This is a genomic window from Planctomycetota bacterium (assembly GCA_039182125.1).
Taxonomy (GTDB): domain Bacteria; phylum Planctomycetota; class Phycisphaerae; order Tepidisphaerales; family Tepidisphaeraceae; genus JBCDCH01.
Map to the genome: position 1 here is coordinate 1 of JBCDCH010000009.1, position 55,574 is coordinate 55,574.

General features: G+C 63.5%; 58 protein-coding genes and 1 tRNA gene (1 of these 59 running past the window's edge). 26 read left to right on the forward strand and 33 right to left on the reverse strand.

What is annotated here, in order from left to right; translation table 11 throughout:
* Nucleotides 1–1,705: glutamate synthase-related protein (locus AAGD32_03665; GenBank protein MEM8873337.1), on the forward strand; the 1,705-nt coding region annotated here is incomplete at its 5' end.
* On the opposite strand, the gene AAGD32_03670 is transcribed toward AAGD32_03665, so the two are convergent.
* On the reverse strand, nt 1,706–2,395 hold the full coding sequence (locus AAGD32_03670) for an MBL fold metallo-hydrolase (protein MEM8873338.1): 690 nt from the start codon (nt 2,393–2,395) through the stop codon (nt 1,706–1,708).
* Here AAGD32_03670 and AAGD32_03675 point away from each other — a divergent pair.
* A complete protein-coding gene (locus tag AAGD32_03675) occupies nt 2,379–3,140 on the forward strand; it encodes a hypothetical protein (GenBank protein MEM8873339.1) in 762 nt (253 codons plus the stop codon). The genes AAGD32_03670 and AAGD32_03675 overlap by 17 nt on opposite strands.
* The gene (locus AAGD32_03680; protein MEM8873340.1) at nt 3,137–3,409 is read left to right on the forward strand and encodes an acylphosphatase; all 273 of its coding nucleotides are present in this window, start codon (nt 3,137–3,139) and stop codon (nt 3,407–3,409) included. The genes AAGD32_03675 and AAGD32_03680 overlap by 4 nt, the downstream gene beginning before the upstream one ends.
* Here AAGD32_03680 and AAGD32_03685 read toward each other — a convergent pair.
* On the reverse strand, nt 3,406–4,353 hold the full coding sequence (locus tag AAGD32_03685) for a lysophospholipid acyltransferase family protein (GenBank protein MEM8873341.1): 948 nt from the start codon (nt 4,351–4,353) through the stop codon (nt 3,406–3,408). The two genes, AAGD32_03680 and AAGD32_03685, sit on opposite strands and share 4 nt — an antisense overlap.
* 27 nt (nt 4,354–4,380) lie before the next feature.
* Between AAGD32_03685 and AAGD32_03690 the strand changes: the two genes are divergently transcribed.
* The 3 genes from AAGD32_03690 to AAGD32_03700 all read left to right on the forward strand — a co-directional run bounded on the left by AAGD32_03690 (nt 4,381) and on the right by AAGD32_03700 (nt 8,223).
* A complete protein-coding gene (locus AAGD32_03690; protein MEM8873342.1) occupies nt 4,381–4,980 on the forward strand; it encodes a GYF domain-containing protein in 600 nt (199 codons plus the stop codon).
* A 160-nt stretch (nt 4,981–5,140) separates the two neighbouring features.
* Nucleotides 5,141–6,874, forward strand: coding sequence for an ATPase, T2SS/T4P/T4SS family (locus AAGD32_03695; protein ID MEM8873343.1), 1,734 nt, complete (start codon nt 5,141–5,143; stop codon nt 6,872–6,874).
* Nucleotides 6,871–8,223: a hypothetical protein gene (locus AAGD32_03700; GenBank protein MEM8873344.1), complete on the forward strand. Its 1,353-nt coding sequence runs from the start codon at nt 6,871–6,873 to the stop codon at nt 8,221–8,223. Before AAGD32_03695 ends, AAGD32_03700 begins: the two co-directional genes overlap by 4 nt.
* Before the next feature lie 16 nt (nt 8,224–8,239).
* Here AAGD32_03700 and acpS read toward each other — a convergent pair whose 3' ends face one another.
* Nucleotides 8,240–9,253, reverse strand: coding sequence for a holo-ACP synthase (acpS, locus tag AAGD32_03705; GenBank protein ID MEM8873345.1), 1,014 nt, complete (start codon nt 9,251–9,253; stop codon nt 8,240–8,242).
* Nucleotides 9,254–9,315: 62 nt separating this feature from the next.
* Here acpS and AAGD32_03710 point away from each other — a divergent pair, with 62 nt between their 5' ends.
* The 3 genes from AAGD32_03710 (at nt 9,316) to infC (ending at nt 12,523) form a co-directional block, all read left to right on the forward strand.
* Nucleotides 9,316–10,386 carry a peptidyl-prolyl cis-trans isomerase gene (locus tag AAGD32_03710; GenBank protein MEM8873346.1) on the forward strand — a complete coding sequence of 357 codons (1,071 nt, stop codon included), beginning with the start codon at nt 9,316–9,318 and terminating at the stop codon, nt 10,384–10,386.
* Nucleotides 10,379–11,602, forward strand: coding sequence for an aminotransferase class I/II-fold pyridoxal phosphate-dependent enzyme (locus tag AAGD32_03715; GenBank protein MEM8873347.1), 1,224 nt, complete (start codon nt 10,379–10,381; stop codon nt 11,600–11,602). Before AAGD32_03710 ends, AAGD32_03715 begins: the two co-directional genes overlap by 8 nt.
* A 162-nt stretch (nt 11,603–11,764) precedes the next feature.
* Nucleotides 11,765–12,523: a translation initiation factor IF-3 gene (gene infC, locus AAGD32_03720; GenBank protein MEM8873348.1), complete on the forward strand. Its 759-nt coding sequence runs from the start codon at nt 11,765–11,767 to the stop codon at nt 12,521–12,523.
* A gap of 72 nt (nt 12,524–12,595) precedes the next feature.
* Here infC and AAGD32_03725 read toward each other — a convergent pair whose 3' ends face one another.
* Nucleotides 12,596–13,276 carry a site-2 protease family protein gene (locus AAGD32_03725; protein MEM8873349.1) on the reverse strand — a complete coding sequence of 227 codons (681 nt, stop codon included), beginning with the start codon at nt 13,274–13,276 and terminating at the stop codon, nt 12,596–12,598.
* Nucleotides 13,277–13,314: 38 nt separating this feature from the next.
* Here AAGD32_03725 and trxB point away from each other — a divergent pair, with 38 nt between their 5' ends.
* From trxB to yidD, 4 genes are read left to right on the forward strand one after another with little or no spacing between them, the layout of a single operon-like run.
* Nucleotides 13,315–14,322 carry a thioredoxin-disulfide reductase gene (gene trxB / locus AAGD32_03730; protein ID MEM8873350.1) on the forward strand — a complete coding sequence of 336 codons (1,008 nt, stop codon included), beginning with the start codon at nt 13,315–13,317 and terminating at the stop codon, nt 14,320–14,322.
* Between the two features lie 5 nt (nt 14,323–14,327).
* A complete protein-coding gene (gene rnpA / locus AAGD32_03735; protein ID MEM8873351.1) occupies nt 14,328–14,699 on the forward strand; it encodes a ribonuclease P protein component in 372 nt (123 codons plus the stop codon).
* A complete protein-coding gene (locus tag AAGD32_03740; GenBank protein ID MEM8873352.1) occupies nt 14,696–15,043 on the forward strand; it encodes a hypothetical protein in 348 nt (115 codons plus the stop codon). The genes rnpA and AAGD32_03740 overlap by 4 nt, the downstream gene beginning before the upstream one ends.
* Before the next feature lie 3 nt (nt 15,044–15,046).
* A complete protein-coding gene (yidD, locus tag AAGD32_03745) occupies nt 15,047–15,253 on the forward strand; it encodes a membrane protein insertion efficiency factor YidD (GenBank protein ID MEM8873353.1) in 207 nt (68 codons plus the stop codon).
* Here yidD and AAGD32_03750 read toward each other — a convergent pair whose 3' ends face one another.
* The 5 genes from AAGD32_03750 to AAGD32_03770 all read right to left on the reverse strand — a co-directional run bounded on the left by AAGD32_03750 (nt 15,254) and on the right by AAGD32_03770 (nt 21,329).
* On the reverse strand, nt 15,254–16,360 hold the full coding sequence (locus AAGD32_03750; GenBank protein MEM8873354.1) for a hypothetical protein: 1,107 nt from the start codon (nt 16,358–16,360) through the stop codon (nt 15,254–15,256). It abuts the gene before it with no gap.
* Nucleotides 16,361–16,369: 9 nt separating this feature from the next.
* Entirely contained in the window at nt 16,370–17,494 is a 1,125-nt protein-coding gene (locus AAGD32_03755; protein ID MEM8873355.1) for a hypothetical protein, read from the reverse strand.
* Nucleotides 17,495–17,641: 147 nt separating this feature from the next.
* Entirely contained in the window at nt 17,642–20,062 is a 2,421-nt protein-coding gene (lon, locus tag AAGD32_03760; GenBank protein MEM8873356.1) for an endopeptidase La, read from the reverse strand.
* 62 nt (nt 20,063–20,124) lie between these two features.
* Nucleotides 20,125–20,622 (reverse strand): Hsp20/alpha crystallin family protein, encoded by a 498-nt coding sequence (locus AAGD32_03765; GenBank protein MEM8873357.1) that lies wholly within the window; start codon nt 20,620–20,622, stop codon nt 20,125–20,127.
* Nucleotides 20,623–20,669: 47 nt separating this feature from the next.
* Complete coding sequence (locus tag AAGD32_03770; protein MEM8873358.1) at nt 20,670–21,329, reverse strand: sigma-70 family RNA polymerase sigma factor; 660 nt, start codon at nt 21,327–21,329, stop codon at nt 20,670–20,672.
* 100 nt (nt 21,330–21,429) lie between these two features.
* On the opposite strand from AAGD32_03770, the gene rlmN reads away from it, so the two are divergent.
* Both rlmN and AAGD32_03780 read left to right on the forward strand, forming a co-directional pair.
* A complete protein-coding gene (rlmN, locus tag AAGD32_03775) occupies nt 21,430–22,533 on the forward strand; it encodes a 23S rRNA (adenine(2503)-C(2))-methyltransferase RlmN (protein MEM8873359.1) in 1,104 nt (367 codons plus the stop codon).
* Complete coding sequence (locus tag AAGD32_03780; GenBank protein ID MEM8873360.1) at nt 22,530–23,423, forward strand: hypothetical protein; 894 nt, start codon at nt 22,530–22,532, stop codon at nt 23,421–23,423. The genes rlmN and AAGD32_03780 overlap by 4 nt, the downstream gene beginning before the upstream one ends.
* A 142-nt stretch (nt 23,424–23,565) precedes the next feature.
* Here AAGD32_03780 and AAGD32_03785 read toward each other — a convergent pair whose 3' ends face one another.
* The 7 genes from AAGD32_03785 to msrA all read right to left on the reverse strand — a co-directional run bounded on the left by AAGD32_03785 (nt 23,566) and on the right by msrA (nt 27,815).
* Nucleotides 23,566–24,159: a hypothetical protein gene (locus AAGD32_03785; protein MEM8873361.1), complete on the reverse strand. Its 594-nt coding sequence runs from the start codon at nt 24,157–24,159 to the stop codon at nt 23,566–23,568.
* A gap of 29 nt (nt 24,160–24,188) precedes the next feature.
* Nucleotides 24,189–24,659 carry a hypothetical protein gene (locus tag AAGD32_03790; GenBank protein MEM8873362.1) on the reverse strand — a complete coding sequence of 157 codons (471 nt, stop codon included), beginning with the start codon at nt 24,657–24,659 and terminating at the stop codon, nt 24,189–24,191.
* A 6-nt stretch (nt 24,660–24,665) separates the two neighbouring features.
* The gene (locus AAGD32_03795; protein ID MEM8873363.1) at nt 24,666–24,899 is read right to left on the reverse strand and encodes a hypothetical protein; all 234 of its coding nucleotides are present in this window, start codon (nt 24,897–24,899) and stop codon (nt 24,666–24,668) included.
* Between the two features lie 256 nt (nt 24,900–25,155).
* Nucleotides 25,156–25,899, reverse strand: a complete 744-nt coding sequence (locus tag AAGD32_03800; GenBank protein MEM8873364.1) for a fibronectin type III domain-containing protein — start codon at nt 25,897–25,899, stop codon at nt 25,156–25,158.
* The gene (locus AAGD32_03805; protein MEM8873365.1) at nt 25,896–26,147 is read right to left on the reverse strand and encodes a hypothetical protein; all 252 of its coding nucleotides are present in this window, start codon (nt 26,145–26,147) and stop codon (nt 25,896–25,898) included. The genes AAGD32_03800 and AAGD32_03805 overlap by 4 nt, the downstream gene beginning before the upstream one ends.
* Before the next feature lie 501 nt (nt 26,148–26,648).
* Entirely contained in the window at nt 26,649–27,221 is a 573-nt protein-coding gene (locus AAGD32_03810; GenBank protein MEM8873366.1) for a DUF3465 domain-containing protein, read from the reverse strand.
* A 9-nt stretch (nt 27,222–27,230) separates the two neighbouring features.
* Complete coding sequence (gene msrA, locus AAGD32_03815; protein MEM8873367.1) at nt 27,231–27,815, reverse strand: peptide-methionine (S)-S-oxide reductase MsrA; 585 nt, start codon at nt 27,813–27,815, stop codon at nt 27,231–27,233.
* Nucleotides 27,816–27,851: 36 nt separating this feature from the next.
* Between msrA and AAGD32_03820 the strand changes: the two genes are divergently transcribed.
* The 3 genes from AAGD32_03820 (at nt 27,852) to AAGD32_03830 (ending at nt 29,194) form a co-directional block, all read left to right on the forward strand.
* A complete protein-coding gene (locus AAGD32_03820; protein MEM8873368.1) occupies nt 27,852–28,325 on the forward strand; it encodes a nucleoside deaminase in 474 nt (157 codons plus the stop codon).
* Nucleotides 28,318–28,788 carry a hypothetical protein gene (locus AAGD32_03825; protein ID MEM8873369.1) on the forward strand — a complete coding sequence of 157 codons (471 nt, stop codon included), beginning with the start codon at nt 28,318–28,320 and terminating at the stop codon, nt 28,786–28,788. The genes AAGD32_03820 and AAGD32_03825 overlap by 8 nt, the downstream gene beginning before the upstream one ends.
* A gap of 244 nt (nt 28,789–29,032) precedes the next feature.
* Nucleotides 29,033–29,194, forward strand: coding sequence for a hypothetical protein (locus tag AAGD32_03830; GenBank protein ID MEM8873370.1), 162 nt, complete (start codon nt 29,033–29,035; stop codon nt 29,192–29,194).
* On the opposite strand, the gene AAGD32_03835 is transcribed toward AAGD32_03830, so the two are convergent.
* From AAGD32_03835 to AAGD32_03850, 4 genes are all read right to left on the reverse strand, one after another.
* Nucleotides 29,191–30,387, reverse strand: coding sequence for an aminotransferase class V-fold PLP-dependent enzyme (locus AAGD32_03835; GenBank protein MEM8873371.1), 1,197 nt, complete (start codon nt 30,385–30,387; stop codon nt 29,191–29,193). The two genes, AAGD32_03830 and AAGD32_03835, sit on opposite strands and share 4 nt — an antisense overlap.
* 18 nt (nt 30,388–30,405) lie before the next feature.
* A complete protein-coding gene (locus AAGD32_03840) occupies nt 30,406–31,176 on the reverse strand; it encodes a CAAX prenyl protease-related protein (protein ID MEM8873372.1) in 771 nt (256 codons plus the stop codon).
* Nucleotides 31,173–32,093, reverse strand: a complete 921-nt coding sequence (locus tag AAGD32_03845) for a hypothetical protein (protein ID MEM8873373.1) — start codon at nt 32,091–32,093, stop codon at nt 31,173–31,175. The genes AAGD32_03840 and AAGD32_03845 overlap by 4 nt, the downstream gene beginning before the upstream one ends.
* 294 nt (nt 32,094–32,387) lie before the next feature.
* The gene (locus tag AAGD32_03850) at nt 32,388–32,753 is read right to left on the reverse strand and encodes a DUF3467 domain-containing protein (GenBank protein MEM8873374.1); all 366 of its coding nucleotides are present in this window, start codon (nt 32,751–32,753) and stop codon (nt 32,388–32,390) included.
* Nucleotides 32,754–32,906: 153 nt separating this feature from the next.
* Between AAGD32_03850 and AAGD32_03855 the strand changes: the two genes are divergently transcribed.
* Nucleotides 32,907–34,328, forward strand: a complete 1,422-nt coding sequence (locus AAGD32_03855; GenBank protein ID MEM8873375.1) for an FAD-linked oxidase C-terminal domain-containing protein — start codon at nt 32,907–32,909, stop codon at nt 34,326–34,328.
* Between the two features lie 2 nt (nt 34,329–34,330).
* On the opposite strand, the gene AAGD32_03860 is transcribed toward AAGD32_03855, so the two are convergent.
* On the reverse strand, nt 34,331–34,744 hold the full coding sequence (locus AAGD32_03860) for an MOSC domain-containing protein (protein ID MEM8873376.1): 414 nt from the start codon (nt 34,742–34,744) through the stop codon (nt 34,331–34,333).
* A gap of 105 nt (nt 34,745–34,849) precedes the next feature.
* Between AAGD32_03860 and AAGD32_03865 the strand changes: the two genes are divergently transcribed.
* The 4 genes from AAGD32_03865 to AAGD32_03880 all read left to right on the forward strand — a co-directional run bounded on the left by AAGD32_03865 (nt 34,850) and on the right by AAGD32_03880 (nt 37,281).
* Nucleotides 34,850–35,149: a PilZ domain-containing protein gene (locus AAGD32_03865; GenBank protein MEM8873377.1), complete on the forward strand. Its 300-nt coding sequence runs from the start codon at nt 34,850–34,852 to the stop codon at nt 35,147–35,149.
* A gap of 16 nt (nt 35,150–35,165) precedes the next feature.
* Entirely contained in the window at nt 35,166–36,347 is a 1,182-nt protein-coding gene (locus tag AAGD32_03870) for an NAD(P)/FAD-dependent oxidoreductase (protein ID MEM8873378.1), read from the forward strand.
* The gene (locus tag AAGD32_03875; GenBank protein ID MEM8873379.1) at nt 36,344–37,201 is read left to right on the forward strand and encodes an NAD(P)-dependent oxidoreductase; all 858 of its coding nucleotides are present in this window, start codon (nt 36,344–36,346) and stop codon (nt 37,199–37,201) included. Before AAGD32_03870 ends, AAGD32_03875 begins: the two co-directional genes overlap by 4 nt.
* Nucleotides 37,202–37,207: 6 nt before the next feature.
* Nucleotides 37,208–37,281 (forward strand) — tRNA-Arg (locus tag AAGD32_03880).
* A gap of 2 nt (nt 37,282–37,283) precedes the next feature.
* On the opposite strand, the gene AAGD32_03885 is transcribed toward AAGD32_03880, so the two are convergent.
* On the reverse strand, nt 37,284–37,562 hold the full coding sequence (locus AAGD32_03885; protein ID MEM8873380.1) for a hypothetical protein: 279 nt from the start codon (nt 37,560–37,562) through the stop codon (nt 37,284–37,286).
* Nucleotides 37,563–37,607: 45 nt separating this feature from the next.
* Entirely contained in the window at nt 37,608–38,054 is a 447-nt protein-coding gene (locus tag AAGD32_03890) for a hypothetical protein (GenBank protein ID MEM8873381.1), read from the reverse strand.
* 162 nt (nt 38,055–38,216) lie between these two features.
* Between AAGD32_03890 and rpiA the strand changes: the two genes are divergently transcribed.
* Entirely contained in the window at nt 38,217–38,915 is a 699-nt protein-coding gene (gene rpiA / locus AAGD32_03895; protein MEM8873382.1) for a ribose-5-phosphate isomerase RpiA, read from the forward strand.
* On the opposite strand, the gene AAGD32_03900 is transcribed toward rpiA, so the two are convergent.
* From AAGD32_03900 to AAGD32_03915, 4 genes are read right to left on the reverse strand one after another with little or no spacing between them, the layout of a single operon-like run.
* Nucleotides 38,905–40,113: a beta-ketoacyl-[acyl-carrier-protein] synthase family protein gene (locus AAGD32_03900; protein MEM8873383.1), complete on the reverse strand. Its 1,209-nt coding sequence runs from the start codon at nt 40,111–40,113 to the stop codon at nt 38,905–38,907. The two genes, rpiA and AAGD32_03900, sit on opposite strands and share 11 nt — an antisense overlap.
* A 57-nt stretch (nt 40,114–40,170) precedes the next feature.
* Nucleotides 40,171–43,626, reverse strand: a complete 3,456-nt coding sequence (locus tag AAGD32_03905) for an efflux RND transporter permease subunit (GenBank protein MEM8873384.1) — start codon at nt 43,624–43,626, stop codon at nt 40,171–40,173.
* 50 nt (nt 43,627–43,676) lie between these two features.
* Nucleotides 43,677–44,804, reverse strand: a complete 1,128-nt coding sequence (locus tag AAGD32_03910; GenBank protein MEM8873385.1) for an efflux RND transporter periplasmic adaptor subunit — start codon at nt 44,802–44,804, stop codon at nt 43,677–43,679.
* A 29-nt stretch (nt 44,805–44,833) separates the two neighbouring features.
* Complete coding sequence (locus AAGD32_03915; protein ID MEM8873386.1) at nt 44,834–45,562, reverse strand: 2-phosphosulfolactate phosphatase; 729 nt, start codon at nt 45,560–45,562, stop codon at nt 44,834–44,836.
* Nucleotides 45,563–45,584: 22 nt separating this feature from the next.
* Between AAGD32_03915 and AAGD32_03920 the strand changes: the two genes are divergently transcribed.
* Entirely contained in the window at nt 45,585–46,937 is a 1,353-nt protein-coding gene (locus AAGD32_03920; GenBank protein ID MEM8873387.1) for a nucleotide pyrophosphatase/phosphodiesterase family protein, read from the forward strand.
* On the opposite strand, the gene AAGD32_03925 is transcribed toward AAGD32_03920, so the two are convergent.
* On the reverse strand, nt 46,934–47,158 hold the full coding sequence (locus tag AAGD32_03925; GenBank protein MEM8873388.1) for a hypothetical protein: 225 nt from the start codon (nt 47,156–47,158) through the stop codon (nt 46,934–46,936). The genes AAGD32_03920 and AAGD32_03925 overlap by 4 nt on opposite strands.
* Before the next feature lie 195 nt (nt 47,159–47,353).
* Nucleotides 47,354–48,787, reverse strand: coding sequence for a sigma-54 dependent transcriptional regulator (locus AAGD32_03930; GenBank protein ID MEM8873389.1), 1,434 nt, complete (start codon nt 48,785–48,787; stop codon nt 47,354–47,356).
* Nucleotides 48,788–48,902: 115 nt separating this feature from the next.
* Between AAGD32_03930 and AAGD32_03935 the strand changes: the two genes are divergently transcribed.
* Nucleotides 48,903–50,552 (forward strand): ATP-binding protein, encoded by a 1,650-nt coding sequence (locus AAGD32_03935; protein ID MEM8873390.1) that lies wholly within the window; start codon nt 48,903–48,905, stop codon nt 50,550–50,552.
* Here AAGD32_03935 and AAGD32_03940 read toward each other — a convergent pair.
* From AAGD32_03940 to AAGD32_03955, 4 genes are all read right to left on the reverse strand, one after another.
* Nucleotides 50,542–52,281 carry an endo-1,4-beta-xylanase gene (locus AAGD32_03940; GenBank protein ID MEM8873391.1) on the reverse strand — a complete coding sequence of 580 codons (1,740 nt, stop codon included), beginning with the start codon at nt 52,279–52,281 and terminating at the stop codon, nt 50,542–50,544. The genes AAGD32_03935 and AAGD32_03940 overlap by 11 nt on opposite strands.
* 31 nt (nt 52,282–52,312) lie before the next feature.
* On the reverse strand, nt 52,313–53,209 hold the full coding sequence (locus tag AAGD32_03945; GenBank protein ID MEM8873392.1) for an HDOD domain-containing protein: 897 nt from the start codon (nt 53,207–53,209) through the stop codon (nt 52,313–52,315).
* A gap of 320 nt (nt 53,210–53,529) precedes the next feature.
* On the reverse strand, nt 53,530–54,594 hold the full coding sequence (gene neuC / locus AAGD32_03950) for a UDP-N-acetylglucosamine 2-epimerase (protein MEM8873393.1): 1,065 nt from the start codon (nt 54,592–54,594) through the stop codon (nt 53,530–53,532).
* Between the two features lies 1 nt (nt 54,595).
* Nucleotides 54,596–55,574, reverse strand: the 3' portion of a protein-coding gene (locus tag AAGD32_03955; GenBank protein MEM8873394.1) for an N-acetylneuraminate synthase family protein. It continues 44 nt past the right edge of the window; only the last 979 of its 1,023 coding nucleotides appear in the window; its start codon lies off the right edge, out of view; its stop codon occupies nt 54,596–54,598.

The following is a 55,574-nucleotide window of genomic DNA, read 5'->3' on the forward strand; positions in this document are numbered from 1 at the left end:
GTACCTCGCGTCCGCCGACCAGATCCAGATCAAGGTCGCCCAAGGCGCCAAGCCCGGCGAAGGTGGCGCACTCTCGGGCCAGAAAGTCGATGAGTTTATCGCCAAGGTCCGCCACTCCACGCCCGGTGTCGGCCTGATCAGTCCGCCGCCGCACCATGACATCTACTCGATCGAGGACCTCTCCCAGCTCATCCACGACCTGAAGAACGTGAATCCGACCGCCGACGTGTCGGTCAAGCTCGTCAGCGAAGTCGGCGTCGGTACCGTCGCCGCGGGCGTGGCCAAAGCGAAGGCAGACCACATTGTCATCTCCGGCTACGGCGGGGGGACCGGCAATGCCGCGCTGTCATCCATCAAGCACTGCGGCTTGCCGTGGGAGATCGGCCTCGCCGAGACCCAGCAAACCCTCGTGCTCAATGGCCTGCGTGGCCGAGTGAAACTCCAATCCGACGGCGGCATGAAGACCGGCCGTGACGTGGTCGTTGCCGCGCTGCTAGGTGCCGAAGAAGTCGGTTTCTCGACCGCGCCGCTCATCGCGACCGGCTGCATCATGATGCGCGTCTGCCACCTCAACACCTGCCCCGTCGGCATCGCGACCCAAGACCCGGAGCTGCGTGCGAAGTTCAAGGGCACGCCCGAGCAGGTGATCAACTACATGTTCTTCGTCGCCGAGGAAGTGCGGCAGCACATGGCCGAGCTCGGCTTCCGGACCTACGACGAGATGGTGGGGCGGTCGGATTGCTTGACCTTCCCCGACTTCTCCGATCACCCAAAGGCCAAGTTCCTGAACCTCGACGCGATTCTGCACCGTCCGCAGATCCGCGAGGGCGACACGATCCGCTGCACGCAGGTGCAGGACCACGGCCTCGACCGTGCCCTCGACAACCAGCTCATCGAGCTCGCCGAGCCGGCGCTCGAACGCGGCGAGAAGGTCAGCCACTTCCTGCCGGTCCGCAACATCAACCGCACCGCCGGCACGATGCTCAGCGGCGAGATCGCCAAACGCTTCGGCCAGGCCGGTCTGCCCGACGGCAGCATCCACTTCAAGTTCTCCGGCTCGGCCGGCCAGTCGTTCGGTGCCTTCCTCGCCCACGGCGTCACGCTCGAAGTCGAAGGCGACGCCAACGACTATCTCGGCAAGGGCCTCTCCGGCGGCCGCATCATCGCGTACCCGCCGAAGGTCGCGACGTTCAAGCCCGAGGAGAACATCATCGCCGGCAACGTGATCTGCTACGGCGCGATCACCGGCGAGATCTTCCTGCGCGGCATCGTCGGCGAACGCTTCTGCGTTCGGAACTCCGGCGCGACCGCCGTCGTCGAAGGCGTCGGCGACCACGGCTGCGAGTACATGACCGGCGGCCGCGTGGTCGTGCTCGGGCAGACCGGACGAAACTTCGCCGCAGGCATGTCCGGCGGCGTTGCCTACGTCTACGACCTTGCCCGTAACTTCCGCTCTCTTTGCAACACCGAGATGGTCGACCTGGAGTCGATCGCGCCCGAGGACGACGATGTCGCTGAGCTGCGCGGACTGCTCGAAAAACATGTCGACCACACCGAAAGCGGTCGTGCGCAGTATGTCCTCGACAACTTCGCCGAGGAGTTGGAGAAGTTTGTCCGCGTGATGCCGACCGACTACCGCCGCGTGCTCGAACACCGCAAGGCCATCGAGCAACGAGCCTCGGAACTCGCGGAGAAACAGGTGTGATCAACCTTCGTTGAACATGCTCATGCCACGCGGGTTGAGGAACCAGTTGTCGTACCCCGGGATGACGATGTCCGCGATTTCGTAGACCTCGCTGATCGCCTCCTGCGCACCGGACACCGACGCGACGTCGGGCAACACCTGGCCGGCGAGGAAATGCTCCTGCGTTGGCACCGCCGGCCCGGCGATGAGCACGGTCCGGCTCCGCTCGGACACGAGCAGCCCGCACGTCCCGGCCGTCACGCCCGGCATCGGAAACAGGTCCACGCCTTCGACCGGCTTGTCCTCGGCAGGCTTCATCCGGGCCAGCAGTTGCAACTCGGCGGTGAGTGCGTCACGCACGTCCGACGCACCGCGTTCGAGGAGCGTCTTGACATGCCCGGCCACGGCGGCAAGCTCACGCTCGTCGGCCAGCCACGTCGCGTGCTCGAACCGGTCGATCCCGCCGCGGTGGTGTGGCAGCAACGTCGTGAGGAACACCATGTCAATGTCATCCGCCGAGATGCCACATCGTTCGCCCAGTCGAGCTTCCAACACCTGCGGCGGTAGCGCCGGGTCGACCAGCAGCGATTTGTCGCCGACCCGGATGAGCGTCGTCGTGGCGTGCGGCGTGCGGACGGCGCTCTGCTCGTTCCAGAGCAGATTTCGCCCGAGTGTGCCCAGGCTGATGATGTCGATGCGGGGTTCGTTCATGGTGTTCGCGGTGCTGCTGGTCGGTTGTGCGAGCAACAGTACGCCCGACGCGCAAGGGCCGACCAAGCTCCGCCTTTCGCACGTCGAGTTGGACGACCGCTACGGCGACCCGGAACTCCGTGCGGAGATCGTCGATTCACTCGCGGCGCTTCGGGTTCGGTTGCGGGACATCGCGCCGCTCGATGAGTTCGAGCCGATCGAGGTGAAGTTGTTCGCGACGCGGTCGAAGATGGCCAGTTGGGCCCGTGCGGAGGGGATTTCAGCGTTCGAAAACATCGACCGGGGCGGAATCAGCGGCGACTTCGGCGCGGCGTTGTACTACGTCGGCGACCATGACACCCTGCGGCTTGCCCGGCACGAATACGTCCACCAATATCTCCGCCAAAACACCGACAAGCAACTGCCACCGTTCGTGGAAGAGGGGGTTGCCACGATGTTGGACGGCGGAGCGGATACGGCCCGGATCGAGTTGCTGCGAGAACTTGAGGTGGTCGCTCCCATCGGCGACCTGATCGGTACGCACGCAGGTCAACTCGGCAACCGGTCGATGGCTGAGCGCTCGGCTTGGTACGCACAAGCCTGGGCGTTCGCAGAGTTCATCGAGCGGCGATACCCCGACTACTGGCGGACGTACTTCACCCGGGCCGGCGGCTTTGCGGCACTGCTCACCGAGCGGGCCAAGCTGGACTGGCCCGGCATCGAGTCCGCGTATCAAGTCTTCGTTCGCGAGGAACTCATCGATTGAACATTCGGCAAATCATTTTCTACAGCGGCCGGGTACAGGGCGTTGGCTTCCGAGCGACAACGTGCAGCGCCGCTCGCGGCTTCGCCGTCACCGGCACGGTGCGCAACCTGCCTGACGGGCGCGTCGAGGTTGTCGTCGAGGGCGATGTCGACGAGGTCGCGGACTTTCGCCGCGAGCTCGCCAGCCGGATGGCCGGCTTCATCCGCGATAGCCAAACGCTCGATGCGTCACACACCGGTGAGCTCGAAGACTTTCGCGTTATCCGCTAATCCTCGGGCTTTTCACCCTTGGGGCGGGTCTTCCAACGGCGATGGACCCAAAGGTACTGCCCCGGATCTTCACTGACGAACGTCTCGATCCCGCGGGTGTAGCGTTCGGTGATGTACCGCAGCGGGTCGTCTTGCGATTCCCAATCCTCGGGGTAGATCACGTCGGACGCGCCGACGTGGAACTGAAACTTGCCCTCGACCCGTCGTGCGTAGCCGACGACGACGGGGACACGGTACTGCATGGCGAGCAGCCCGATCGACTTGTACGTCGACGCGAGCCGGCCGAAGAACGGGACGAACATCCCTTTCGGCCCGGCGTTCTGGTCCGCGATGAACCCGACCGCGCCGTGGTTGTCGAGTGCGTTGGACACATCAACCGTCGCGCCCTTTTTGTCGACGATCTTCTGTCCGAGGCGTTCGCGCACGCCGAGCAGCCAGTCATTGATGTAAGGGTTGTCCAACGGCCGCGCGACCGACACCGTGTCGAACCCGAGCAAGGCGAGGACATAACCGAGGATTTCCCAGTTGCCGTAGTGGCCGGTGAGCATGATCACGCCGCGATGCTCATCGAGTAGCAGCTCGATCGTTCGGCTGACTTCGTTGAGGTGGACGATGCGGTGGACGTTTTCGAGCTTGGCGAGGCGTGTGGTGAAAAGCACCTCGACGAACAACGCGAAGAACATGTGCATGGAGCGTCGGGCCATCGCCTCGCGTTGGGCTTCGGGCATGTCGGGAAAGCTACGCCGCAAGTTCTCAAGTGCGCGGATGCGATGCCGCTTGTCGAAGCGGTACATGACATCACCCAGGCGCGCGGCGAAGTCGAGATTCGACTCCACCGGCCAGCACTGCATGACCGCAACCACACCGCGAAGTGCAACATATTGGAGGTAGTCGAGTACCTTACTGCGGGGCTTCTTCGGCTTGGGCGATCGGCGTCGGCTCACGGGGACGCCAACGTATACTGGACTCGCATGGGTGATGAAAGCGACAACCCGTTTGGTAATCCTCGTCGCAGGGACGATTCGGGATCGTACGACCTCGCGCCCGATCCCTCGGCCGATTGGTACTGGGCCGAGGGCGACCAGCGTCACGGACCGGTGACGGGCGAGGAACTGCGCGACCGCATCCGTGCCGGCAAGCTCACCAGCGATCAACTCGTCTGGCGTGCGGGCATGGAAGACTGGCGAGCGGCCGGCACATTGCCGGTACTCCAACAGGCGTTCCACGCCCCGGTCAGTCCTGCCATCCCGCCGGTTGCGCCGTCCAACACGCTCCAGTACCGAACCGCCCCGACCCGGGACAACGGCTTCGACAGTCTTGCCGGCCAGGCGACCGGCGCGATGGTGTGCGGCATCATCGCGGTGTTCTTTGGCATGCCGGGTATTTGCTGCTTGCCCATCTCGGCGGTGACGCTGGTGCTGGGGCTGATCGCGTTGGTGCTCGGGTACAACGCCCGGGCAAGCACCTCGCGCGGCGGCCAGGCGACGGCGGGCATCGTGCTCGGTTGGATCAGCCTGGCGCTGTGCGTGCTTTCGTGCGGGTTTACGTTTGCCCTGGGTATCAGCGGCTGAACCGGCGATTCGGATCCCATCGGAATGGTCGGCCGACCCGGCGCGGACGATTCGCGGTCGGTCGGTTGGCGATGCGGCGCGGGTTGCGTTATGCTCCCGAGCCCGCCGAAACCGCCGGCCAGTTGGTCCGGTGACACCCACGAGAACCCGAGGAGACGGCATGCCCGACGCGTGCTTGAGTCTAATCAACCCGCTGTTCAGTCTGACCGACTTCGCCACGTTCGCGACCGCCGCCCCGACCGACTCGGTGCCAACGCTGAACCTGCCCGAAACATCGTTCGGCCCGTTCGTCAACGGCCTGCTGGCCATCCCGTTCGTCATTGTCATCCTGATCAGCGCGAAGCTTGCCGCTTGGGCGGACAAGGACGCGCAGGCGAACCGGTTGCCCCGGGAGATGATCAACATCATCAGCCTCGCCTCGTTGGCGCTCGCGGGGATCGTGTTCTTCGCACTGCCTTCTTTCCTGCTCGCGTTTGCCGGGAGCGTGTTGATTCTGCTGCTGGGCGGCGGAATCTTCCTGGGCATCCGCAACGGCAAGGTCGGTCTCGGAGATCTGGGCGAAGAACTCAGCGACTACTTCGGCAGCCTCATGCCCGGTAGCGGCAAGACGACCCGGAAGAAGAAACAGGAAGACGAAACAGCCATTGAGGGCGAGGTTGTGCTCCTCGATCAGGCGAAGATGCCGGTCGCCGTGCCCGAGGCCGAGGAGCCGACCCGGCCCGGGTACGTCGCGCTTCAGCAGGTGCTCGCGGTACCGTTGCAGCAGGGGAGTGAGCGGATCGACTTACTGCCCGGCTCTAGCGGCGCCCAGGTCCGTTACAGTGTTGACGGCGTCGCATACCCGGGTGCGACGCTCTCGACGGATCAGGCCACTGCGGCAGTCACCACGCTCAAGCGCATCATCGGGCTGAACGTCGACGAACGTCGCAAGATTCAATCTGGCACGCTCAACGCCCGCAGTGTTCACGGCTCGCACAAGATCGGAGTTACGACGTCCGGCTCGACCAACGGTGAGCAGCTCAAGCTCGAGGTCGACAAGCACAACCGCTACGGGATGAAGCTCGACGAACTCGGCTTTCGCAAGAGCCAGCTCGATCGCATCCGCGGACAGCTTTCCGAGCCGGGGGTCGTCCTTGTTGCGTGTCCGCCGAACAACGGGCTGCACACCTTGCTCTACGGTTTGCTCCGCGAACATGATGCGTTTCTTTCGCACATCCAGACGCTTGAGCGTGAAGAACTGTCCGATCTCGAAGGCATCACGCAAAACAGGCTTCAACCCGGTGATAGCGAAGCCGAGCGTGTCGACTGGTTGGTGAGCCAGCAGTCGGACGTGATGATGGTCGAGAAGCTCGAAGACCCGCAGGCAGCCCGCATACTTGCCGACTACGGCAAGGATCACATCGCCTACCTGGGCATCCGTGCGTCGAGCACGTTCGACGCGATCACCCGCTGGCGGAAGTTCGTCGGCGACGACAAGGTCGCGCTCGGCTCGCTGAAAATGGTAGTCGCGGGTCGCGTGTTCCGCCGACTCTGCCCGGCGACGAAGGTGCCGTACACGCCCGACGAACGGGCCCTGCGCTCGATGGGCCTTTCGCCGGACAAGGTCAAACAGCTTTACAAGGCCCATGTCGGTCCGCTCACCGACGCCAAGGGCAACGAGGTGCCCGACACTTTCTGCCACGGCCTTGGTTACAAAGGCCGGATCGGCGCGTACGAGGCTTTCCTCCTCGACAACGAAGCCCGCAAGGCGCTGATCAGCGGGGCATCGGGCCAGCAGATCAAGAGCCTCTTTCGCAAGCAAAACGGTCGCTACATCCAGGAGATGGCGCTCGGCATCGTGCAACTCGGTGAAACCGACCTGCAGGAAGTCCAACGCGTCATGCAAAGCAAATGACCCTCATCTTCAGCCTTACGTTTCTGCTGCTGGTCGGTGTCGTGGCGTACTTCCACTACATCCAGAGCGCGTTTTCGTCGGTGCTCAGCGCGATCTTCGCCGCCCTTGCCGCCGTTCTTGCCGTCGGCTATCACCAGACCATCGCGACTCTCGGCGGCGCGCCGCTCGGCCCATACGGCGATTCGGTCGCCATGGTCGCCATCTTCGGTGTCAGCTATCTGCTACTCCGCATCGCGTTCGACCGGTTCGTGCCGGGCAACCTCATGCTGCCGGTTACGCTCGACCGTGTCCTCGCGGTGGTCGGCGGCCTTGTCGCGGGGATTTTTTGCGTCGGTACTGCCGCGACCGCGGTCCAGCTTTTGCCGTTCGGGCCGAAGGTGTTTTTCTACAGCCCGTACGCGCTGGAGACCCGATCCGACACCGGCGAAGTCGAGGGCGTTCGCGGTCGGATCACGCTGACCCGCTTCGACGAACTCCAAGCCGACGCACTTGATTCGAGCGAGCGGACGAACATCCTGCTGCCGATCGATCAGTGGGTCGTCGGTGTCGCCACGCACGTTAGCGATGGCGGTTCGATGGCGGGCTCGAACAACCTTGCACAGGTCAATCCCAACCTGCTCGACAATGCATACGGGCAGCGCCTATCGCTACAGCCCGGGGCGGACATCATGCTCATGGTCGGCGTCGCGGGCAAGGAAGACGCCAGCGTCAAGGCCGTCTACCGCTTCACCGAGCCGGTTCCGCAAGTCAGCGGCGAGATCGACGTGGTGCGGGAAGACGAACTACCGGCGAGCTTTACACCGGCCAACGGGAAATCGTTGCTCGTGGTGCGGGTGGGGCTCTCGGGCGACGCCGGCGATAGCGACGGCAAGCTCCGCTTCGCCCCAGCTGCGGCGCGGTTCAACGCCGATCGTGGCAACGACTATGCCATCGGCACGTTCACCGAGAGCGGCGTCCTCGTCCGCAACAGACCCGACGACTTCCTCATCGCCCAAGCAGGCGGTGACGTGTTGCTCGCGTTCGAGGTCGAGAGCGACGTGTTCGAAGGTGCCGAGAACGTGCTGGTCGATGACGCGATGGTGACGTTCAAGCGCTACGGCCGGCTGCCGATCGGCGGGGCCAGCGCGGGTGCCTTCGAAGCGACCGCGACTGACAGTGTCCTACGCAAGAGCGATGTCGCCGACGCCATCTCGGCCGCGCGGCGTGGCAATCCCGCACCCGCCGCCGCCGATGATGAAACGGAAGACGAGGAACCGTCGGGCACGAGCGGCGCTCAATCCACCGACACGACGCCGGGCGTTCGTGGCCTGCGTGGCCAGATCGAAGAGCGGAACGAACAGATCGAGTAGGCCACGCGGGCGGTGATCAAAGCCGTGTGCGTCGGTCCTCGTCGAGCTTTTCTCGGATCACCCGACACGGGTTACCGACCGCGACCACGCCGGCCGGGATGTCTTTGGTCACCACGCTGCCCGCACCGATCGTGGTGTCGCTGCCAATGGTGACGCCCGGGAGAATGACCGCGTTGCCGCCGATCCATACGCGATCCCCGACGGTGACCGGGTGTGCCGTTTCGTAGCGTTCGGCCCGTCGTGTCGGATCGATCGGGTGGTGAGGCGTGTAAATCTGAACGTGCGGCCCGAGGAAGCAGTCGTCACCGAACCGGATCGTCGCACAGTCGAGAAACACACAGCCGTGGTTGGCGAAGAACCGGTCGCCGACGTGGATGTGCCGGCCGTAGTCGCAGTGAAAGGGCGGCAGCACGGCCGGCCGCTCGCCCACGCTGCCGAAAAGTTGTTGAAGCAACGCCTCGCGTTCGGCGACATCGTCGTTGCTCGTCATGTTGTACCGCTCGGCGAGGCGTTTGGCCGTGTCGATCAGGTCGCCCATGAGCGGGTCCCCCATGCGGTAGGTCATGCCGCGATGAAGCCGCTCATAGTCCGCCCTTTCGTCGGCCCGCTGCTCGAGCGTTTGCTCGTCCCACATTGCCAGCGGTGGTCGGCCCATCGCCACGGCGCTCGCGGTTGCATGGGTCGTGACGTGACTCAGTGATAGTGACCACGTCGAGATGCCGATCCGAGCCGCGATCTGCTCGGCTTCGCCCGAGAGTTGCAATGCCGGTCGGCCAGTCGGCTCGCGGACGACCTCGACGTCGGTCCAGTTGATGCCGTGCCGTCGGCCGGTACCGATGGCTTTGAGCGTGGCCTCCTTCGCCGCGAACCGCGCGGCGAGGTGTTCCGCCGCCCGCTTTGGGCGCCGCTTCGAGTACGCCAGCTCGTCGGCCGTGAAACATCGCTGCTCGAACCGCGTCCCATGTCTCTCGAGTAACTCCCGGATGCGTGCCACTTCCACGATGTCGATGCCATGCCCGAGCAGTTGCATGGAAAATCATACGATCCTCGGCGATGCTGCCGCCCGGCCCACGACCCGTATAAACTCACGCCATGCGAAAAGCCCTCGCTCTGATTGCCCTCGCCGCCGCAACGGCCGTCGTACCGACCCCCGTGACCGCCGAGCCCATCGCCACCATCGGCAAGGCCAGCGTTGATCGCGACGCGTTCGTCGAAACGCTCATCGAAGCCAACGGCCTGAACCTGCTCATGAACATGATGGTCATGCGCATGGCCGAGCAACAGGCAATTGACGCCGGCACCCGTGTGACCGAAGAAGAGATCGCTGCGGAGCGTCGCCAGACGTTGACATTGATGTTCGAGCAGGGCGACGAACTGACCGACGAACAGCGTGAATCGCTGCTCGCACAGTTCCTCGAACGGGAGAACGCAAGCGTCGCCGAGTTCGACATCGTTCTTCGGACCAACGCCTACCTCCGCGCCGTCGCTCGGCCCGCGTTGCGGGACCAGATCACCGACGAGATTCTGTTGCGTGCGTTCAACGTGCAATACGGCGAGAAGATCGCAGTCCGCCACATCGCGCTGCCCAATCTCGACGAAGTCCGCAAGGCCCAGGCCCGGCTCGACGAGGGCGAGGATTTTGCCGAGGTGGCGTCCGACCTGAGCGTCAACCCCCGGACGGCCGCGCTCGGTGGGGAGATGCCGCCGTTCACCCGGCAATCCCTCGGTCTTCCTGACGCGTTCAAGACCGTCGCGTTCGACCTGCAAATCGGCGAAGTCTCCGAGCCGGTGCAAGCCGACGACGCATTCCATCTGATCAAACTCGAACGGCGGATCGAGCCGCAACTCGTGAAGTTCGAAGACGTGAAAGACGCGTTGCGTGAGCAGATCGCGGACGGCTACCTGCAGACGCAGATCGTTTCGATGCGCCGCAAGCTCGCCGAGCGTGCGATTGCCGAGGCGCGGATCGCCCACCCTTATCTCGCCGAGCAACTCGAAGCCCAACGTGCGGCGCTCACGCCCCAGCCGCTGGACCGTGCGGACTTGGAAGAGCGGTTCGATGCCCAACGCCCGGAACAGCCATCGACGCAACCGTCGACGCAGCCGGCGGAAGGCGAATCTGACATTGATCCCTCGTTGCTGCCGGCGGTGCCCGGTGAGTGACACGCCTAATGCCATCAACGTCGACGTTGCGCCGCGGTTGCGGCGGCTGCCGCCGTACCTGTTCGGTCGCATCAACAAGATCAAGTTGGAGAAGCGACAGGCCGGGCTCGACATCATCGACCTTGGCATGGGTAACCCGACGGACCCGACGCCCGAGGCCGTCGTCGAGAAACTCCGCGCCGCCGCGACAGATCCCCGCAACCACCGCTATGCCGCCGCGTCAGGCATCGCTGGCCTGAAACGCGAAGTCGCCAAGCGCTACGAACGTGAGCGCGGTGTCGTGCTCGACCCCGACCACGAGGTCATCGTCACCATCGGCAGCAAGGAAGGCTTTGCCCACTTGTGCCTGGCGTTGCTTGGCCCGGGTGACACCGTCGTCGTTCCCGACCCGGCGTTCCCGGTTCACATCTACGGCCCGGCGATGGCGGGGGCCAACGTCGTACGCGTCCCGCTCGGAAACGATCAGGCGTTCCTTGACCGCATCGAGCGCGTCCTCGGCGAGTTGTACCCGACGCCCAAGCTGCTGAACCTCTGTTTCCCGCACAACCCGACGGCGACGACGATCGATGAGGGTTTCTGGGAGCAGGCCATCGCGTTGTGCCGTAAGTACGGCGTGATGCTCATCAGCGACTTCGCCTACGGCGATATCTGCTTCGATGGCTACCGGGCACCGTCGTTGCTGGGAACGCCCGGTGCGACGGATGTGGGCGTGGAATTCACGACGATGAGCAAGAGCTTCAACATGGCCGGCTGGCGTGTGGGGTTCTGCTGCGGCAATCGTGAGATGCTGGCGGCCCTGGCGACGATCAAGGGCTACTACGACTACGGCCATTTCAACCCGGTCTGGATCGCGAGCGTCATCGCCATGCGTGAAGCCGCCGAAACGCCCGGGGCGATGGCGCGGGTGTACCAGGGTCGGCGAGACGAGGTGTGCCGCGGTTTGGACAAGCTCGGCTGGGACTACGAAAAGCCCCGGGCGTCGATGTTCGTCTGGGCCCGCGTGGCCGATGAGCATCTGGCGGGCCGGGACACGATCGACTTCTGCATCGACATGCTCGACGAGGCGGAAGTCGCGCTCGCGCCTGGCAAGGCCTTCGGCGACGCCGGCGAGGGTTACGTTCGCATCGCCGTCGTCGAAAACGAACAGCGTTTGCGGCAAGCGATGAAAAACCTTCACGCCGCACTGATCCGGGGCAAGCCGCTTAACACAAGCTGAGCACGACAAACCGCGATTCGTGCAGAACTTCCCTAGTTTATCGGCGTATCATGAGGTACGCTCAACTAAGCTCTTGAGCTATCTCCTCGAGGAGGAGCGCCCGCCCACAGCACCCCGGAGCGGCGGGTACGACGACAACGCAACCGTACGACGATTTTCTTTATGGCAAGACCCAAGCGATTCACCGCCCGCAGCCGCGGCCCCCAGTTCCGACACAACGGACAGATCCGAATCTCACCGATCCGGCTCATCGATCAGGACGAAAACCAACTCGGTATCGTCCCTACCCAAGATGCACTTCGCATGGCGCGGGACGCCGACCTCGACCTCGTCGAAGTCGCCCCGAATGCCCGCCCGCCGGTCTGCCGCATCCTCGATTACGGCAAGTGGAAGTACCAGCAGCAGAAGCGCGAGGACAAGTCCAAGTCCAAAAGCTCACAGCTCAAGGAGGTCAAGATCCGCACGGTGAAGATCGGCGATCACGACCTTGAGATTAAGGTCAACCGCGCTCGCAAGTTCCTTGATGACGGCCACAAGGTCCAGTTCACGCTCCAGTACCGCGGGCGTGAAATGGCACACCAAGACCTCGGCCGCGAGATTCTGCGGAAGATCCAGGACACCCTCGCCGACGCGAGCAAGGTGGAGCAGGACATGCGTATGCAGGGTCGCCGGGTGAGTATGGTGCTCGCACCCGAGAAGAAGGACCCCGAGAAGCTCAAGAAGCAGCGCGAGGAAGAGGAGGCGGAACGCCGCGAGGCTGAGGAACCGGTGATCGTGAAGAAGCGCACGCTCCTCCCGCAGCGTAAAAGCACCGAGCCGGAGGTGGTCCAGACCGCCGCCAGCGTCAAAGCCACTCCGCCCGCGGCCGATGATGAGCCGGCACCGGAAGACGCCGAGGCCAAAGAAGCGGTTTCGGCCTGACGTTTGTGCCGAGGACGATCAAGCCCCCGGTCTGCTTCCGAGCAGGCCGGGGTGTTTCGTTTTGTTACATGTTCAACCAGTCCCCGCGATGAACCTGGCGATCGGGTTGAGAATGTCACCGATCACGGCGAAGAACCGACTGCTCAGCAGGAAGGCGATCGGGAAGAGGATGAAGACGAGGCCTTGATTGGACGGGTTGCTGATGAAGCGTGCGTAGCCGTCGTTGAAGTTGGCGAGGATGTGAGAGCCATCGAGCGGTGGCACCGGCAGCAGGTTGAACACCATGAGGGCCGCGTTAATGAAACCGAACGTCCAGAGGAAGTCGGCGGCATTGTCGCCGATGTTCGATGACGTGAGCCCGAAACGGATGAGCAGTCCGTATCCGACCACGCCGACCGCCGCGAGCAGCAAGTTCGTCGCTGGACCCGCCGCCGCGACGATCGCCTCGCCGTACTTGTGTCGAATGCGTGACGGGTCGATCGGCATCGAGCCCCAGGCGATCCCCGCAATCGCCAGGGCGATCAGCGAGAACGGCCCCATGTGGACGATCGGGTTGAGCGTCATGTGTCCGGTGCGGATCGGCGTGTCGTCGCCGAGCCGGATCGCCGCGTAACCATGAGCGAGTTCGTGCAACGTGATGCTGAACACGACGGTGACGACCACCGTCAGGAAAAACGGCAAATCTGTGCCGATCGTCTCGATGAACAATCCGAGGTGCAGCGGCACGAGGGTGAGCGGGTCCGTCAAAATCATCGCCGACACCATAGCCGATCGTGCGTAACATCCGTTCAATGGCAGAGAAGAACGACGTAGCGGAAACTCACGACGTCTTGAAAGTGGTCGTGATCGGTTCAGGGCCGGCCGGGTGGACCGCCTGCATCTACGCCGCCCGCGCGAATCTCAAACCCGTCTGCTTCGAGGGCGCGATCAGCGAGGAAAACCGCCTCGCCGGCACACTTCCGCTCGGCCAGCTCAACTGGACGACAGACGTGGAGAACTTCCCCGGTTGGCCCGAAGGTGTGCTCGGCCCCGACCTGATGCTCAAGATGCGGCAGCAGGCGGAGACGCACGGCACGACCATCCACACCAAGGACGTCACCAAGCTCGACCTCTCGCAGCGGCCGTTTCGTATGGAGATCTCCGACGGCTCGGTGATCCATTCGCACACGGTCATTCTCGCCACCGGAGCGTCGGCTCAGTACTTGGGCCTGGATAGCGAACGGAAGTTCATGAACGAAGGTGTGAGCGCCTGCGCCGTGTGTGACGGGGCACTGCCACGCTTCCGTGACAAGCAGATCGTCGTCGTCGGTGGCGGCGACACCGCGATGGAAGAAGCGTCACACTTGGCCAAGTTCGGCAGCAAAATCTACGTCGTGCATCGCCGCGACCAACTGCGTGCGTCGGCCGCGATGCAGGAGCGCGTTCTCAACAATCCGAAGGTCGAGATGGTCTGGAATCACGTCGTCGACGAAGTCCTCGGCAACGACAACGACGGTGTCACCGGCGTGCGCGTCAAGCACGTCGAGACCGGCGACACCAAGGAACTCGAGGCCACCGGCATGTTTCTCGCCATCGGCCATCGGCCCAACACCAAGTTCCTCGATGACCAACTCGCCACCGACGAAAACGGATTCATCGAGCTGACCAGCCTGCCGCAGATGAACACGAGTATCGAAGGGGTTTACGCCGCCGGTGACGTGGCGGACCCGGACTACAAACAGGCCGTCACCGCCGCGGGCATGGGTTGCAAGGCGGCCCTCGATGCGGAGCGTTGGCTCGCCGAGCAGGGCCTCGACTGAATCGCGTGACCGAGCAACGCCTCACCTTCCGCCCGCATCACCGGCTCTCGGGCAAGCTCGCTTTCGGTCGTGTGTTCGACGCCAAGCACAAGGCGAGCCGAGGCCCGATCACGGTCTTCGCGATTGCTAACGGACTCGCTCACAGCCGGCTCGGTTTGAGCATCGGCCGACGTGTCGGCAACGCACCGCGTCGCAACAGGCTCAAGCGAAAGATCCGCGAAGCTTTTCGGTTGTCCCAGCACGAGTGGCCGATCGGATACGATTGGGTTGTCACGGCACATCGGCACCACGACATGCCTTTGGAACGGTACGTGGCGGTTCTGACCGAACTCGTGACACGACTTGCCGACGCCGAGCGGACGAAAGGCACGACATGAGCATTTTGTCATACGCCGAGCCTGATGTCGGACACCGGTCAAGATTCGGTTGGTGGCTTGTGCCGATCGGCTTGCTCGGGTCGATATTGCCGGCGTTGGCCGCGTACTTCTTGGCGAAGAACGTTTTCGGATTCAACGGTTGTCCGCACTGCGAAGCCCCGACGGTGGCGAGTAGCCTTTTGTTCGGTCCTCCGGCGATCGGCACTGTCGGCGCGATTGCCGTGGTCGTCGCTTCGCTCCGGTTTAGGCGGTATTGGCTGGCGGCGGGGTCCGTCGTCATTACGCTTTGGACAGTTGCGAACTTCGTTGCGAGCCTGGGTTTCTGGGCCCTGCTTCGCATGTGACCCATGACTTGGCTGCTGATCAAACTCGTGCGTGGGTACCAGATCGCGCTCTCGCCGCTGCTGGGCGGGCACTGCCGATTCACACCGACATGCAGCCACTATGCGATCGACGCGCTACGGAAGTATGGACCGATCAAGGGCAGCGCGAAAGCCGCATGGCGGATCATGCGTTGCAACCCGTTCGGCGGGAAAGGGTACGACCCGGCGTGATCAGAGCAGGTGCTCGTGGTCGGCGAAACGCCGCTCCAAACGCTCGCGCAGGGCCGGCTGCTTCGGATCGAACGCGTGGTGATTCCGGCCCAAACGTACGAACAGGTCCACCATGTTTTGCCAGTCGTCGAGGTGGATGTGCTCGGCGGCGATGCGTTTCTTGCCGCTCTTGGTCGGTGGGGCCATGTTGTGGTAGTTGCCCAGCGGTACGCACACGGCCGCAGCGGTGAAGCCCCAGAGGTTGAACGGCGTCGCCTCGCACGTTCCTCCCGGCATGAGCGCCCGGGTGAAGCGGAAGTTCCCATCGGACTCGGCCAGTGCGGTCGCTTCGCCGGCCATCCAGCCGGTCAGTGGCGAGTCGAAGATACTCGACAGATCGCCGACCCGTAGTACGACGCCCTTGCCCTGCTGGGCGGCGGGTTGCTCGGCACTGCACTCGACGCTGATGATGCGGTCGGACTTCTTGAGCAGTTTCGGCCGACGAGCCGCGGCAATCGCGCCGATGAAGCCGTCTTCTTCCCCACGCGTGAGCAGGGCGGCGACGGTCTGCTTCGGTGGCTTGCCCCGCGCAAGCCGATCGAGTGCCGACAGAATCGCCGATGCCCCGGCGAGGTCGTCGCAACAACGGCAGTGAAACCGCTCGCCGTCGATCCGGCCCTCACCCACGTCAAACATGCCCGGCGCGCCGCTCGGCACGGGCTGTTTGACCTTGACGACAACGTGCGTGGCCCGGCCGCGCTCGTTGGCGGTGACCCCCTGAATCGTGCCGGTGATCTCAGTGGGCTTGCGACCAGTGTCGTCGAAGAACCGCACCTTGACGCCGGGCAGATAATCGGCGTAGACGCCACCACGGAAGAAGGCATGGAGCGTGCGTTTGCCGTCCATCTCGTCGGCGATCATGCCGGGATGGTCGAGGTGAGCGACGAACACCAATCGCGGACCGTCAGCCGATCCGGGGATTTCGAGCAGCCGGTTGCCGTACTTGTCGGCCGACGCGACGATGCGTTTTCGCTTCGCCGCGAACGCATCGACGTAGGCCAACGGCCGGTCTTCGACAAACGGCGCGGTCGGCAGCGAGCAAAGCGATTGAAGGATTTTTCGCGACATGGCGTGTGATTACCGCCGGCCCCAGAAGAGCGCCTCGGCCTCGAACGGATCATGCTTGCCCGTGCGGCGTCGGTTCTCGCTCACGTCCTTGATGTTGTTCACATACGGCTCCCAGTCGCCCGTGCCCGGCTGGTCGAACGCCTTGGTGCCGACGACGGTGTAGCGATCGGGGTAGGCCGCAAGGTCGTACTCGACGGTGACGCTGATGCCGGCGCGACGCAGGTCGGCGGCCGCGCCGTCGGCGGCTGCCTTGTCCTTGTAGCTGAGCACGGCGACGTAGATCTTGCCCGGCTCGCGGTCGGCGGTCGGCTCGGGCTCGACGATGATCGGCGGGGCGTTCTCCATCCCGCGATTGGCCCGGAACTCTAGTGCGGTGCTCGTATCGCCATCGCCGATGTCCGTCACGGCCGGATCGAGCGGAATTTCATCAGGGCTTTCAACGGCGGCAATCTGATCGTCGCCGCCGCGGGTGGCGAAGTAGCCGATGGCGACGAGGGTTAGCAGGGCGACCGTACCGACCGCGATCGGTATCGGGCCGAGTTGAAAGCCACGATCGCCTTGACCGCCTTCGTCACGCTTGATCACGGCGGCGACTTTGGCCGTGGCCGACTCGTAGCTCGCCTTCGCGCTGGCACCCCAGTCGGCTGCGGCCGTTGCGAGGCCGGCAAACGGCGAGGGTCGCGGTTCGATCGGTTCAAAGTCTTTCTCCGGCTCCTCGCGCACCACCTTGGCAGTCGGTGTCACCTTCGGAACGGCGGGCGAAGCGACAGGCTCAGTGGCTGGCGGGCTCGGTTCCGGTATGGCTGCGGGGCGGGACTCGCGGACGCGACGGTACAGGCTCGACGCGTTGCGTCCGGCGGTGGGGTCGTCGCGGTCAGGCTCGCTGATCGGGTCGGCGTTGGCGTTTGTCCGTGGTGCGAGGCCGAGACTGCCCAGCAGGCCGGCCAGTCGGCTCGGCGGGGGTGGGCCGTTTTCAGCAAGCTCGGCGGCAGCCTTGGCCGCTTCCTCGACCCGGCGCTGCTCACGCAACCGTTCGCGTTGGGCCTGCAGGTCCGCTTGGGCGGCGCGCTGCTGCTCCTTGAGCCGGCTTTGCTGCATCACCTCGAACAGCGGGACTTTTTTGCGGCGGGCCATCCGTGTTGCGTCTCCGTAATCAGCGTCCGAGCATCGCGGCGAACTCCGATCGAAACACACGCTCCGACCGGTCCGGCAAGCTAAGCGTCGGCCGATGCACGGTCAAGCAGAACGCAGTGCGTCCACAAGTTATCGGGCGGCCCGGTTTCACTTGCGGCGTGACTTCTTTGCCGCCGTTTTGCCCGGCCTGGTCAGGGCGATCTTGAGCACCTCGTCGACGTCTTCAACGAAGTGCCATTTCAGCCCTTTGCGGACGTCTGCAGGGACATCGCGGACGTCCTTTTCGTTGCGTTTGGGGATGATCACTTCCTTGATCCCGGCGCGGGCGGCGGCGAGTGTTTTTTCCTTGATACCGCCGATGGGCAGCACGAGGCCACGCAGGGTGATCTCGCCGGTCATGGCGACGTCATGTCGCACCGGTCGGCCCGCGAGCAACGATGCGAGGGCCGTGTACATCGCGACGCCGGCCGACGGGCCGTCCTTGGGCACGGCACCGGCAGGGACGTGGATGTGGATGTCGGAGTTGGCCAGGTCTTCGCCGCTGATGCCGAGCTCGTCGGTGCGTGAGCGGACGAGGGTGAAGGCGGCGGTGGCGGACTCCTTCATCACTTCGCCGATCTGGCCGGTGAGCGTGATACCGCCCTTGCCCGCCATGCGAGAGGCTTCGATGAACAGGATTTCACCGCCGACGGGGGTGTAGGCCATCCCGGTTGCGACGCCGGGGACGCTGGTGCGGCTGGCGAGTTCGGACTCGAACTTCGCGGGCCCCAGCACCTCCTCGACGTAGTCCGGCTTGACGGTCATCGACTTCGCTTCGCCACCGACGACCTTGGCGGCGATCGAACGAACGACCGCGCCGATGGTGCGTTCGAGATTGCGAACGCCGGCTTCGCGGGTGTACTCATCGATGATCTTCCGCAAGGACGGGTCGCCGAACTTGGCCTGGGATTTCTTGAGCCCGTTGGCATCAAGCTGGCGTGGGACGAGGTAATTTTTGGCGATGCGTAGCTTCTCGGCGGCGGTGTAGCCGGGGATGTCGATGACCTCCATGCGATCGCGCAGCGGGCCCGGCACGGTGTCCATCGTGTTGGCCGTCGCGATGAACAGCACCTTCGACAGATCGAACGGCACGTCGAGGTAGTGGTCGGTGAACGTCGAGTTTTGGGCCGGGTCGAGGACTTCAAGCAGGGCGGAGGCGGGGTCGCCGCGGAAGTCGGAGCCGACCTTATCGATCTCATCGAGCATCATGACCGGGTTGTTAGTGCCGGCCTTGCGCAGCTCGGAGATGATGCGGCCGGGCATGGAGCCGATGTAGGTGCGGCGGTGGCCGCGGATGTCGGCCTCGTCGCGCACGCCGCCGAGCGCGACGCGGATGAACTTACGGGTGGTCGCCTCGGCGATGGACTGGCCGAGCGAAGTCTTACCGACACCGGGAGGGCCGAGGAAGCAGAGGATCGCGCCGCCACCGTCCGGCTTGAGTTTGCGCACGGCGAGGTACTCGATGATGCGTTTCTTGACCTTGTCGAGGCCGTAGTGGTCGTCGTCGAGCTGCTTGCGGGCGGCGTCGAGTTCGAGCTGATCTTCAGTCGCGTTGGACCATGGAAGCTCGGCGAGGATTTCGAGGTACGTGCGGATGACGCCGTATTCGGGCGAGGCTTGCGGGATCGTTTCGAGCCGGCTGAGCTCGCGGTCGGCTTCCTTCATCACCGCCTCGGGCACGCCGGCTTCTTCGAGCTTCTCGCGCAGCTGGTCGGCTTCGGATCCGTCTTCGCCGCTGACCTCGCCAAGTTCCTTCTTGATCGTTTTGAGTTGCTCGCGGAGGTAGTAGGTCCGCTGGGTTTTGTCGATGTTGTCCTTGACCTGGTTCTGGATCGACTCCTGAAGTTCGAGGACGTCGAGTTGTTGGGCGAGCTTTTGGTTCACGACCCGCAGACGCTTTTCGATGTTGAGCTCTTCGAGAATGTCCTGCTTCTCCTGGGCGTCTGCTTGAAGGTTGGCGGCGAGGAAATCGGCGAGCATGCCGGGGTGATCGATCGAGCCGAGTACCTGTCGGGCGTCCTCGGAGGTGTTGGGTGTCAACTCGATGACGCGGTCGGCCTGCGAGCGGACGGTCTCGACCAGTGCGCCGACCGCCTTCTTGCCGCCGTTGAGGGATTCGAGCACGCGAATCTTGCCGAGCAAGTACGGATCGTCTTTGGTGATCTCTTCGAGTTCGAATCGGGCCAGGCCGTGGACGATGATCGACTGATTCCCGTCAGGCAGCTTGAAGAGTTTGATGATGACACCGACGACACCGATGTCGTGGAGGTCGTCGATACTTGGATCTTCGTCGTCAGGATCGCGCTGCGTGACGAGGCCGACGAGTTTGTCGCCGGGCATGACTTCTTCGAGCAGCGCCTTGCTTTTGGCCCGGCCGATCTGGAGTGACATGACCGTTCCGGGAAACACCGTCAGCCCGCGTAGCGGAAGCAACGGGAGATCATGTGGGACGGTCGTTTGCTGGCCGTTTTGTCCGCCGGTGATGACGGTGGCGGCGTCCTTGCGCTCAATAACAGGATGGTTCGGCATCGTCGAAAAGTGGGTCGAAAGGGTGGATCGGTGGGCGGGTAAGGTCAGTAATCGGCGAAGGTTTACCGCTTGGGTATTCCGATCCAGAGCATGCCGTTTCGGTAGGTGGCGTTAATGCGTTCGCGGTCGACGTCCGCGGGCAGTTCGACTTCGCGGCAGAAGCTGCCGTGGTCGATTTCCATGAGATGAACACGCATGCGTTGACCATCGGGCCGACCACGATCGGCGGGGCTTTGTCCATGCTCGGCGTCGGCACCGGGCATCTCATCGACCGGATATCGCGGCACCTCCCGCACGCCTCGCAGGGTGAGCCGTTGCTGCACGACGGTCAGGTCGATGCTCTCCTTCTCGACGCCTGCCAAGTCCACGCAAACGAGATACGACGCCTCGGTTTCGTACAGGTTCACGTCCGGCGTCCAAGTGTCGGTCGGGCAGAAGCTGTGCATGCCCTTGCCGTCGGCGACGTGCCCGACGCCCCGCGCGAACTTGCCGAACGGCGCATCGGGTGAGAGTCGGATACTTCGGATGTTGAGCTCGGTCGGTCGGGTCTTGGTGGTCATTCCAAGAGCATCGTAAAGCAATGCCGATGAACTGCGAACAGGCGGTGTTACGCGGCGGCGGGCCCGTCAAAGCTGACGCCGTGCCGTTTCCACTTGTCCGCGAAGTGGGCGACGGCGGCGTGGAGTCGGCTTTTGACCGTACCGAGCGGAATGTTCAGGATCTCGCTGATCTGCTTGTACGGGAACTGATGGAAGTAGCTCAGCAGAATGATCTCACGGAGGTGCTCGGGAAGCTCCATGACCGCCGCACGAACGGCTTGCTCCAGTTCCTGTCTTTGCAACGGCTCGTCTGGAACAGGCACGTCGGCCACCATGAGGTCGACGAACTCGGTGCCGTCAGCGCCGCCATCGACCTTTGCCGAGAGTGGCGCGGCGGGGCGGCGGGCCTGCGATCTGAGCATGTCACGGCCCTTGTTCGCCGCGATCGTGAACAGCCATGGCCGAAACCGGCGTGTAACGTCAAACGAGCCGGCGGACTGGCTCACTTGTAATAGCGCTTCCTGGTAAACGTCTTCCGCAGCGGCACGATTGCCCAAAAACCGAACCAGGAAATGGAACAACTCCCGCTCATACCGCCCGATGAGCTGCGTGAACGCCCCTTGATCGCCGTCCCGAAAGCGTTCGAGCAACCGTTCGTCACTCACGGCCGGATCGGTGTCCGGCTGAGAGTTGATCGGGGACGGTGCTTTAATCGTCGTTTGTGCCATCGTGGGTCGGTCCTGCCGTAGGATGTCGTCCTACTACTTTAAGCCTGACAAACTTCGTGCCGCTCGTATACGACCGATCGAACGTTCGTTCACTTTTGAAATGAAGAGTCCAAGTCCGACCCATCCCGATCCGTCCGTGCATTGGCTGGGCCTGACCGCGACAGAAGGTCGTGCCCGCGTGACAGATTGGGGGCTTCCCGCGTTTCGCGCCAAGCAGCTCAATCAATGGGTGTACGAGCGATTTTGCACGGCCCCTGGGCAGATGACGAACCTGTCCAAGTCGCTGCAGGCTGAGTTGACACCCCTGTTCGAGCCGACGCGGACGCTCAGCGACCAGCGTTCGAGTGACGGGACGCGGAAGTTTCTGTTCGGCTGGGACGACGGGCAGTCGGCCGAGACCGTGATGATCCCCGACGATGGCGGTGCGAAATCCCGCCGGACCGCGTGCATCTCGAGCCAGGTCGGCTGTCCGGTTGGCTGTCGGTTCTGCGCCAGCGGTCAAAACGGCAAGCTTGGCGACCTGACCGTGGCACGGATTGTCGAACAGGTGATCCGCGTGAACGCCGCGCTGGCCGAGGAAGGCACGAAGCTGACCAACTTGGTGTTTATGGGCATGGGGGAGCCGTTGGCCAACTACCGCGAAGTCGCGCAGGCGTTGCGCGTGCTCACTGACCCGGACTGCCTCGGCATGTCGCCGCGTCGAATCACCGTCAGCACCGTCGGCGTGCCGCCGCGAATCCGGCAACTCGCCGATGAAAACGCACCGATCAACCTGGCCCTTTCACTGCACGCGCCCAACGAGCCGCTGCGCCGAGAACTCATCCCATGGGCCGAGCACTTCACGCTCGACGATATCCTCGACGCTTGTCGTTACTACTTCGAGAAGACCCGACGCGAAATCACGTTCGAGTACATCCTGCTGCGCGACGTCAACGACCGGCGTGAGCACGCGGTCGAGCTGGCCGCGATCTGTCGGGCGATGCGGTGCAACGTCAACCTCCTGCGGTACAACGAGGTCGAGGGCATCGACTACGTCCGACCGCGATCGCCCGACGTGATGGCGTTCCAAAGCGAGCTCCGCCGGCGGGGGGTCAACGCCCATGTTCGCAAGTCGCGGGGGCGTGACATTGATGCCGCGTGCGGTCAGCTACGCAAGAAGCAGGAGCGGGAATCCAAGCTCGTTCAACTCGGAGCACCACGATGAGAAAGCGCGGATTCACCCTGCTCGAACTGCTGTTGATCCTCGGCATCGTCGTGGTGCTGTTGGCGATCGTGGTTCCCTACGCGGCGGCGTTTCGAGAGGGGGCACGCCGGGTCGAGTGCGTCGACCAACTTCGGCAAATCCGCGATGGTTTGGATCGATACATTCTCACCAACATCGACTACCCCCGCGTGACCTACGCCCCGGACTCGGCCGGGTACACCGCTTTCACCGGGACCGACGATGCCGAGCCGTTCGTCCAGGGCGCGGGTGAAGATGTCCAATCCAATGACGTGACAGCGTCGCTCTGGTTGCTCATGCGCAGTGCCTTGGTGCCCGACCCGGGCGTGTTCGTATGCCCGTCGACGTGGGACACCGCGGACCCGTTGACCAACAAGGACGGCGTCCGTGTCGGCCCGGCCGAGCGCGGCAACTTTCGCGGGCCCGGCAACCTGAGCTATTCCTACGCCAACCCGTTCAGCATGGCCGAGCAGTTCGGGCTGAAGCAAGACAATCTTCCGGGCGGCTTCGCGCTCATGGCCGACATGAACCCCGGCACCGGCGTCGATGGCATCTTCCCCGTGCCGTCCGACGCCACCGCGGGGCAGTTCGCCGCCGCCAACAGTCCGAACCACAACCGTGCCGGGCAAAACGTGCTCTACGCCGACGGCAGCGTCCGCTGGCACGCGACCCCATACGTCGGCTTCGCCTACGCGCCGGCCAAAGAAGAAGCCGCCGCCGTCTGGGGCGACAACATCTACTCGACGCTCAGCATCGAAAGCCTACCGGCCGAACACGGCGAGCCGTTCGATCTCCCAGGCTTCATCGGCCAAAGCCTGGCCCCATCCCACGTCAACGACAGCTACCTCGTCCCAACCATCCGCGACGAGTAACCACCACGCAAACGCCCGTAATCGCTGCTGCAAAGCATGCATGGTCCGATAAGGACGGTTATGTTAGATGAACCGTTGAGGGGCAGGCCACGGGGTATGACTTTTACGTCGGTAAGCCGATGTAGCATGTTGGAAGCAGCCACTAAAGACGGTCGAACGGTTTGTCGGTCTTCCAAAGGACCTTGCCGGTCTCGGCATCTCTAATGATACGGACCTTGAGGATAGGTAAGCTATCGACGCTTCTGCTTGGCTCTAGTTCACCACTATCTGGACTTGGCCCTGCCACTTCTCCGTCGATCACGAGCGAGCGTGAATTAAGCCGCCGAAAGCCATCTATCTCGACCTGCATCCCAAACGGGAAGGACGTTCGGGGCCCCAAGACGGCGAAACCCTTCTCTTTGAACCTGAACTCGATCTCTGCATCGTCACTGTCTTCACGACCGACAGGCGAACGGAGGTACCGTGGATTGTCTTCAAGATCAAACACCGTAAAAAAGCCTCGTGGCTCGACCGCAATGTCCGCTCGGGCTATCCCGGTTTCGTCGAGAGGCACCACTACCGCATCTGGACCACGAAATGCAGTTAGCCCTTCAGACACATAACTGACACGCAGCAACCCTTGAACGATTGGTTCCTCCGACGCAGAGTCGACACATTTCACGCTAACCTCTCGATACTCCCACGCCCGACAACCTGAAAGAACCATCAATGTTAATAGTGCGATCGAAAGTTTCATTTGATCCTCTTTTCGTGGCGTGCGCAATCTTAACTGCCAAGCCCAGAAACAATTATGTCCAATCTGACGTCTTGCCACACAAAGAGCGGCGCAACGTCATGATTGACGTCCGATCCGCCATCGAACAAAAACGTGCTTCCGTTCCAAATCTGCGTGGTCATTCGATTGGCGTAGTTCGGATCAGTTGTCACATTAACATTATTTGACGCGATCGTTGACGGAAGCACGCTCCCTTTCAACAGACTTGAGAACCCAGTTCCGACAGAGTTCTGTGCACCGTTTATCCGAACCTCGCCGTTCCCAGCTTTTGTCTGATAGTAGTTGTTATGCGCATCGACATTGTCAAGGACGCCGCTAAACCAAATCCATTTTACAATCCTCGCCGGAAGGCCGTGCACCACATCGATCGTTTCAAGCATCTTGACAGGGATTTGGGCCTCAAGGTCATCGCCGTATAGTTCAGAACCTGCCATTTTTCGGGTTTCGTTGACTGCCGCCACGCCGCCTCAGCTAAATGCGAATATGTTGATATTGTAGTCATCAAACTCGTCGACCTCGATTTCACCGTTCATGTTAGCGTCAACACTCTGCTCATCTAAGAATTTCAAGAGAGCAATTGTTCCAGATGGTCCATCATCGAAGAAAAACGTATTTCGGACATCTGGCGGCGGCAATGTGGGTTTCAAAATTGTTACGGTCTCACCTTGGTTGAAAAGCGCGTCTTCGATGTTCGGGAGCATGTCTTCTAAAACGGCATTGCCGAGTGGTTCGACTCCATTAATCGTTGCACCATTCCATGCAAGGAAGATTTCTTGCTCACCCGTTGGGGGCGGAGACGGTGTTTTTGGCGCAGTTGGCGTGCTCGAAGGCGTTCCAGTTACAATTGCGACTGTGCCAGAACAAGGCCCGTGCTGCCGAACACCGTGACTCTGTGTGAAAGACTAGCCCCACCTGGTAGATCGTCTGCCACTGCATCCGAGGCACCCGACAGTCCGGTCAGTTGTACGACAGCTTCCTGTTCTGCCACGCCATCTTGATCCCAATCGACCTCGATAGTGGCATACTCCCACCAGCAACATTGTCCCAATCAAGGTTCACTTGATTGTTGGTGCCCGTCCCAACATTGAGTGTTAGCGTTGATGAAGTTGCAGATGCACTGACGGATGGTGCGGAAAAATTGACGCTGTTTTCCGCGATCACGCGGTATTGGTACGTGCCATTGACGCCAGTATCGGTGAAGGTCACATCTTCGGCATCCCCTGCTGCGCTCGCAACTTCAACAAACGCACCCGTACCGATGGCCCGCTCGATTCGGAAAGCAGTCTGGGTCGTAGCATTGTTCGCCCATGTCACTTGGACATTGCCCGGAGAGATGATATTCGACATCACATTTGTTGGCGCAGGGAGAACGGTGACTGACGATGTTCCGTTGGTGGTGTGGCCTAGCCCCGCTGCTACCGTCCATGGCCGCCAGTGATACCAATGGTTGGTACCATCGACCAAATCTGTATCTTGGTAACTATTCTGGATTCCCGGGATGCTGTCGTGCGCCACGTAGTCGATGCCGTCGAATGACCGGAAGACTCTCCACTCGTCCGGAGGAGTTTGAGATCCGCTACCCCCACCTTTGACGTTACGTGTGACAATGATCTCACTGGCTGATTGCGTGGAAGCCGTTAGAAAACCCTCGATGGCAGATGGCGGATCCAGTGTGACGCTGAAGGTTCGCTGCAGGATCAATGCATCAAACAGATCGACATCCTGGCACCGTCGAGATCGCCATCACTCCAAACGACGCTGGGGTCACTCAATCCGAAGTTTCGCTGTACGACCAAGGCGTCGAACAGGTCAACATCTCGATCGCGGTCAAGGTCACCTTGAACGAAGAATGTTTCGATGAGCGTGTCGGATGTGCCGATGGGGTCGCCGCTGCTGTCGAGGATGTTCTCGAAGTTGAGCAATGCCTCGTAGTTGGCATTGGGTGGCAAGGTCGACCCCGTCGATGGATCGAGAAAGTCAACTCGGCGATTGTCGTCGCCGGGTCGTAGGTGAAGGAAAGGCTGTTGTCAGCCCTTTCGGTGTTTCGGGTTAAATCGTAGACCTCGGCATCGGCGAGCGTCACAGACGAAGCCGGAACACCCGCGACATCGAAGATGAAACGCTGAGGACCCGCATCAACATCGAACTGCCCTGTCGCGACTGCGGCTAGTAGCCGCCTGTCCTCCAAGACCTCACACGCAACCCTCTTAACCGGGTCGGCGTAGGATCGTCTGCGACGGACTGACAAAAGCTCCCGAAAACGGCAGTGAGTGCCCATGAGTTTCATACTGAACTCCGAGGCAAAAGATGACTTTACCAAACGGTGCGATTATGACATTTTCTGGAGCCTTCACAACTGGAAATCCATAAGGAGTTCCGCAGCTATACGTCGCAGTTGGACAGGTGCCGGTATGTTGAATCCACCGCTGCCTGGAAAAGGGCTTTCGGACTTACGCCGTGCCGTAGTAGACGCCTTCGTGTTCGACCCAGCCGTCTTCGTGCCAGCCCTTGGGGTCGTGGTGGGTCCAGTGGACGACGCCGCCCATGTCGTTCCATTCGTACTCGCCGCGGACGCGGACGAGGTCGCCTTCGCTGATGGGGACGCGCTTGGCGAGGTCGATGTTGTGGGAAATCTTGAGCGTGATGCCGCCGGGGGTGTCCATGAGCCAGCGCTGGTGTCGGCTGCCCTCGTTGTCGTCCTTAAGCAGATGCACCACCCGGCCTACCACGGTGACCATCGTGTCGGACTGGCGGGCGTCGAAGAGTTCGGGGATCGGATCCTCGAACTGCTCGGGCTCTCGGCCCAGCAGCCGCTCGGTGTCGCTCTTGCCATCGACCGATCGGCTCGGCTCTGGGAACGGCTTCGCCGGCTTGCGTTCGACGTCCGGCTCGACGCCGATGAACCCGCCGGTGGATGTGCTGCCGGTCTTCGCGGACTTCTTCGACGAGAAGAACTTCAGCACGAACGGCAGAATCGCGATCAACAGTTTGATCAGGCTGCGCGTGTTGGACGACTTCGACATGGGCCGAGTCTACCCGGCCGACGCCAGCAGAGCCCGCATCTTGTCGATCTTCGGCAAGGCCGTGCAAGCCACGTACGGCTGGCTCGGATTCCGGCGAGCAAAGTCCTGGTGGTACGGCTCCGCCTCGAAGAACTCGGTCAACGGCTCGATTGTCGTCGCGATCGGCTGGTCGAAGTAGCCCGCGTCGTCCAGTTGCTTGACGTACGCGCTGACGACCTCGCGCTGCTGTTCGTTGGCGTAGAAAAATGCCGAGCGGTATTGCGTACCGCGGTCAGCCCCTTGGCGGTTTAGTTGGGTCGGGTCGTGCGCGACGCCGAAGAACACTTGCACGAGTGTTTCGAAGCTGACCTCGGCCGGGTCGTAAGTGACGCGGATGACCTCGGCGTGACCGGTGTCGCCGCGACAGGTCGCTTCGTAGTTGGCCGTGCTCGCATCGCCGCCGGCGTAACCGCTGGTAACGTCGGTGACGCCGGGGATGATCTCGAAGACCCCTTCGACACACCAGAAACACCCGCCGGCAAACACCGCCGTCTGCGAGCCGGCGTCATCGGCGACATCAAGCTTCGTCAACGGTTCGGGCGGCAGTTCGGCCATGTCGAATCATACGACGTCGGCGGTATGCTGGTTTCAATGACCGACGACCCGTTCATGCAGGCGGCGATTGACGAGGCGATGAAGGGCTTGGCGGAAGGCGGGTTGCCGATCGGATCGGTGCTGGTGCGGGGCCATGGTCCATCAGGGGAGATCGTCGGGCGCGGTCACAATCGCCGCGTTCAGCACGGTGATCCGATGGCCCACGCCGAGATTGACGCCCTCACCCAAGCCGGCCGACAACGCACTTACGCCGACACCGTCCTCTACTCCACGCTCATGCCCTGCTACCTGTGCAGCGGCGCGGTCGTGCAGTTCGGCATCCCCAAGGTCATCGTCGGCGAAAGCAAAAACTTCCCCGGCGGCGACGGCCCCGGCGGCAACTCCGTCGACTTCCTCCGCAGCCACGGCGTCGACGTCACCGACCTCGCCGACCCCACCTGCATCGCCATGATGCACGACTTCATCACTGCCAACCCGCAACTCTGGAACGAGGACATCGGAGTTGAGTGAGGCACTGGACTATGCCGGGCTGAGTAACGCGCAGGGTCTGTCGATCACTGAACGACACGATCGGCTCGTTTTCACCACTCGCGTTTCTTGGTTGGCTTTCATCGCCGCGAAATCTGTTTGGACCGGCGATTCAATCGGGTTGGTAAAAGACGTCTTGTCTGCGTTGTGGAAACGTCAGCCGTTCGTCCGACCGTTCGATACGCAGATCGCTATTGATCGCAGTGTGCTTATCGTACAACGCGGTCGTGATGAATCAGGCATGATTCTCAAGCCGCCCGAGACGTTCGAGATTCCAATCGATCAAGTCCTTGAGATTCGCAAGAACCGTTTCGAGCATGGCGTGTGGATCGACGCGCCGGGCTACATAAAGGACACGTTCTTCAAGGGCCGTAAAGACGCTCAGGTGATCGCGGACACGCTGAACCGACGGTTGCGGCAGTTACGGGCTGATGCCGAAGGCTGAGTCTGCGAAGCTTCGGGTATCCCCGTGACCGATGCCCGAGGCTTCGCGTTGCTCAGCCTTCGGCGTCATACCACGGGTGATCGGCATGGCTTGCCCCATGTGACGCGCAATCACGCCGGGCCGCTGTCGCGCCGGACGGATTTCGTTGGTCACGACCGATATCTCGGGACACTCTGCGGGGGGCGATCGCATCGCCCGTCGTATGACCCGCCGAGCCCGCACAACCCGAACGCTTTTCGCCGCGTTGCTGCTGATTGTCGCATCGGTCGGCGTGCGTGGGGCGACGGTGAATTCGAATGCCGAGCCCGATGCGGTCGTGGACAACGAGCCACGCAAACTGCGCAAGCTGCACATGGTCCGCCCCGACCTGATTCCGTTTCCGGTGAAGGTCAACTTCTACTGCTAAGCCGTGACGCTCTCGAGCGCGAGCTCGGCCAACGCGTCGGCGGCGAACTTCACGTCGGGGTTGCCGAGGAAAGGGCCGAAACTCAATCGGCATAGACCGCCCTGCTCGACCGTGCCGAGCGAGCGATGCACGAACGGGGCGCAGTGGATACCCGGACGCGTGAGAATGCCGTAGTCGTTTTCGAGCACCGCCGCGAGTTCGTGCGGGCTGTAGCCCTCGACGTCGACGGCGAAGACGCCGATGCGGTCGGCGACGCCTTCGGGTCCGGCGTAGCCGACGCCCTCGGTGCTGCAGAGCGCGCCGACGAACGTCTTGACCAACGACGCTTCGTGGGCGGCGATCTCATCGATGCCGCGTTCAAGGATGTAGCGCACGCCCGCCCCGAGGCCGGCGATGCCAATGGCGTTGTGACTGCCGGGTTCGTACTTGTCGGGCAGTTCCTCCGGCTGCATCGCGTCCTCGGAGCGACTTCCGGTACCGCCCTCCTTGATCGTGCGAAGCATCTTTTCGAGTCCCGGGCGGATGTGCAGGAAGCCGGTGCCGAGCGGGCCGAGCAGGCCCTTGTGGCCCGGTGCGCACAGCAGGTCGATGCAGTCCGCATCGACGTCGATGGGCAGGTGGCCGATGGACTGTGCCGCGTCGACGACGAACGGCACCGCCGCCTCGCGGCAGATCTGACCGATCTCGCGTACCGGCTGAACCGCGCCGGTCACGTTGCTCACGTGCGTGATGCACACCAGCTTCGTGTCGTGCCGGATGGCTTTGCGGATGTCGTCGGGATCGACGATGCCATCGTCACCCGCGGTGACGTGGGTCCGTTCGACGACGCCGTCCGACGCGAGGGCTTCGACCGGGCGCAGGATCGAGTTGTGGTCAGTCTCGGTGCAGACGACGTGCTGCGTCGACGTCGGTCGCGGGTCGAGCATGCCCTTGATGGCCATGTTCAACGCGTCGGAGCAGTTGAGCGTGAAGATGACATGCACCGGCGAATCGGCCCCGATGAGCGTCGTGATATCACGCCGACAGCGGTCGATAATCTGGCCGGTTTCGATTGCTTCGGCGTACGCACCGCGCCCGGCACTCGCACCGAGCCGGTCGGCGTAATCCTTCATCGCCTCCGCGACCGCCGTCGGCTTGGGAAAGCTCGTCGCGGCGTTGTCCATGTACAGCCGGCGTGGGGCACTATCTGCCATGACGGGATCGTAGCAGCCCTACCAGAAGTACCATTCATCTTTGCCGAAGCCGTACCACGCGATGAGCACGTACAACCACAGCGTGAAGTTGGTCACGGCGTGCGCGACGATCACCGACCAGAGCGACTTGGTCTTCCAGATGAGCCACGACATCAGCAGTCCGTAACCGATCGCGACGAGCCATTGCGGGTGCACCGTGGCGAAGGCGACGGCGGTGCCGAAGAACGCGATGTGGTCGTACTCGCCCACGCCCTGCTTGTGCATGTCGTTGGGCGAGGCGAGTGTCCGCCAAAGGAAGTCACGCCAGAAGATCTCCTCCATCACCGGCACGACGATCGAGCTGATCGCCATGCGGACGATGATGACGACCGGCAGCGTCGCGGCCGTCCAGATGTCGGGCATGAACGCGTCTTCATCGCCGGGCCCGTAGCCGTAGTAGGTCCAACTCAGCCATGACACGGACCGCAATGCCTTGTCCATCCCGATCCACTGCACGAGCCCGACGAGTCCGATGAAGATACCGATGAGCGTGTGCGATTTGGTCCGCTCGATCTTCGTGAGCCGAGGCCAGGTCCAGATCAGTAGCGCCCCGACGCCGAGCAGCTGCGCGAGCCGGACGGGAAAATCCCAGCCGTCCCAGCCCAGCGGCAGCAGCAACAGCAGGAACACCGCCATCGGCAGGAAGTAGTACCAGTCGGCCGGCCCCTTCTTGTCGAGCCAGCGTTGGACCCGGTCGGTCGGCTGCGTCGGGTATGGGTATGGTTTCTCGGTCGAGGCGGAATCGCTCATGCCGACGCCTCGGCCGGACGGGTACGGCTTTCCTCCGCCTTCGCCCAGACGTCGAGCGCACCGGGGTAGGCGTGAAAGTTCACGTCAATGGGTGCGAGGTCTAGTACGGGGCGGATCGCTTCGATCAAGGCCGGGTCGTCCGAGGACAAGCCCTTGTCCCGAGCCGCGTCCAATGCCGAAAGAAGGCCCTCCCACTCGGGGCGGAGAAACTCGCACGCAGGGTCGGGGGCGTCTTCGATCTTGTGGGCGTGGTACTGCACCTTGCGGACGGCCTCGTCGTGTTGCTTGTCGGCAGTGCGGTGTTCGGTGAGGTGCGTATGCAAGTCGGCGAGTCGGCCGCGCACGTCTTCGATGTCCGCCGGGTCCGCCGGCGATTTGAGCTGCATGTGCGGAACGTAGATCTGACGCGACTTGGTCTCGCGTCGGAGCCAGCGGAAGATCTCGCGCTGGTCAGGGTCGCTGTTACGCAGGCCGCTCTGGTCGATCGCGACACGCAGCGCCGACTGGGCCTCGCCGACGAGCAGGAACGCCTCGCGGACGCTGTCGCCGGACGTCTCGGCCGCTGCGAGCACTTCGACGGCCTCAGCCACCGCCCGGTAGCAGTGGGCCGCCCGTTCGAACTCTGCCTGCTCACGGAGCTTGTGAAACTCCTCGTTGCACATCCACAGGAAACACTCGTCGTACTGCTTTGCCCGGCTGATCAGGTCGGCATCGCCGTGCTGGACCGTCTCGCGTTGTCCGGCCGCGCTGAGGGCTTGCCGTTTGGGCTGCCAGTCGAGCGCCTCGGCCTTGAGTCGGCACCGCTCGGCGATGCTGTCCCAGGTGGGCGTGGGAAAACTGTCGTCGTGCTGCGGCGGTTCGTGGGACAAATCGGCCGGCACAACAGCGGCCGGATGGCTCGCCAGTGCGTCCAGCAATTGCCGGGCGGCATCGCATACCGCCGCCCGTAACCCCGGATCGTGTCTGGCGGCATCGATCAATCGGTCTGCCACATTACCCAAGCCGTAGTCGGCGTCTCGGTCTTTTCGTCCGTTACTCTGCATAATGCATACGCGGTTTTTGGGCAGGGTCGCCGGAACCGTCCGGTCGGTCAACTCACGGTCGCATTACTTTCATCACTCATGATTGATGCGTGCTGCGGCCCGTGAAAAGCATTGGGGGCACCCGAACACGCGGTCCGAATGCCCCCGTTTTCGTTGCGTCAGTTGCGATTACGCATCGGCCCGCGGGGCCTGCTGCGGCATGACGGCGATCTCGCCGAACTGCTGCTCGTGACGCTTGATCAGCTGCGTGAGCGACATGGCCAAGCGCTTGGCGTTGGTGTAGCTCAGGACCACGCGATCGGTGACCTTGAAGAGCATCTGTGCCTGGCCCTGCTGCTGGGCGTTGGGGTTGGGCATGTTGAAGCCCAGGTGGATCAGCACTTCCTCGGCGCTCTGGCTGATGAAATAGCCGTTGGCGAAGGTGGTGTTGATGGAGGACTCGTTGAAGAGGACCTGAACGCCGGCCTGAGCGCCTTCGGGCGCGGCTGCCGCTGCGTCGCCGGTGCCGCCGTTGGGGGTGTTTTCGTCTGACATGGTGGTTCCCTTTCGGATTTACGGTTCGTTTGAAGTGACAGGTTGCGGGTAAACTGCGTATCGGGCGGGTATTCTGTCGGCTATGTGCCCAGATGCAAACGTCGGTACTGGATTGTAGAGGTTAGAACCATGGGCGCGGACCTTGTACGGGAAATGACGAAGTTGCTTGGTTCCGAGCGTGTCGCGTCCGATGCGGCGGCGAAAAAGGTCTACGAATCCGACGGCTTCACGATCGCCTGCGGCGAGGCCGGCTGCGTGGTGTTTCCCGAATCGGCCGAGCAGGTCGTGGGCGTCGTTCGCAAGCTCAAGGACCTTGATATCCAACTCGTCCCGCGTGGCAGCGGCACCGGTTTGACCGGCGGCTGCGTCGCGTTCGGCGGCGGGGTCGTCATCTCCACCGCACGCATGGGCAAGGTGCTCGAGATCGACCTGCCCAACCGCGTCGCCCACGTCGAGGCGGGTGTGAGGAACGTTCAGCTCTCGGATGCCGTCGCCGCCCTGCCCGGCGGGATGTGGTTTCACTTCGCCCCCGATCCGTCCAGCCAGCGCGCCAGTACGATCGGCGGCAATGCCGCGACGAATGCCGGCGGCATCCACACGCTCAAGGACTTCGTCTCCTCCAACCATGTGCTGGGTATGGAGCTTGTAACGCCAGAGGGCGAGGTCGTCACGGTCGGAGCGACCGACGGCCGCCACAGCGTCGCCGGGCCGGACATGGCCGGGCTCGTCTGCGGATCGGAGGGGACGCTCGGGATCATCACGTCGGTCTGGGTCCGGCTTGTTCCGAAAGCGTCGAGCTATCGCACCGTCGTCGCGACCTTCCCGAGCCAGCGGGCCGCATGTGACACGGTGAGCGACGTCATTGCCGAAGGGTTTCTTCCGGCGGCGATGGAGATGATGGACGGGCGGATGGTGCAACTGGTGAACGACACGTTCAAGCTCGGTATCGACGCCGACGCGCGGGCGTTGCTGCTCATCGAAATCGACGGCATCACCGCCCTGCTAGACGCTGACGTCGACGACCTGCGTGCGATCGCGAACAAGCACGGCGCGCTGACGATCGACGCCAGCGGGGATCCGGCCCGCCGGCAACAACTGTGGAAAGCACGCAAAGCGGCGTTCGGCGCGATCGGCAAAATCTCACCCAGCTACTGCACCCAGGACGCCTGCGTCCCGCGCTCGCGCCTTGGCGAAGTGCTCAGCGAAATTGACCGCATCGGCCAGCGCTACGGCCTTTCGATCAACAACGTCTTCCATGCCGGCGATGGAAACATCCACCCGATCTTCCTCTACGACGATCATGACCCGGTCGCGATGCGCAACACGCTCGAAGCTGCCGAGGAAGTGTTGAAGTTCTGCATCGACATCGGCGGCACGCTCACCGGCGAGCATGGCGTCGGCGTCGAGAAACTCCACCTCATGCCGTACATGTTCGACGGCAACACGCTGCGCCAGTTCAACGAAGTCAAAGCCGCCTTCGATCCGAACGAACGCATGAACGCCGGCAAGTTGCTCCCAAGCAAAACGGTACGGATCGACATGCTCGAAGGCGTCGGCCGAAAGGTGCCGCAGTAAAGTCAACCGGGTTCGACCACGTCCGCGCGGAGGCCGCCCTTTTTGTACAGCAGTTCTTTCGCATCAACGCCGGCGAGCTTCGACAGATGGCCGCACGGTGGGCAACCGCGTACGCCCCGGAAGACGACATCGCCGATGCGAAACGACTGGCCACGCAGTGCGTCTAGATCCACGCCACGCACGACGAGGTTGCGGCGATGTTCACCATTGGCGAACTCGGGGATGCCTTCGATCGCTTCGGCGGAGATGAGCGACACGGCCCGGCCGTCCTTCAGGTTGCTCCCGCTGAACGTGCCGGACCCGATGGCATAGCGGTCGGCACCGAGTCCGGACATGGTCACGACCGAATGCGGTTGCGACAGGGGCTGGGCCTCGGCGATCGCGCAAACGTAGATTTCTTTGAGCAAACCGGCCATTCGGACAGTGTCGCACGTCTCCGCCACCAACGCCAGTGACCCTGTCCAACGCTGAAGCTAGTGCGCTGGTTGGCCGATACCTACCACATGCTCGACCATCGCCCAATGCCAACGTCCGAACAGGCCGATAGCGGGGTGATCGAACGCCGGCGTGCCGAGCGGTTCGAGGTCGAGATCGACGCAACGCTCGGCAGCCCGACCGCGACCTCGCGTGAGACACCCGTTGCCGCCGAGGGGATCAACCGCTCGGCGACCGGCATGCTGCTGATCACCGATATGCCGCTGCCGCCGGGAACTTTCCATGTCCTGCGGATCGACGGCGAAAGGCCGACGGAAGTGCGGATCATGCACTGTCGTCGCAACACCGATGATGGCCGCTACGACATCGGCGTCGCATTCTGCTAGACGCCTACGGTTGGGCGTGGCATCCAAACGCGTAGCGATCATCGGCGGCGGCGTGGCAGGGCTGGCCTGCGCGACTTACCTCGAACGAGGCGGGTTCGATGTCCTGCTCCATGAGGCCGACGACCGCGTTGGTGGCCGCGTTCGGACCGACATCGTCGACGGGTTCAAACTCGACCGCGGCTTCCAGGTCCACCTCACGGCGTACCCCGAAGCGCGGTACCTCCTCGACTACGCCCGGCTCGGCCTGCGCGACTTCCTGCCCGGCGCGAAGATCCGGCGCGGAAAGATGTGGACCACCGTGGCCGATCCGTTGCGGGCGCCGTCGAAGATCTTCTCGACGGCGGTTAGCCCTGTTGCATCGTTCCGGGACAAGATCGCCCTGCTCGAACTTTGGAAGTGGTGCAAGACCCGCGACCTCGACGCACTACTCACCGACCCGACCGGCAGCACCGTCGACTTCCTCGGCAAGTTCGGCATGTCGGAAAACATCATCGAGGGGTTCTTCCGGCCGTTCTACGGCGGGATCTTTCTTGAAAATGAACTGACGACGAGCGCGAAGAAGTTCGCGTTCACGTTTCGCATGTTCGCCGACGGCGTGGCCGCACTGCCGGCCGAGGGCATCGAAGCGATCCCGCGTCAACTGGCGGCGAATCTCAAGCGGACCGACATTCGTACCGGTTCTCACGTCGATGCATCCGACGTCAACGCCGACGCGGTCGTGTTGGCGATGCCGACGGACGACGTGTCACGCTGGCACGCGACCAGCGCGTGGTACTTCGCGGCCGAGGCATCGCCGATGCGTGGCGAAAAGCTCATCGCGCTCGATGGCGATGACGATGGTCCGGTCAACAACCTCTGCGTGCCCAGTGATGTGCAGCCCAGCTATGCCCCCGACGGTCGGGCGTTGGTCTGTGCATCGACCGTCGGCATTCACGAAGACGAGGCGAGCGTCCGAGCCCAGCTCCGACAATGGTTCGGCGTCGCGACGGACCAATGGCGACTGCTCCGCGCGGTCCATGTTCACAAGGCACTGCCGGCGCAGCCGGACGATCGGATGACGCCCGTCGCAAAGCCGGTGCGGCGTGACGACGTGTACGTTTGCGGCGATTCCCACGACACCGCGAGCCTAAACGGCGCACTCGCCAGCGGTCGACGCGCCGCCCAGGCCGTGATGGCCGATCTCGGGGGTGCGGCGTGAAGCCGATCCATCCGCCTGCAACGGTCGGTTTCGTCGGCCTCGGCGTCATGGGCGGTCCGATGGCCGGGCACCTTATCGACGCCGGGTATCGGCTCCGAGTCCACACCCGCACTGCGTCGAAGGCCGAGCCCCTGCTCGAGCGCGGCGCGACCTGGTGTGAGAATGTCGGCGATGTCGCGGTTGATGCCGACGCGGTCTGCACCATCGTCGGCTACCCCGACGATGTCGAACAAACCTACTTCGGCGCTGCCGGCATTCTCGCCAAGTGTCGGCCATATGCCGTGCTCATCGACCTGACCACGAGCGCCCCCGACCTGGCTCGACGAATTGCCGACGGGCATCCGCAAGCGCTCGATTGCCCGGTCAGCGGCGGTGATGTCGGGGCACAAGCCGGCACGCTCTCGATCATGTGCGGCGGTACGGATGAGGCGTTCACCGCCGCCCTGCCGCTGCTCAAATGCATGGGCAAAAATGTCGTGCACCAAGGCGGCCCGGGGGCCGGTCAGCTTTGCAAGCTGGTCAACCAGATCGTCATTGCCGGCACGATGCTGGGTGTTGCGGAAGCGCTCGCGTTTGCCAGGCAGCCCGGGCTTGATCCGGACACGGTCCTGCGATCCATCGGCGACGGTGCGGCGCAGAGTTGGACGCTCGACAACCTCGGCCCACGCATGCTCGCCGGTGACTTCGAGCCGGGTTTCTTCGTGAAGCACTTCCGCAAGGACATGCGTCTCGCCGCCGAGGCCGCCCAACGTCTCGGCATGGACCTGCCCGGCCTCGCTATCGCCCGACAGCAGTACGAACATGTCGACGATGACTCTGGTACCCAGGCCCTGATCAAACGCTACGATCCCTAACACGTCGCCCGCATAGCTCAGTTGGATAGAGCACGGCTTTCCTAAAGCTGAGGTCGCAGGTTCGAGCCCTGCTGCGGGTACTTCATTCTTCCAGCGCTTCCGCCAGCACGTCCGCGCCGGCGACGTGGGCCAGGTGATTGGCCTTGTCGGTTTGAAGGAGACGCCGGGTGACGACCGGGTGGGCTTCGACCTCGGCGATCGTCCACTCGCGAACATCGACGTAGGTGTCGGTGATGTTCACGCGGTTCTTCGGGACGATCACGACTTTCTCCGGTGTGCGGATCACATGCACGCTCAACGCGGCCAACGCCCAGCCGGCGACGGCGATCAAGAGAAAGATGGCACGAATGGTCGTCTTCATGTCGGATCCTTCCGAGGAGCGCGATCGGAGCTACGGCGATCGCGCCTAATGCGTATCGGCCAGGTCGTCGTCCGGGCTCGCTTCGATCTGATCGATCGACATCGGCTCGTCGGCCTGCCCGATGTTACGCGGCTCGGCATCGGCCAAACCGCCATCCAGCGTGCTGCAGTAGAAGCCGCTCGCAAACAGTCCCTGCTGTTGCTGGTATTCGTAGTTGACCAGTTCGCAGAAGTTTTGCACCAGCTGTTGGGCTGCGGGATCGCTCTGCTCGGCGGATTGGACCTCGCGTTGGTGCTCACGGCTGCGGAACGCGATCATCTGGATGAATCGCCCCGAGGCGTCTCCACGGGTCCAGTTCGGGCCCGTCTGCTCGAAAACCTCGAACCGCGTGCAGCCCAATCGCTCCATCACTTCGCGAAACCGCCGCATCAGCCGGGCGTGCTCGCTGCGCTTTTCCTTGGGAACGATGTAGCTGTTGGTCTGCAGGAGCATGGTCGGTCGCGGCCACGTCGCACCGGCGGCCCTGATCAGATCATGCCATGAGCCATGCCGATCGGCAACGTGTGCCGAGAGATCGCGTCAGTTCGAGTGGTTATCGGACTCGCCCCGCCGATGGTTGGCGTTCCTCCCAGCTCGCACCTACGGTCATGGCGCATGAACGACTCAGCCGACCGGATCGCCCAAATGAAGCAACGCGCCGCCGATGCGGCGTTGGCCAAGGTCGAGTCCGGCATGACGCTCGGTCTGGGTAGCGGATCGACCGCGGCGCTGTTCATCGCCTCGCTCGGAAAGGCGATCGCCGAGGGCAGGCTCACGGACATCATCGGCATCCCAACGAGCCGAGCGTCGGCCGAGCTTGCCCGTGAAGCCGACATCCCGCTGACCGATTTCACGGAGTCGGCGCGATGTGCGGTCACGGTCGACGGTGCTGACGAGATCGATGGCAAGCTACGATTGATCAAGGGACTTGGCGGTGCACTGCTCCGTGAGAAACTCGTCGCCCAGAATAGCGACGTCCTGGTCATCATCGCCGACGATACCAAGTGCGTCGACCGGCTCGCGACCAAAGCTCCGTTGCCGGTCGAGGTGACGCCGTTCGGCCATGACGCGACACGCCGTTTCCTCGAGACGTTCGGCGAGCCTCGGCTGCGTGGGGGCACGGACGATCCGTTCATCACCGACAACGGCAACCTGATTTACGACGTGCATTTCCAAGAAGGCATGACCGATGCTGAAGCCGTCGCGGACGCATTGCAGCAGCGGGCCGGCGTCGTTGAGCACGGGCTGTTTCTCGGCATGGCCGACCATGCGATCGTGGCCGGCACCGACGGGATCCAAACGCTCAACCGGTGAGTCGCACCACCAACGCGCTGTTCTTGCTTCCAAACGCCAGGCAGTTGACCACGGCCAGGCGAACGTCGGCTCGCCGTGCTTCGGGGACATAGTCGAGATCGCACGCCGGATCGGTGGGCTGCGTGTTGATCGTCGGATGGACGAACCCGCGTTGGGCACAAAGGAGGGTTGCGGCAAGGCCGGCGGTCGCGCTTGCGCCTTGCGGGTGGCCGATCATGCTCTTGGTCGCGCTCATCGGAATGTCCGCCGCCCGCTCGCCGAAGAGTTGGTGCATCGCCCCTGTTTCCAGGGTGTCGTTCATCCGTGTGCCAGTGCCGTGAAGGTTGACGTAGTCGACCGCATCAGCAGGCGCGCCGGCATCATCGAGCGCGAGCCGAACGGCCCGGACGCATTCGGCGACATCGGGGGCGACCTGCACGCGGTGGTATGCGTCGCAGGTGCTGCCGTAGCCGGCAATCTCCGCGAGCGGCGGGCGTGTCGTGGTGTCGGCGGCTTCGAGCAGGAACATCCACGCCCCCTCGCCGAGTACGAACCCGTCACGGTCAGCGGCGAAGGGTCGGCACGCGTCGGCCGGATTATCGAAAGGACGCGTGCTGATGACTTTCATCGCCTCGAACGCGCGGAGCGTGGCATTGGAGATCGGCGCGTCGGCGCCGCCGCAAAGCACCGCATCACACCGGCCGATGCGGATCAGGTCCAGCCCGTGCCCGACCGCATCAAGCCCGCTGGCGCAGCCGGTCGAAATGCAATGGCTCGGGCCACGCAGGCCAAACGTAATCGACAACTCCGACGCGAGGTTGCCGTGCGTGCCGACGGTGATCGCGAACGGCGATGTCTTGCCGCCCGAGAAGAGGGCTTGGTACTGCGTTTCGAGAAACGTCACACCGCCCCCACCGGTGCCGAGCAGAACGCCCGTGCGGACCGGATCGACGTTCGCCTCCGCGAGTGCTTCGCGCGCGGCGGCGGTCGCAAGATGCACCGTCCGTGGCGTGCGTCGGACGTCCTGCACATCCATGTGCTCGGTCGGCTCGAACCCGACCAACCGCCCCGCCACCGTGGACTTGCACGCTTGTCGAATGTCGTCCGGCAGATGCGAGAGACCGCTCCGCCCGTTGATCATCGCATCGGCAAAGCCATCGCAGCCAACTCCGTTGGGCGAGACACAACCGATCCCCGTAACTACGACCGGCCGCGGCATGCGTGATCGTACGCCGCCGCGACATCGTGAAGTTTCAATCGCGCGTGGGGCCAGCGACTATGTCAGCACCAACTCCGGCTCGGCGTCTTCCTTCACGACCTTCACCGGTGCGAGTTTCGCTTCGGGGGGCGACGGTTCATTGCTGCTTTTCTTCTTGAACAGTCCGATGAAATCGAGCAATAGACTCATCAGCGTCGGCGTGAGGATGAGCGTGAACAGGGTCGACATGATCAAACCACCGACGACGACCGCACCGAGGCCGCGATACAACTCGGACCCCGCACCGGTGAAGAGCACCAGCGGCGCGAGCCCGGCGACCGTTGTGGTTACCGACATGAAGATCGGTCGGACGCGACTGACTGTCGACTCGGCGATCGCGATGTCGGACGCTTTGCCGTCTTTCATCAGCTGCAACGCGCGGTACACGATGAGAATCGGGTTGTTGATGACGGTACCGATGAGGATAACGAAGCCGAGCATCGTGAGTACGTCGAGCTTGATGTTCGGATCGGCCCAGTGAACCAGCGCGAGGCCGACGAAGCCGCCGCTCATCGCCAGCGGCACCGTCATGATGATCGTTAGCGGGTGCAGCCAGTTCTCGAACAGCGCCGCGAGCAGGAGGTAGGTGATGAGCGCGACGATGATGAAGATCGGCTTGAACTGCGCGAGGAAGCTCTGCAGTTTGTCGGCCGAGCCGGAGAACGTGACCGCCACATCCGGGGGCAGTTGCCCGTTGGCACGCATCTCCTCGACGAGCGTGTTGGCGGTCGCGGTTGCTTCGGCGATCGGGATGCTGGGCGGGAGTTGGATCGTGAACTGGACGCTGGGCTGCTCCTCGGCCCGGTTGATCTGCTGCGGCACCGAGAGCGTGGTGAAATCGGCGACCGAACGTAGCGGGATGACGCGCTGGTCGCCGGCCGCGAGCGGAACCAGCGGAAGTTCCTCCCGAGCGCGGCCGTCCCGGCCCTTGTCGTTGACCACGGTGAGGTCGATGCTCCGCCCGCTTTCGCGATAGTCGCCGATGATCGAACCGTCGACCGCCACCTCGGCGATGGTGCGGATGTCCGCGTTCGACACGCGAGCACCGGCGGCGCGGACGTTGTTCGGATCGACGCGAACCTCCTGGCGGCCGATGTTGAAGTTCGGCGGGCTCGGCTGGGGAAACGTGTTGAAGCGGGCGAACAACTGGAACATCATCACGCCCGCCGCGTCGCGGACCGTGTCGTTGTCATTGCCCACGAGCCGAAGGATCAAGCCCTCGCCGGTGTTACCACCTTCGAAGATCGACGCCTGATTGTTGAAAGCGAACGTGCCCGGAATGCCCTCGGCCGCCTCATCCATGAGCAGGCCGAGCGCCGGAACGTTGCGTGCGTCCTCGGAGGTGGCCCCCATGAACGCGATCGCGCCGGCCTGTACGAAAAAGAAGTGATCGATCGCCGGCGGCGCGTCGACGTTTTCGTAGGCTTGGATCTGCGCGGCGATTTGCGAGGTCGCTTCGTCGATCTTGTCCTCGGGCAGACCCTGTTGTCGCATGCTCTCGACCATGCCTTCGAGCCCTTGCCTCATCCCGGGCAGGCGGAACTCGTTGGTCGCGTAGCGCCATTCTTCCTGAAGCCGCGCGTGTTGTTCGTCGCCCTCGCTCGCTTCCCACCAGGGGCGCAGACGGTCCTCGACCCGCGTGCCGATGGCGTCGAACTCCTCGACGCTGTAGCCCGGCGGCGGGAGCACGATGCCGAACACGAGGTTCTGGTTGCCCGCAGGCAGGTAATCCGTTGGCGGCATCAGCGCCCAGGCACTACCGAAGGCCGAAACGACGAACACCGCCACGAGCGCGAGCCTGACCAGGATGCCCCGCGTGAGGAAGCGGATGATCGCGCCGAATCCGTTGGCGATGTTCCCCTGCAAGCGACCGATCGGGCTAAAGAGCTTCGCCAGACCTGTCTGCGGTTTGTCGCTCTTGCCCTTGAGTGCCGTTGGTACCCGGCGGAGCAGGATCGTCGTGAGCATCGGGATGACGGTCGGCGCGACGAACAAATACAAGAAGAAGCTGATCGTGAGCGCGACGGAGATGTCGCGGAAGAGCTGGCCGGCTTCTTCCTGAATGAAAATGATCGGCAGGAACACCGCGACGTTGGTAAGCGTTGACGCGAGAATCGCCCCCCAGACTTCTTTGGCCCCGTCGATCGCGGCGATGAAGCGATCCTTACCCATCTCGCGATGCCTGAAGATATTTTCGAGCACGACGATCGCGTTGTCGATGCCCATGCCGACCGCGAAGGTCAGCCCCGCCATGGAGATGACGTTGAGATTACGGCCGAGCAGCGCCATGCCGAGGAACGTGCCGATCGTGCTGACCGGCACCGCGGCGATGATCGTCAGCGTCGCGCCGACCGACCGCAACGTCACAAGCAACACCGTACCCGCCAGGATCGCGCCGATGATCAGGTTCGTCTGTGCCTGCGCGACCGCGTCGTCGATGTAGACGGTGACGTCGTAGACCTGCTCGAGTTCGAGGCCCCAGTTGGTCGGGGCGAGCACTTCCTCGTTCACGTCGGCGAGGGCCGACTTGAAATTCTCCATGACCTCCAGCACGTTGCTGCCGGTCTCGCGTTGGGCGTTGATCGCCAGCACGCCTTCGCCCTGACTGCGGACCCAGGAGGTGACCTTCTTGAAATCGAGCACCGCGTCCGCGACGTCTGCGACGTACACCGGCGCGCCGGTCAGCGGGTCATAGGCGACGACGGTCGTCTCGATGTCCTCGGGCGTTTCGAACTGGCCGACGACGCGAACGGAGGTGTCGCGCTTGCCCTCGGCAATCGTGCCGGCCGTCACGTCGCGGTTGGCATCGACGAGGGCGGTGATGAACTGGTTGATCGTGATGCCACGGGCCGCGAGCTTCTCCAGATCGAGCCGGACCTGCATCTCACGCTCGCGTCCGCCGAGGACGTTGATCTCGGAGATGCCTTCGGCGCGTTCGAGCGCGGGCTTGATGAAGTCGTCCGCGAAGTCCTGCAACTCCGTCACGCTGGACCCGTCCCAACCGCTTGCGGTCGGACCGGTGGAGCCGAAAGGCTGCGTCTGTTTGAGCAAGACCCACGCGATGTAGCTGCGGTTCTGCGGGTCGCCGTCGGTGACGACAGGCTCATCGACTTCGTCGGGGTACTCCGGGACCTGGCGTAGCTTGTCGCGGACTTCGTTGAGTGCGACGTCTTTGTCAACGCCGGTGAAGAACTCGAGTCGGATGGACGCTTGACCCTCGGTGCTTTCCGAGGTCATCTCGCGCAGGCCGCTGACGTTCTTGAGCCGTTCCTCCTGCTCCTCGACGATTTCGCGGACGATCTCCTGTGGACTTTCACCGAACCATGCGGTGGTTACGGTGACCACGGGCTGGTCGACGTTGGGCGTGAGTTGGATCGGCACGCTGCGCAAGGCCGCAATGCCCGCGAGGATGATCAGCAGAACGACCACCGCAACGCTGACGGGCCGACGCACACTGGTTTCGATCAGGTCCATGCAACACTCCGGACGGTCGGCGAAACGGCGAAACTACGGAAGGCCAAAAACTATCGCGGCGGTCCGCCGCCGGGAGGGCCGGGCACTTGCAACTGCATTCCCGGTGCGAGTGATTCATTACCGCGGATGACGACCATGTCGCCTTCGGCAAGACCGCCCTCAACGGCGACTTTTGCGCCGATGCCCGCAACGACGGTCACCGGGACGATCGCGGCCGTGCCTTCGTTGGCGGTGACGACATGCACCGACTCGCCGCTGTAAACCAAGGCATCTTTCGGGACGGTCAGCAAGTCGTCACTTCGGGTCACGATCGTCGCCCGGCCGAGGAAGCCCGGACGCAGTCCCCCGCTCTCGTTCTGGATCAGCGCTTTGGCCTTGAAGCTACGCGTGGACATGTCCGCCATCGGCAAGGTGAACGCCACCTCCACGTCGAACGACTTGCCCGGATACGCGTCGAGTACGACCCGCAACGGCGTTCCGGGCCGGACCTGTGCCAAAAGCACCTCGGGCACGTCGACCGTCACATACATCTGTTCGAGCGACACCACGTCGGCGATCGGATCGCCCTGCCCGATCCACTGACCGACCTCGACGTGTCGCTGGGCGACGATGCCGGCGATCGGGCTGGCGATCCGGGCCTTACGCAGAAGTGCCTTAACTTCGGCGACCTCGGCTCTGGCCTCAGCGACGACCGCCTCGCGGACACCGATGAGCGCCTTGGCCCGATCGGCGGCGGTTTGTGCGTCCTGCAGTTCCTTCTCGGGGGAAACGTTGCGTTCGAAGAGCGATTGCTGGCGACGTAGTTCGCGGTCGGCGTTGTCCGACTCCAACTTGGCGCGTTCGAGCTCGGCCTGCTCGCTTTGCAGCTTCGCTTCGAGCGCGTTGGCGCGAAGCGTGAGCAGTTCGTCGTCGAGCCGCACGAGCATGTCGCCGGCGGCGATGGTCTGGCCTTCCTCGAAAAAACGCTCGCGCACGAGGCCCGCTTCTTCGGCGGCGACGCGGCTGTTGGTCACAGGCTCGAGCGATGCGACCAGCGGACGCGACACCTCCACCGACCCACGCTCGACCGTGGCAACCTCCACCGCCATCGGTCTGCCTTGCGCCGATGCGTCGGCGAGGAATCCGGCGATCGAGAGGACTGCGACCAGCATGCCCGCCATGCGGTGATTTAAACGCATGTTTCAGGGTAGCCCGGCGCGAGGACGCGTCAATCGGATTGCCGGATTATGGTGCGGTCGCCGTCGGCCTCGACGCGGTTGACGCCGCTGATGATGTCGAGTTGGCATGCCGCCGCGATGTCGTCGGCGAGACCGGCGAGAATGACGTTTCGCCCGCCCCGCGTTGCGCTCATCAACGCCGGCAACCGGTCCACACAACTCTCGAACAGCAGCGCGGCGGACAGCACCCGGTCGCTCTCGGGTTCGACCTCGTTGCGTAAATGTCGCAGCAGCGCGCCCGCGCCGAGCCAGTCCTCGAGCGCGTCCTCGCCGTCCGTGCCGGCACAGAGCAGCGTGATCGGCGTGTCGAGCTTGAGCACGGCCTCGGCGGTCGCGCGGGCGTTGACCATGGCGGCGGTGAACCGGTGCGCCGCGCTGCCGGCGGCGAGGATGGCGCGGGTGCCGTTGGACGTGGTCAACACCACGCGCTTGCCCGCGACCCGCTCCGCCGTGAAACCCGCCGGCGAGTTGCCAAGGTCAAACCCGGGCGGCGGCAAACACTCACGCTCCCCGGCGAGCACGGCGGTTCCATCGCCGATGGTCGAAGCGCGTGCGTCATCGAGCGAGCCGTGTACCTCGACGTGGTCGGAACCGTTGGCCAGCGCGGTTGCGATCGAGGTCGTGGCACGCAGGACGTCGAAGATCACCACCGTGCGGCCGATGAGTAGCCGCGGCGTGAGTTGATCGGGCGTAGCGATGACATCGATCTTCCGCGACACGCGGACACTCTACGATGCGGGAATGCCCGGCAACACCGCACGCAAAACCCTTGTGCTCAACGTGGTGGGTCTGACGCCGAAGTTGCTGAAGCACGCGCCGAACCTGCGTCGGCTCGCGGACGAGACGGGCGTTCGACCGCTCATGCCGCCGGTGCCGGCCGTGACATGCACGAGCCAGATGGCCATGCTGACCGGCACCGCCGCATCCGAGCACGGCATCGTCGGCAACGGCTGGTACGACCGGTCTTATGCCGAGGTGAAGTTCTGGAAACAGAGCGACGGCCTGGTGCAACGGCCACGCGTGTGGGATCGGCTCGCGGGCGTCACTTGTGCGAACCTGTTTTGGTGGTATGCCATGTACTGCGGGGCCGACGTCACGGTCACGCCTCGCCCGATGTATCCCGCCGACGGCCGAAAGCTACCCGACATCTGGACCAATCCGGTCGAGCTGCGTGACCTGTTACAGCGTCGGCTCGGGCAGTTTCCGCTGTTCAAGTTCTGGGGGCCGATGGCCAACATCGAATCGACCCGCTGGATCGCCGACGCCGCGATCGAAGTCGAACGTCGCTTCGGGTGTGACTTGACGCTCGTGTATCTGCCGCACCTCGACTATGCCTTGCAGAAGGTTGGGCCCGATCACGCAAGCATCCCGGCGGAAGTCGAGCGCGTCGATGCGGAGGTCGGCAAGCTGCTCGGCGTGTTCGACGATGCGGCGGTCCGTGTCGTGAGCGAGTACGGCATCGAGCCGGTTGACACGCCGGTGCATCTGAACCGTGTCCTGCGCCGCAATGGTTGGCTGTCGATTCGCTATGAACTCGGGCGTGAACTGTTGGATGCGGGGGCGAGCCGAGCGTTTGCGGTGTCGGATCACCAAGTAGCGCATGTGTACGCTGAGGAAGCGGTGATCCCCGACGTGGCCGAAGTGCTCGCCGCGACCGAGGGAATCGCCGACGTGATCTTCGGCTCGGCCCGCCGTGAGTTGGGACTCGATCACGAGCGGGCCGGCGACATCATCGTGCTGGCCGAGCGCGGTGCGTGGTTCACTTACTACTACTGGTTCGATGACGCGAAAGCCCCAGACTTTGCCCGGACCGTCGACATTCATCGCAAGCCCGGTTATGACCCGGCCGAGCTGTTTCTCGATCCCGATATCCGATTTCCGAAATTGCGAATCGCCCGGAAGCTCGCTGCGAGGAAGGCGGGCTTGCGGGCGATGTTGGACGTGACCCCGATAGACGCATCATGCGTTCGCGGGAGTCATGGGCTGGTGCCGAGTTCACCGGACGAGGGACCTTTGCTCATCGGTGCCGGTAACGGTGACGTTGCACCCATGACCGACGTGGCGGATGTCATCCGCGACGCGGTGCTCGGTTAAGTGCGATCGGCGTTGGCCAAGATACTGCCGGGGAGCGTGAAGGTTTCAAAGTGAACGCTGCCGCATTTGGTGCAACGCTTCACGGTCTTACCCTTCTCCGGTTCCCAGCCGCAGTCGGCACATTGCTCGTGAAACACCGATACACGGGCAGATGTGATGCGATGCGGGTCAAAGGTCTGGAATACTTCTTCGGCGGCGAAACGGTCTGAACTGATGGACATGGGGCCTCCCGTGTTGCCCCGCGGCGAATCCGTCGGGGACGGACATCGCATGGCACACCGCGTGCCAGCCGACCGATCGTCGCCAAATCGTGCTTTAGACGATGTAGACGAGCATCGAACTCCCGAAGCCGTCTCCAGCCATGTCATTGTGTCGTCCACGGCCGCCACCGCGTCAGAGTGACCGGCGTAGTCCATTTAGCCGTTCCGCTCGGCAAAGTCGTACTGCCGAAGCTTGCGTTGGAGCGTGCGGACGGAGATGCCGAGCTGCTCGGCGGCGTGGGTTCGATTGCCGTCCGAAGCCGAGAGGGCGGACTCGATCGCCAGCCGTTCGAGATCGTCCATCGTCATGCCGCGTGGGATCGTGAAGTCCGTCGTCCGGTCGGCTTCGCCCCGGAACTGCTCGGGCAAGTCCGCCGGCTGGAGCGTGTCGCCCTCGGCGAGCACCATCATCGTCTCGAGCACGTTGCGTAGCTCCCGGACGTTGCCGGGCCAGGCCGCCCTCTGCATGGCGTGCATGACTTCCGGGCCGACTTTCTTCGACTCGACGTTCTTCCGTGCGCTGATCTCGCTGAGGAAGTGTTCGATAAGCAGCGGAATGTCGTCGGGGCGATCACGTAGCGGTGGCAGCGTGATCGGGATGACGTTCAGGCGGTAGAACAGATCCTCCCGGAAATCGCCATCGGCCACCATCTTGCGCAGGTCACGGCTCGTCGCGGCGATGACGCGGACGTTTACCTTGCGGTCCTTGCTCCCGCCGACTGGCGTGACGGTGAGCGTCTCGAGCACGCGCAACAGCTTGGCCTGCAGGCCGATCTCGAAGTCGCCGACCTCGTCGATGAATAGCGTGCCGCCGTCGGCCTGCTCGAATCGTCCCTCGCGCTCTTCCATCGCACCGGTGAACGCTCCCCGGACATGGCCGAAAAGCTCCGACTCGACCAGCGTGCCCGGAACCGCGGCGATGTTGATCGCGACGAACGGCTTGGTCTTTCGCGGGCTGTTTTGGTGCAACGCTTGTGCGACGAGTTCCTTGCCCGTGCCGCTCTCGCCGAGGACCAGAACCGTGCTGTCGGTCGGTGCGGCGCGCTGGATGCGGTCGAAGACTTCGCGCATCTGTTTGGACTGCCCGACGATCTGCTCCAGGCCGAAACGCTGGTCGAGCCGACGACGAAGCGTGTCGATCTCGCGGTCCTGGTCGATCGCCTTGATCGCCCGATTCAGCGAGATCATCAGCTCATCGGTGTTGAGCGGCTTGGTGATGTAGTCGAACGCGCCCTTGCGCATCGCTTCGACCGCGGTGTCGATCCTGCTCTGACCGGTGAAGAGAATGAACTGCGTGGCGGTTCGCTTCTTTCGCCAAAGCTCCATCAGGCGGATGCCGGTGTTCTTCTCGTCGCCGAGATAGAGATCGGTCATCACGATGTCGATGTTTTCGTCGAGGTAGCCCAGTGCTTTGTCGGTGTTTTCGCAGCCGCTGACGTCGTGGCCCTCGGCTTGGAGGATCTTCACCAGGGCTTTCCGCTCGGTCGGGCGATCTTCGACCACGAGGATGCGGACGTGACGCGGTTGGTCGTCGGTGGGCTGATCGCCAGACGATGTGTCGGGGTTTGCGCGGTTGGAGGAGCTGCTCATGGACTGGTTTCGGTGTATCCGAGCGTCGTCGGTGTCGCCAATGTACAAAATGTCGGCCCCGACATTCCGTCAGGTTCGATGCGGGTATTCCGGGGGATCACGGTACACTCAATCAATGGCCGTCAAACTGCCGCGGCTGCGTTTCAAGCGGCGTGAGACCGAAAACGACCTCAACGGGACCTCGGACGGCGGGCGTTCACGGATCATGTCCCTGCTCGGGTCGGTCGTTCAGTTCCCCCGGCTCTCACTGGCGACGAAATGCCAGCTCCTATTCGGCCTCGCCGTCGCGGCGATCATCACGGCGGCGCTGTTCGTGCCGTGGGCGCGGATGGAACAACTCAGCCGCGACATCGACCAAAAGGCCGCCGCGACCGCCGCTGAACTGGCCTTGGGCATCCACATCAAATCGCCCCAGACCCCGACCTACCGCGAGGGGGACGCGCCCATTTGGGTCGAGTTCGTCGCACCGGTCACGCCCGAGCTTGACGCATTTGAAGAGGAAGCGCTCACGCAGTTCACGAACGACCCGACCGCCCTGCCGGTCTACAGCCCCTACTACACCGACGATGGCGAACGGCGGTTTCGTTACGGTGCGAAGGTGCTGCTCAATCAAGACTGTCGCGGATGCCACGGGCTCGCACCAGGGACCGACCTCGGCGGATCGTTTGCGGTGGTGACGGTCGACCTGCCGAGCCAGATCAGCCGGCGTCAGCAGATGCTCAACCGGGCGCTGCTGGTCACGGGGCTGGTGCTTGCGGGGTCTTTGGCGGTGCTGGTGCTTTGGTTCATCCTCAGCCGGCTCATCCTGCGACCGGTGCGCGTCTTGCAAACCGCCGCCGAACAGGTCAGCCGCGGCGACCTCAACGTCCGCTCCGACATCGGCTCGGGCGACGAGTTCCAAACGCTCAGCGAAACCTTCAACGCCATGCTGCTCAACATCGCCGAGCAGCAGACCGAGCTTCAACGGATGAACCAGACGCTCGACGGCAAACTCGGCCAACTCGCCGAGTCGAACGTCGCCCTCTACGAGTCGAACCGGCTCAAGAGTGAGTTCCTCGCGAACGTCAGCCACGAGCTTCGCACGCCGCTCAACAGCATCCTCGGGTTCACCGATCTGCTGCGCGACACGTTCGGCGATGACGAAAAAGCAGCACGCTACCTCCGGAACATCGCCACCAGCGGGCGCGGCCTGCTCGATCTGATCAACGACCTGCTCGACCTGGCGAAGATCGAAGCTGGCCGGATGGAAGTTCGACGCGACAAAGTCAGTGTCACCACGCTGTTGGAGAACATCGAACAGGCGTTGCGTCCGCTCTGGCTCGGCAAGAAAATCGACCTCGTCCGCACGGTCGATGCCGACGTGCCTGTGATCGAGACGGATCCGGGGAAGCTGCAGCAGGTGCTCTACAACCTGCTGAGTAACGCGATCAAGTTTTCGCCTAACGGCGGACGGATCGACCTGCAAGCCGAGCGGACCGGTTCGGGCGAGGTCCGCATCAGTGTCGCCGACCAGGGGCCTGGCATTCCGGCCGACAGGCACGACGAGATTTTCGAGAAGTTCCGTCAGCTCGATCAGGGCGTTACCCGCACGCACGGCGGAACCGGCCTCGGGCTCGCGATCAGCCGGGAGTTGACCGATCTGCTCGGCGGGCGAATCGCGATTGAGAGTACGCCCGGCAAGGGCGCGACGTTCCTGGTGACCTTGCCGTTGGTCGTACCCGACGAGCGGAAAGCATCGGGCCACGTCCGGTCGGTTACTCCGTAGCAAGTAGATCGATCACAACGTTCACGTCATCGACCATGTCCACTTCCTTCTCGATCGACTTGCCGTCGACGGTGACCGTTACGAGATAGGTTCCTTTGAACCCGCGGATTTCCGCGACGCCGTCGGCGTTGGTCGAGGTCGTTTCGTCGGTCCACCACTGGTTGTAGACGAGGTCGCGCCAGACGTGGTAGTTCGGTTTGGGCGTCCAATCCTCACGCAGCATCGCCCCCGCCGGCTTCCAGTGATCACCGGCCCACCAGCCCCAGAGGATGAACGCGTCGACCGACGGATGACTGAAGCAGACGGTCAGGAAATCGCGGGTGTAATCCGCTTGGGCCTTCTCGTTGTACGTCTCAATGTCGAACTCGGTGATGTGAATCGGCAGGTCGAACTCGGCGAACTCGTCAAGGATTTCCCGAACGCGGGCCGGGTCGGTCAAGCCTTCGCCGAAGTGGCCCTGAATGCCGATGCCTTCGACGGGCCAGCCTTTCTCGAGCGCGGTCGTGATCCACTGCGTGTAGAAGTCGATGTTCGCTTGCTGGATTCCGCCGTTGTTCACGATCCCGTAATCGTTGACGAACATGCGTGCCTCGGGATCGAGTTCCTCGGCGATGCGGTACCAATCGCCGACGATGTCCGGGCCGCACCGTTCCTCGATTACCTGATTGACACGCGGCTCGTTGATGACGTCGTAGTCGGTCACGCCGTGCGGTGCGGCGAAGCCGACGACCTCACGGACTTGCGCTTCGCTGAGCGCTCGCAACTCGTTCGGGTCGGTGATCGCGAAGACATCTCTCGGCAAGTATGTCGACGAAGACCAGATGATGTTGTGAGCGCGGTACGGAATGCCACGTTCGCCGAGCCATTCGATCTGGGCCTTGTAGTTTCTTTGACTCTCGGGTAACTCCCAGCCCCAGTCGGCCCAGTACACCGGCGTGGTCGCGTAGTTAAAGTTCTCCTCGAACGAAGCCCGCATCCTCTCACGGTCCGGCGTGTCCAGCAGGAACTGCCCACCGAGGAAGCTACCGAAATGGAACGCGTGCTTGGTCATCGCGACGGTGACCTGTGCATCTTCGACCGGCACACCGTCTTGCGTGACGGTGACCCGCATGTCCGCCTTGCGATGCGCCTCGATCGACGCGGCGGCGACCGCGCGCCATGCCGCATCCGCTTCACGACCGGGGTAGTCGACTTCGTTGACCGGTAACTGCGATACGTCAAACCCGGCCGGGTACTTCCACACTTCGACGTCCGCGAGTTCGATCACCTGGGCCTGTGCCGCGAGGTGAAACGTCAACTCCGCCGTCCCCGGCTCGTACGGCCGCAACGCAACGCCGACGACGTGAAATGTCCGCCAAGCCGACGTCAGCCGCGCGGACGTGTCGCCCGCCGACTCCCAGTTCGGCTCACGGTCCTGGAACCGTGCGCTGCTGAGCAGTCCCTCTTGCTGTTCGTTCTGCGCCGATACCGCGCGGGCACGGAACGTGAAGTACACGTACTCGTCCTTCGCCACGGTGCCGTCGATCGGCGGGCTGGTCACTTGCGTGTCCCAGGCATTCTGGCCCACGGTCGGCACGGTGATACGCAGGACATCGCCCTCTACCTCGGCGCTTGCGTCCGCCCCGAGAACCGGGATCAACTCGTCCGCCGAAAGATCGGCCAGGCGGGTTCCGCCATCAACGGGTGGCGCGAACATCAGCGCGAACGCCAGAAAGGGAATGTGGAGCATGCTCGGTAAGGTAACGCGCGGAGGGGCGGCGCTACAAGATCTGCGAGGCTTCCTCGATCAGATCGGGCAACTCCGCACGCAGCGCGTCGGTCGACTCGGCACTGAGGTACACGGCCTTGGCGTCCTGCGGCTTGAGGTGCTGGCGTCGGCCGGTCAGGTCGAAACCGCCGCCGACTTCGCATGCGAGCGTGTCGGCCGCAAAGACCACGGCACTGAGCCCGCGATGGTCTTCGTTGAGCTCGGGCTTGTGGTGGAAGCGGCACACGTCGCGACACGCGGCGGGGAACTTCCACTTGGCACACAATGCCGCGCCGAGGTTCGCATGGTCGGTACCGGTCATGCGGCGTTCGACTTCGAGGAAAGACTCGCCGGTCGCGTCGACCTCTTCGATGACTTTCCGGAACTTCTCCGGCCATGTCTGGGCCGCGACGAGCAGGCCGATGTCGTGGACCATGCCGCAGAGGAATGCTTCGTCCGGCTTGCACATCCCGGTCGCCTCGGCGAGCTTCCGCGAACCGACAGCGACGGCGATGCAGTGACGCCACAGGTCCGAAGCGCTTTTGCCCGCGCCGAGGTCCTTGCCACGGAACATCTGGCCGAGCGATGCCGCGACGGCAATGTTCTTCACCGCCTGCAGACCGAGTAGCACGATGGCCCGGTCGATCGAGGCGATCTCGCCGGGCAGTCCGTAGAAGCTGGAGTTCACGACCTTGAGCAAACGCGACACGAGTGCCGGGTCGTTCTGCACGAGCTTTTCGAGTTGCTGCGCACTGCTACGCGGATTCTCGACGAGGCTGATGATCTTGCTGGTGACCTGGGGCAGGGTCGCGACGGCGGTGAGATCGGCAATCGCGGCCCGGATGATGTCCGCCTCGCCGCTCGGCGCGGCTACGTCGACGTGCGTGGGTTGTGCGGTGATGGTGGCCATGACGGCAAGTTCCTTTCCGCTGCCCTACCCGTTCGAGCAACCCCTGGGCTCGGCCGCCCGGGTGTTTTGACCTCTTCCGGTCGGGTCGCCTACTGGACCATTAGCGATGTCCCAACAGGTGGTGACACCCCAAAACGTGCGACGATGGCATTTTCTTCCCTCGGAAGACACCGTCAACGGACGAAGGCCACTGTCGCAGGCCCGGCATTGCTCCGGAATCCACACGACGCCAGCGACCCGCTGACCGTTACATCGGTTTGTACGAAACTGACTTGAGTTTGGATCACCTGATCCTGCGGTTGATAACGATTGTCGCGGGATCAATAGGTGATGAGCTTCCGCCGCCACGCGGGATCCGCCGGAAGCTGGGTGAGCCGTTCGGCGATGCGTTGCCCGGTGCCGTCGCCGCCGTACGGGTTCGTGCCGGTCCACGGTCGGGTGTTGGCCAGAGTCTGGGGAACTTCCGCCACCGTGACACGTTTCACGTTGCCGCCGCACTCCCGGCCGGCCTGGCGCGGGCCCACGTCGATGACCGGCGTTCCGAAGCTGGCCGCTTCGATGATCCCGCTCGAGGAGTTGCCCAGCAGCCAGCGCGTATCGCGCAGCAGGCCAAGATATCGCTCGCGCGGGAGATCGCGGAACTTGACGAGTCCCGGCTGCCGCTCCGCGTCCAGCACCTCCGCGATGCCCCCGGCCCCCGGATCGTTGTTCGGATACACCGCGACGACCGTCGGTATCGTAGCGAGGGCATCATCAATCAGTTGCCGCATCACGCCCGCCTCGTTGACATCGTCGGCACTACCGGGGTGGTACACGAGCAAGCCGAACGGGCCATCGACGCCCGGGTCGATCGCGGCTGCGACAATGCCGTCGATCCCCGGCGCTCCCACGACGTGAATCCGATCGGCGTCTTCGCCGAGCTTCGCAATGCGTTCGCCACTTATGGGCGTTGCCGCGAAGTGAACATGCGCGAGCTTGGTGATCGCGTGGCGTAGTGCATCGTCGAGTTGGCCCAGCGCGCGGTCGCCGCCGTGGACATGGGCGACGATCCGCCCGCCGATCGCGGCCGCGCTCGCCCCGGCGAACGCTTCCACCCGGTCGCCCACCACCAACACGATCTCCGTCGCCATCCGCCCGAACGCATCGGCCATGTCGGCCAGCGCGGTACCCGTGTTGCGAGCGGTCACACCATCGGTCGGCCATGGCGTGACGTGGTCCACTTGTGAGATCAGGTCCAACGAATGCCCGCGTGAATGATCGAGGTGCATCCCTGTTGCGAGCACCTGCAGGGTCAGGTCCGGGTGTTCCTCGATCGCGGCGAGCGTGGTACGCATCAGCCCGTACTCGGCCCGTGTGCCGGTGACGAAGCAGACGTTACGGGCCACGTCATGCCGCCTTCGCGAGAAGGTCCCAGGACAACAGCGTGCCCGCTGGCAAGTCGCGCGTGGCACGCCGGCCGACCACGTCCACCCACACCGAAGGTGCCAGCCCATCACCGGGCCGACGCGTGGTCAGGTCCGCCGCGCCGATGACCCGCCCCGCCGCGATGCCGTGCCGCAAGGCCAAGCTCTGCCGACTCACACGACGTACGTCTTGTTCGCACGGTTGTACGGACTTGTCACCGCCACCCATCACCTGCTCGGCCTCGCGGATACCTTGGACGTAGTTGGCAAACTGCGCCGGCGCGAAGCTCGCCGCATGGTCCGGTCCGGCGGCGGCGCGGTCGTAGGTCAGGTGTTTCTCGATCACTCGGGCCCCGGCAGCGACGGCGAGCGCGCCCGTGACGGCGTTCTGCGTGTGATCGGAATAGCCGACGATCGGGCATCGCGTTTCGAGTTGGCGTATCCAGCCAAGTTGGGCAGCGTCATCAGGCGTCGGGTAGCTGCTGACACAGTGCAACAGCGCGAGATCGACATCGCCAATGTCGCGCACGAGGCGATCGACCTCACCCATCGTCGCCGCACCGGTACTCACGAGCATCGGCACGGAGAGCTCGGCACACGCCCGAAGCAACAACGTGTTCACGCAGTCGGGCGAAGCAATCTTGACCGCCGGCAGGCCAAGCCGACGCACATCGTCCACGTCCTCGGGCGAGAACGGCGTCGCGATCGGCAGACGGCCGGCGTCGCGGTTGGCGGCGACGACCGACTCGACCTCGGCGGTACTCAGTTCGAGCGAGCGGAGCAGTTCACGCTGTCCGCCGGTGCCGGTTTGGTACGCCGCGAGTGGCGCATCGCCGGCGAGCCGATCGGCGCGGAACAGTTGGAACTTGACCGCGTCCGCCCCGGCATTCGCCGCCGCTTCGACCAACCGCAGCGCCCGTGTCACGTCGCCGTCGTGGTTCACGCCGATCTCGGCAATGACC

What these genes read in the sequence shown, in the direction of transcription:
- AAGD32_03820 (MEM8873368.1), top strand. Translation starts at nt 27,852, where the DNA reads ATGACCGACGACCCGTTCATGCAGGCGGCGATTGACGAGGCGATGAAG.
- AAGD32_03690 (MEM8873342.1), top strand. Translation starts at nt 4,381, where the DNA reads ATGGGTGATGAAAGCGACAACCCGTTTGGTAATCCTCGTCGCAGGGAC.
- rpiA (MEM8873382.1), top strand. Translation starts at nt 38,217, where the DNA reads ATGAACGACTCAGCCGACCGGATCGCCCAAATGAAGCAACGCGCCGCC.
- AAGD32_03945 (MEM8873392.1), bottom strand. Translation starts at nt 53,209, where the DNA reads ATGGCCACCATCACCGCACAACCCACGCACGTCGACGTAGCCGCGCCG.
- AAGD32_03780 (MEM8873360.1), top strand. Translation starts at nt 22,530, where the DNA reads ATGAGAAAGCGCGGATTCACCCTGCTCGAACTGCTGTTGATCCTCGGC.
- AAGD32_03670 (MEM8873338.1), bottom strand. Translation starts at nt 2,395, where the DNA reads ATGAACGAACCCCGCATCGACATCATCAGCCTGGGCACACTCGGGCGA.
- AAGD32_03755 (MEM8873355.1), bottom strand. Translation starts at nt 17,494, where the DNA reads ATGGCCCGCCGCAAAAAAGTCCCGCTGTTCGAGGTGATGCAGCAAAGC.
- AAGD32_03795 (MEM8873363.1), bottom strand. Translation starts at nt 24,899, where the DNA reads ATGCTCCCGAACATCGAAGACGCGCTTTTCAACCAAGGTGAGACCGTA.
- AAGD32_03935 (MEM8873390.1), top strand. Translation starts at nt 48,903, where the DNA reads ATGGCCGTCAAACTGCCGCGGCTGCGTTTCAAGCGGCGTGAGACCGAA.
- AAGD32_03885 (MEM8873380.1), bottom strand. Translation starts at nt 37,562, where the DNA reads ATGAAGACGACCATTCGTGCCATCTTTCTCTTGATCGCCGTCGCCGGC.
- AAGD32_03710 (MEM8873346.1), top strand. Translation starts at nt 9,316, where the DNA reads ATGCGAAAAGCCCTCGCTCTGATTGCCCTCGCCGCCGCAACGGCCGTC.
- AAGD32_03725 (MEM8873349.1), bottom strand. Translation starts at nt 13,276, where the DNA reads ATGATTTTGACGGACCCGCTCACCCTCGTGCCGCTGCACCTCGGATTG.
- AAGD32_03850 (MEM8873374.1), bottom strand. Translation starts at nt 32,753, where the DNA reads ATGTCAGACGAAAACACCCCCAACGGCGGCACCGGCGACGCAGCGGCA.
- infC (MEM8873348.1), top strand. Translation starts at nt 11,765, where the DNA reads ATGGCAAGACCCAAGCGATTCACCGCCCGCAGCCGCGGCCCCCAGTTC.
- AAGD32_03865 (MEM8873377.1), top strand. Translation starts at nt 34,850, where the DNA reads ATGCCAACGTCCGAACAGGCCGATAGCGGGGTGATCGAACGCCGGCGT.
- trxB (MEM8873350.1), top strand. Translation starts at nt 13,315, where the DNA reads ATGGCAGAGAAGAACGACGTAGCGGAAACTCACGACGTCTTGAAAGTG.
- AAGD32_03920 (MEM8873387.1), top strand. Translation starts at nt 45,585, where the DNA reads ATGCCCGGCAACACCGCACGCAAAACCCTTGTGCTCAACGTGGTGGGT.
- AAGD32_03905 (MEM8873384.1), bottom strand. Translation starts at nt 43,626, where the DNA reads ATGGACCTGATCGAAACCAGTGTGCGTCGGCCCGTCAGCGTTGCGGTG.
- msrA (MEM8873367.1), bottom strand. Translation starts at nt 27,815, where the DNA reads ATGGCCGAACTGCCGCCCGAACCGTTGACGAAGCTTGATGTCGCCGAT.
- rlmN (MEM8873359.1), top strand. Translation starts at nt 21,430, where the DNA reads ATGAAGAGTCCAAGTCCGACCCATCCCGATCCGTCCGTGCATTGGCTG.
- AAGD32_03695 (MEM8873343.1), top strand. Translation starts at nt 5,141, where the DNA reads ATGCCCGACGCGTGCTTGAGTCTAATCAACCCGCTGTTCAGTCTGACC.
- yidD (MEM8873353.1), top strand. Translation starts at nt 15,047, where the DNA reads ATGACTTGGCTGCTGATCAAACTCGTGCGTGGGTACCAGATCGCGCTC.
- AAGD32_03770 (MEM8873358.1), bottom strand. Translation starts at nt 21,329, where the DNA reads ATGGCACAAACGACGATTAAAGCACCGTCCCCGATCAACTCTCAGCCG.
- AAGD32_03810 (MEM8873366.1), bottom strand. Translation starts at nt 27,221, where the DNA reads ATGTCGAAGTCGTCCAACACGCGCAGCCTGATCAAACTGTTGATCGCG.
- AAGD32_03835 (MEM8873371.1), bottom strand. Translation starts at nt 30,387, where the DNA reads ATGGCAGATAGTGCCCCACGCCGGCTGTACATGGACAACGCCGCGACG.
- AAGD32_03675 (MEM8873339.1), top strand. Translation starts at nt 2,379, where the DNA reads ATGCGGGGTTCGTTCATGGTGTTCGCGGTGCTGCTGGTCGGTTGTGCG.
- AAGD32_03700 (MEM8873344.1), top strand. Translation starts at nt 6,871, where the DNA reads ATGACCCTCATCTTCAGCCTTACGTTTCTGCTGCTGGTCGGTGTCGTG.
- AAGD32_03860 (MEM8873376.1), bottom strand. Translation starts at nt 34,744, where the DNA reads ATGGCCGGTTTGCTCAAAGAAATCTACGTTTGCGCGATCGCCGAGGCC.
- AAGD32_03930 (MEM8873389.1), bottom strand. Translation starts at nt 48,787, where the DNA reads ATGAGCAGCTCCTCCAACCGCGCAAACCCCGACACATCGTCTGGCGAT.
- AAGD32_03925 (MEM8873388.1), bottom strand. Translation starts at nt 47,158, where the DNA reads ATGTCCATCAGTTCAGACCGTTTCGCCGCCGAAGAAGTATTCCAGACC.
- lon (MEM8873356.1), bottom strand. Translation starts at nt 20,062, where the DNA reads ATGCCGAACCATCCTGTTATTGAGCGCAAGGACGCCGCCACCGTCATC.
- AAGD32_03940 (MEM8873391.1), bottom strand. Translation starts at nt 52,281, where the DNA reads ATGCTCCACATTCCCTTTCTGGCGTTCGCGCTGATGTTCGCGCCACCC.
- AAGD32_03750 (MEM8873354.1), bottom strand. Translation starts at nt 16,360, where the DNA reads ATGTCGCGAAAAATCCTTCAATCGCTTTGCTCGCTGCCGACCGCGCCG.
- AAGD32_03840 (MEM8873372.1), bottom strand. Translation starts at nt 31,176, where the DNA reads ATGAGCGATTCCGCCTCGACCGAGAAACCATACCCATACCCGACGCAG.
- acpS (MEM8873345.1), bottom strand. Translation starts at nt 9,253, where the DNA reads ATGCAACTGCTCGGGCATGGCATCGACATCGTGGAAGTGGCACGCATC.
- AAGD32_03765 (MEM8873357.1), bottom strand. Translation starts at nt 20,622, where the DNA reads ATGACCACCAAGACCCGACCGACCGAGCTCAACATCCGAAGTATCCGA.
- AAGD32_03910 (MEM8873385.1), bottom strand. Translation starts at nt 44,804, where the DNA reads ATGCGTTTAAATCACCGCATGGCGGGCATGCTGGTCGCAGTCCTCTCG.
- AAGD32_03900 (MEM8873383.1), bottom strand. Translation starts at nt 40,113, where the DNA reads ATGCCGCGGCCGGTCGTAGTTACGGGGATCGGTTGTGTCTCGCCCAAC.
- AAGD32_03785 (MEM8873361.1), bottom strand. Translation starts at nt 24,159, where the DNA reads ATGAAACTTTCGATCGCACTATTAACATTGATGGTTCTTTCAGGTTGT.
- AAGD32_03890 (MEM8873381.1), bottom strand. Translation starts at nt 38,054, where the DNA reads ATGCTCCTGCAGACCAACAGCTACATCGTTCCCAAGGAAAAGCGCAGC.
- AAGD32_03740 (MEM8873352.1), top strand. Translation starts at nt 14,696, where the DNA reads ATGAGCATTTTGTCATACGCCGAGCCTGATGTCGGACACCGGTCAAGA.
- AAGD32_03855 (MEM8873375.1), top strand. Translation starts at nt 32,907, where the DNA reads ATGACGAAGTTGCTTGGTTCCGAGCGTGTCGCGTCCGATGCGGCGGCG.